This window comes from Paenibacillus rhizosphaerae (assembly GCF_014192015.1).
In the GTDB taxonomy this organism is placed as follows: Bacteria; Bacillota; Bacilli; order Paenibacillales; family Paenibacillaceae; genus Paenibacillus_AQ; species Paenibacillus_AQ rhizosphaerae.
Window position 1 is genome coordinate 748665 of record NZ_JACHXJ010000001.1, and the last position, 57201, is coordinate 805865.

Below are 57201 nucleotides of genomic sequence, written 5' to 3' on the forward strand. Positions count from 1 at the left end.
TCCGGTAGTAGTAGGGCTTCATACCAAGAGCAGATTGCTGACTGCCAAGTGTCGTACTAATGAACGGATCAAATGTAGGCTCGGCTTTGATAACTTCTTTCGCCGTTCCATCCTTGACCACAAGGATGACGGAACGCAATTCCGATTTCGGGTTGCGAAAGATCATGTCGAGATACTTATCCAGCCCCACTTCGGCCATATGATGACCGATCAGGATCGTTTGACGATGAGCATAAAACAAGGAACGCGACAGCTCAGCCTGCAGACGCTGCCCGGCATCCATAAAATCTTTTCCTTTCGCACTCACGACCGTATATGTGTTTTTCTTGCCCGCACCCGTAACCTGGCTGCTGCCCAAACCTGCGGGTACGGCGACTTCCGAACTAATCTCCAGCTCTTTGTCCTCGGTCATGTCCATTCCGACGCCGATAATAAAAGCACGCTGGTTGGGCTCTTTCAGGTTCCAGCAGCCGGTGGACGAAGCTGACAGAAACAATAAGCAGAAAATAAGCAGAATTTTTTTCATTGTACCTTCCACCTTATCCATTCAAAGTTCAAGATTTACTCGCCCGCTTTCTTGGCAAACGCAAAAATACATTTTTTGCCCGGTTTTTCTTGGTTGGAGCAACGGGCTGAAGATACGGCGATCCAAACGGAGTGAGATGGATCAGATGGGACAAGATGGCGATCATGCCGATCGCTGTGCCAAAAAGTCCGAAAATTCCGGATAATACGAGCAGCGGGAAGCGCAGCATCCGCATCGGGTAGCCGAACCGGTAACGTGGGATCACAAACGACGATATGCCGGCAGCCGATACGACGATGACGATCGGCGCCGAGATGATCCCGGCCTGTACCGCAGCCTGCCCAATGACCAACGCCCCCACGATGCTGACGAGCGGACCGATTTGCTGGGGTAACCGTATTCCGGCTTCCCGCAGTCCCTCAAACATAAATTCCATAATAAATACTTCGATGACGGTTGGAAATGGAGCCTGTTCCCTTAGTCCCGTAATGCTTAGCATCAGCTTGGGGGGGACCATTTCCGGATGATAGGTGGTCAGCGCGATGTAAACCGACGGAAACAGGATGGCAAACAGGGCAAACAAATAACGGATCCACCGATTCATGGTGATATACATAAACCGTTCGTAATAATCGTCGGGAGCTTGCAGGCCGTCCCAGAACGTCATCGGTACGACCAGGGTGATCGGCGACCCGTTAACCAATACAGCCACCCGTCCTTCCATCAGTCCTGCGGATACGACATCCGGCCGCTCGCTGCTCAGCATTTGCGGAAAAGGGGAGTAGTGGGTGTCCTCAATGGATTCCTCGATATAGCCTGATTCCAGCACGCCTTGAAGATCGATCCGCTCGACCCTTGAGCGAATCTCGTCCAGCATGGAAGTGGAAACTAATCCATCAATATAGGCAAGAACGACCTCGGTTTGGGTCAGCTTGCCGATATTATAGGATTCCATCTTCAGGTTCGGCGTGACGATGATTCTGCGCAGCATCGTCGTATTCGTACGCAGCGATTCGGTGAAGCTCTCCCGGGTTCCGCGCAGGGCCGATTCCGTCGAAGGCTCTTCAATCGATCTTGTTTCATAATCGGAGACATCCGTAAGAAGGACCGTGGGCTCCCCATCCGCCAGAATGGCCAAATGACCCTTTAAAATATCATCTGCCGCATCGCGGAACGTGTTGACCTTCTTCGTTTGCAGTACCGCGAACAGCTGTTGATCACACATTTGCGCAATGCTGTCAATAGGGCCGACCCCCTGGGGGATTCCTTCGTATATTAACGGCTTCAGGATGACCGACTGGATGATATCCTTGTCAATCATACCGTCTACGTAAATAAACAGCAGTTTGGTGTCTCCTTGCAGGGTAACGTCCCGGAATATGACGTCCGAGCAGCGTTCGAACATTGTTTTTAGCATGTGCTCATTGTCTACCAGATGACGGCTTAGCGGCAGATTCGGATCGATGTTTGTCGGTTTCTGGTTAGCTGAATTCATGTTAGGTTCTTCTCCGTTGGAATCATCATTATATTTTAGTTACTATACCCATACGCTGGATAAGCATACTTTGCCGGTATAAATCCTCTTTGATGCGGAAAAATTAAGCTGGTATCTTACATTCAACCGTATTAGGGAGGCAGCACTCGTCATATGAAAAAAATCGTTATGATCGCCGTTCTGGTATTGATTACAGGCTGCGCGGATCACGGCGCTTCAACGGCGCGCCAGCAGGTGAACACCAAGCAGACAAACCGTGCAAGCCATATCCATCAAGCGGCTCCGACCCGAATCGTCACGTCAGCCTCATCGACGTCCACGGACAGAGGCGGCAAGTCTCATTTGACCGTCAAGCAAGTCAATCAAAACGATCTGACCTCGGATTTGCTTAATCTGATTCAGCAGCCAGGAGCGGCACCCGGGACTTCGCCGCAGCAGCCTGCGGGAACGCCATCCGGTACGCGGACCGGAGCGCCGACCACCCCAGCGGGAACACCAGCCGGTACGCCAACCGGAAACCCAACGGGAACACCAGCCGGTACGCCAACCGGAACGCCAGCGGGAACGCCAGCCAATCAGGTTCCTGCGGGAACCCCGAAAAATCAGGCTCCTTCGGGTACAAACAACCAACAGACCCCTGCGAGCGGCGATGCTTCGGCATACGCTCAACAAGTGCTCGATCTGGTGAATCAGGAACGCTCCAAGGCTGGCCTGGATGCGCTCAGCATGGATTCCAAACTGTCCAACATGGCAATGGCCAAGGCCAAAGACATGTATGACAACAAGTATTTTGACCATAACTCCCCGACCCACGGATCTCCCTTCGACATGATGAAGGAATTCGGGATTACGTACAACTCGGCCGGAGAAAATATCGCCAACGGGCAGACCTCCCCTCAGCAGGTGATGCAGGACTGGATGAACAGCCCGGGACACAAAGCCAACATCCTGAACAAAAGCTACACCCATATCGGGATCGCCTTTTACAATAACGAGTGGGTGCAGGAATTTACGGGATGATTTGCGGAAGTGCAGCATAGGTACATCATCAGCCTCCTCGGGGTAATCCGGGAGGCTGCTGCACATGGAGTGGGAAAAGCCGGCGGGACGCTCCGCCGGTTTTTTTGGTGTATAATGGGAAGGATCTGAGGAACAGATCTCCAAAATATCGTCAAAGTTGAGGGATGATCGATGATCCTATGGATAAACGGCGCGTTTGGCGCTGGAAAAACGCAGACCGCCTTCGAGCTTCACCGCCGAATACCGAATTCTTTCGTGTACGATCCTGAGAATGCAGGCTATTTTATCCGCAAAAATATTCCGCCCAGCATCAAGAAGCCCGATTTTCAGGAATATCCGTTATGGCGGGAATTCAACTATGCCATGCTGAAGCACATCGCTGGCGAATATGAAGGGGTCATCATCGCTCCAATGACCGTGGTTGATCCGGTTTATTTTGAAGAAATCGTCGGCCGACTGCGTACGGACGGCATGACCGTGAAGCATTTTGCGTTATGCGCTCCTCGCGAAGTCATCCTGCAGCGCTTAAAAAGCCGGGGGGAACGATCAAACTCATGGGGCGCTCAGCAGGCCGAACGATGTATTGAAGGTCTATCCCAAGACATATTCCGGGAGCATATCGATACCGTTGATCTATCGGTAAGCCAAGTAGCGGAGCGGATTGCGGGCATGGCCCATATTCCCCTGCTGCCCGATCACAGGGGTGCGGTGCGGAAGAAATTCGACCAAATCAAAACCCAGTTGAATCATTTCCGATTTTTTAACTAGGGGGAGTAGAGGTTATGGAAGCCGTTCTATTTGATTTGGATAATACGCTGGTGAACCGTAAACTGGCGTTTGAGCAGTTTTCGCGAAGGTTTATCGACAGGTTTGCTGCCGCGCAAAATCCCGAGGATCGCCGGAAGCTGGTGGGACAGCTGCGTGTCGCAGACCGGAATGGCTATCGGGAAAAAAGGGAGCTGTATGAGGAAATGAGGCGGACGCTGCCAATGAGGGAGGAGGCGACGACCGCAGAAGATCTGCTCGCTTATTGGTTCGCCGAGTTTCCCTCCTGCACCGTTGCGATGGACGGAGCGGAACGGGTGCTTCAGGAGCTGAAAAGCAGGGGGATCAGGATCGGGTTGGTCACCAACGGCTCGGCGAGAACCCAGTATGCCAAGCTGGACCAAGTGCAGTTCAGAGACTATTTTGATGCGGTAATCGTTTCTGAAGAAGCAGGGGTCAAAAAGCCGGACCGGCGAATTTACGCTATGGCGCTGAGCAGGCTGCAGGCCCGTCCGGAGAACTGCTGGTTTGTCGGTGACCATCCTGAAAAGGATGCGCAGGGCGCCGCCGCGGCGGGTCTGCGTCCCGTACTGCTGCTCACTACGCCTACCGACGCAGATCCCCTGCTGCCGGAGGGAACGCTGACAATAAACAAACTGCAGGAGCTCCTTCCGCTATGCACAGGCCCATTTTGCGGTCTTGAGGGACGGTGATGGCAGCTGGAAAGTTTCAGCAGGAAGCGATGCACTGCATTCAGGCTGGTGCGTTCTGGTTAGCCGCCTGCGGGGCGGCGGACTTTTGCTTGCGCTCGTTGAACATAAAGTAATAGATGGCCGATGCGCTGATGTATAATATTCCGGTCATGCTGAAAGTCAGTGCGTAGCCCCAGTACATCCCGTATGCGGTAAGCAAATGGGACTGGACAGGCCCCATCGTAGCCCACCCGAGCATGAACGCGGTTTGCGTCATCGAGTTGGCGATCCCTCTGCGGGCATCGGATACCCGGTCAACCGTGATCGAAGACTGGATAGGATTGGCCGCATTCATCAGTGCCTGCCTGAAGAGGAAGCTGAAGCAAGCGACCGCGAACAGGTTGGTGAAACCGGTCAGCAGCAAAAAGGGCAGGGACATCATCTGAAAAAGCACCACGGCCTTCACCGGTCCGACGCGGCTTGCCAGCGACGGGCCGATCAGCATCGACACGATAGTCATGACCTGGCCGAGTGAAATCAGGATGCCGACGGCCGTAAGAGATACGGCAAAGCGGTTCGTAAAGTACAGATTGAGATAAGGCACCACCAGCCCCGAGCCAAGCCCAACAATCAGCTGGGCCAGCGTAAATTTGGCGATGGCGCTCCAGTCCTCCCGCGCTGAAGATTGGAGCGGATGGGACAGGGCAGGTTCGGGCAGAGCGGCCGAAGCGTCTTCTTGGACAGCCGGATTTTTCCGGACCAGCATCAGGGGAACAAAGGCAAGCACGCTGGCCGCTCCCCCGGTGAACAGTACAGCCTGCAGGCTCTGAATTTTGCTCCAGCCGGCGGACTGGAGCACATCGGCCAGGTAACCGCCGCCGCTGCTTCCGATGACCTGCGCAGCCAGCACGAGGGAGAAGTGGTAGCTGAACAGCTTCAGCCGCTGCTTCTTGTCCGAATTCCCGGCCAGAAACGGGACGGCGATCACCTGGAAGAAGGCGGCAAACAGGCCGGCGGCAGCGGACAGGACGATCAGGGCGGATTCACCGCTGGCTAGCGACCTGCCCATGAAACTCAGACCGGTAAACAAAGCGCCCGTCATTAACAGCAGTTTATGGCTGGTACGGTCCCCCAGCAGACCGACCGGTATGAATATAAGCGCCGTCGCAAACGACTGGACGCTCACCAAGGTGCCGTTCATCGTATCGGGGTAACCCAGCGTTTGCACATAAAGATTGTAAAGCACCGAGAACATGCCTGTCCCGATCTGATACAGCAAATTGGCAAGAAAAAAAAGCCGGATATTCCGGTTGAGGCGATTCCATTCTGACGAGACCTGATGCAGTAACCGCATGATTTGATTAATCCTCCGTCCTGATACATTAGCTTCTCTATTGTAGCAAGCGGCTCCCAGGGTGCAAAGGAAAACTTTACATATGGCAATGTCTAATCAGAAGCTTGGCTCATGAGACGAAAAAGAGGTGATTGGCGAGATGAAAATAACTATCCAACCGTGGGGAATCGGTGAGGCTATTCCCTATGACCTGCTGCTGCTTGCCGATCCATCCAAAGAGATGGTTGATGATTACGTCGCCAGGGGCAGGGGCTATGGAGCTTATATGAACGGCGAATTGGCGGGAGAGTATGTACTGATCGACACGCATCCGAGAACGGTCGAAATCGTGAATATTGCGGTACGGGAAGATTTGCAGGGTAAAGGGATCGGCAAAATGCTGGTCGAAAGCGCGATCGAAGAAGCCAGGAGGCAGGGAGCGCACGCGGTGGAAATCGGCACGGCCAACTCTAGCTTTCTTCAATTGAAACTCTATCAACGCTGCGGTTTCCGGATCGTGGGCGTGGACATGGGCTTTTTTATCCGACATTATGAAGAAGCAATCTATGAAGACGGAATCCAGGTGCAGGATATGGTCCGTCTCCGTCTGAATTTGAAATAGAGATTAGATCTGCAGGAAACGGCCAGGATCGTTCAAGAGGCGCTTGGGCTGTCTATTAAATTGTGTTTCAATCTAGCGGCAAGTATCGTTGCATTGATAGATTTCAAGCATAGGATAATCTATCAAATGGTAAAGGAGGTCATGTCACATGGCTATTTTGTTACCAGAGCAGTTCTACTCGCTAGCCGCTGGTGTCGGTAAATCGTTCTACGAGAACCTTGCCGGCGGAATCAATGCTGCGGTCACGGTGAACAACACGTCAGCTTTTCCGGTTGACCTTGTCATCACCCGCGTCAACGCCCCTGTCGTTACGTATACGATCCCGGCGGCAAACAGCTTGACGCTGTCGGTGGAACGTCTGCTTGTCGCCGCTCTGCTGGCTTCAGCTGCCGGTCCGGTGTTCGGTACGATTCAAATCGCTACCTCTGATTTTTAATCCGCAACGCCACTTCTACACCAGCTCTTCCCCTTCCCCATGTGATATTGAGCCTCCAACCGGAATGTTTCGGTTGGAGGTTTTTTTCTGCTGGAAGGAAGAGGCTGTGGATGGTTGTCGACCCTTAAAATAAATTTTTGCTGGGAAAATGGGTTAGGAAAAGATAATATTAGGTAAAACACCAACCGATGGAGGGTGAATGTGATGATTCTCCGAGAACGACAAGATAGCTTCGTCCTGATTCGCCAGCATGATCATGCCAAGTTATCGGGACAGATAGCAGAGCATTTATTGCCGAATTGGATGCCGACAGGATCGGACCGTGAAGCTGCGGTGCTGGCCATTACACAGCACGATCGCGGCTGGATATATTTGGACCAGAATCCGCTATGGGATTCAGAAAGCAGCAGCCCGTTTTCCTTTATCAACTATCCGCTTGAGCCCAAGCTGTCTTCGTACCGGGCCGGCCTGGATGAGGCGGAAGCGATGAATCCGTATGCAGGTCTGCTCTGCAGCATGCATTATGCGTCGTTCCACCAGATCCGTTATGCGGAAGAACCGAAAGCCGCCCGGTTTTACAAGGAGGAGCTCCTTCGGCAGGAACGGATTCAAAGTCAGCTCATCGGATTGGACGATAGCCGCGTCGAGCGCCATTTTAACCTGCTGAAGCTGTGCGACAGCCTGTCGCTGTACGTATGTCTCAATGAGGCGGGTGCGTCCAAAGAAGAGGAGCATCCATGGTACCGTGAAGGGATCGAGACGGAGATCGCCGGGCTCAAGCCTTTACAGGCCCGATGGGTGGACGAAGGCGTCGTAGCGGTCAGCCCGCCTTTGTTTCGATCAGAGTTTACTGGGTCGATTACGCTAAAGCAGGTATCCAGACAAGCTATCGCGGAAAAGGGATTGGGTGCTGCGTACGACATGGCCCCGGAAATCACGCAGGATGTTATATTCCGGAATAAATGAGGAAGAGAACATAGAAAATAGGGAGTGCAAGGAATGGAGACTACCAAAACCGCAGCCGTGGAGATCGCGCTGTATACGATGTGTCTGGTGCGGGACGGCGACCGTGTTCTGCTGCTGAATCGTCCTGATGACCGCGGTTTTCCGGGATATATCGGCCCCGGCGGCAAGGTGGAGTTCCCCGAGAGCCTTTCGGACGGAGCGATCCGCGAGGTATGGGAGGAGACCGGACTTCGGGTAAAGGATCTGGAGTTTAAAGGAATTGACGAATTTGCCGATCCGGCCCAAAATTACCGCTACATGGTGTTCAATTACGTCGCCAACGACTACGAGGGAGAACTCCTCACCGATCCGCCGGAAGGCGAGCTCCGCTGGGTGACGATTGAAGATGCACTGGAGCTGCCAATGCAGCCTTGGTTCCGCAAAAGATTTCCGCTCTTCTTCGAGGAGGGAACCTTTGAGATTCATGATGTGTGGGATCAGGAAAATCAGATCACGATCGCGGAATCCGTCAAAAAGCTGTAGGCTGCAAACCGACTGTACATCTCTCATTCATACGATATGACCAGTTAGGAGGAAACGATATGATTTTGGAAGCCGCGATGCTGCAGGTGAAGCCGGGGCAGGGTGAAGCATTTGAGCAAGCCTTCCGGGAGGCTTCGGGCATAATATCTTCCATGCAAGGGTACATCGGACACGAGCTTCAGCGCTGTATGGAGGTTCCCAATAAATACCTTCTCCTCGTAAAGTGGGAAACCATTGAGGACCATACGGAGGGATTCAGGCAGTCCGATTCTTATGCTCGGTGGAAAGGGCTGCTGCACCACTACTACGACCCTTTCCCGGTCGTCGAACATTTTGAGCAAGTCAACCTTGCCTATGCGGCAGTTGAATGAAAAGTTATGTATTACTCAAATAAAGGAACGCGCGGGTCATGTCCCAAATCGTGAACGAGCATGGAATGAAGCTGACCCCGGTGATGGTATACATGCGCCAAAATTTCCAGCAGCCAGCCGAACCGGCTGTACGATGCGCCCCAGTATGAGGATATCTCTTCCTGAAGCTGGGCTTCTGTCAGCTGGACGTATTTATGGGCGAGGGATTCATAGTTATCTATTAAGGCTTGGCGGATGCGCGCGCTCGTGGAATACGATGTTCTGCTGTAAAATGCAGCCATCTCTTCCTGGGTGGCACCGTCCGAAATGATCGAATCCGCGAGCGGCAGCATGGCGATATGCTCCAGCAGCTCGCCTACGGAAAATTTGCCTGGGGTCGGCCGCTTCGGCAAATCGCATTCATCCAGACCATCCATGATCTTGAGAATGGAACGGATTGCCACGTCTATATGATGCAGCGCGCTTTGGCAGCAGGGATTCATGGTTTCATCTCCTCCATATTTACAGGTCTTTTATGTACATATTGAAGATAGTAGATCTCCGGACAAGAACATGCGTTCTTGTTTATTTATTATAATGGCATGTCAGACGGCGATCAAGTATTATACGCAACCTATCATCACTTGTAAGAATGGATGCACTGGAAGGCATTTTATGCGAAGGCACTGTCCATGGAAAGAAGGAGGCAGAAGTTTGGGAACCATAATCGATTACTATAATCAGTTTGACGAATGGGGGAGGCTGGATCGGGAGCCGGTCGAATTTATGGTCAACCTGCATTTCATCAAACAGCATTTGAAGCCGGGCTCGCATGTCCTTGACAACGGAGCGGGACCGGGCAAATATGCGGTTGCGCTGGCGCAGGAAGGGTATGACGTGACTTTGACCGATTTGTCTCCACGTCTCGTTGGCCTCGCTGCCGGCAAGGTGGAGGAATGCAAGCTGGAGGATCGGTTCCGAGGGATACACGTGGCCGATGCAAGAGATCTTGGAAGATTTGAAGACGGGCGGTTTGACGCCGTTTTGATGCTTGGGCCGCTGTACCATCTTCAGCAGGAGGAAGACCGGATTCAGGCAGCCCGGGAACTGTTCCGGGTGGTCAAACCCGGCGGCACTATTTTTGTCGCCTTCATGACCCGGACGAGGCATTTGATGAACTCGCTGCTGCATCCGGAGCTGTGGAAGCCGAACGATACGATGGATGGCATTGATGAATTTATGAGAACGGGTGTATTCAACCACAGTGACAATGGCCGGTTTACGGGAGCGTATTATTTTCCAATTGATGAGATCCGTCCCTTCATGGAGCGGCACGGCTTCGACAGCGTGAAGTTGATCGCATCCGGCAGCGTGGTGCAGTCCATGAACGAGGAGCAGTGGGCATACTGGCGGGGCCGCGGTCCGGAACAATTTCAGCGGTTCCTGAACCGTGTCATGGAGGCTGCAGAAGATCCATATATCCTAGGTGTTTCCTCTCATCTGCTGTATATCGGATTCAAGCCAGAATAACCGAAGGGTGCTTCGATTCCGGAGGATTCAGCTCTATTAGGAGGAAGTGGCGCTTGTCCGTGTTTTTGTCCGGCAAACCGTTTATACTGTAACTAAAATAGGGTTTTGCGCATACGGGAGGAAAAGCTTTGGAAGACTTGGTCCAGAGGGAGCACGAAATCATGAAAGTATGCCTGCTGGCCGGGCAGATCATGCTGCAGAGCGGAGCGGAGACGTACCGGGTGGAGGATACCATGGTCCGGATTGCCGCTTCTTTTGGCGTGGATAAAACGCATAGTTACATGACCCCTACGGGACTCATTTTTTCAATGGAGGATCCGCAGCCGATCACGAGGCTGAACCGGATTTCGGACCGGACGACGAATTTGCATAAAATCGATCGCGTGAACAGCGTATCCCGCCGCATCAGCAAAGGGGAGCTGACGATCGCTGAAGCGCGCCGGGAGCTGGAACACATCCAGCGGACAGGTGATATTTACCCGCTGTGGCTGCGGTTGCTGATGGCGGCACTGGCCAGCGGCTGTTTCCTGATCATGTTCCATGGTATTTGGCCCGATTTTCTGGCCGCGGCTGTGGCCGGAGGTCTCGGATTTTACTGCATGCTGATGCTGCAGCGGATGATTCCGGTCAAGTTCTTCGCCGAGTTTTCGGGCGCGCTGGCTATCGGCCTTTGCGCAGTTCTGTTCGTCAAATTCGGCTTTGGGCGGGACCTGGACATTATCGTCATCAGCTCGGTCATGCCGCTCGTACCGGGGCTGCTGATTACCAACGCGATCCGCGATTTGATGGCAGGCCACCTGGTTTCCGGCTTGTCGAAGGGGGCCGAGGCGTTCATCACTTCTTTTGCGATCGGGGCGGGCATCGCGTTTATGCTGTCATTTCAATAAAGGAGGGTGCCGCATGTACTTTGAACAGCTCGTTACGAGTTTTATCGCATCCGCTGCGTTCGGCATGCTCTTCAATACGCCGAAAAAGGCGCTGCTGCAGTGCGGATTTGCCGGAATGGTCGGCTGGCTGCTGTATATCTGGCTTCAGGATATGCACGTGCTGCGGATTACGGCCACCGTGGTCGCCAGTTACTGGGTCACGATGATCAGCCATTTGTTCGCCAAAAGGTACCGCACGCCGATCATCGTGTTCAGCGTTTCGGGCATCATTCCGCTGGTCCCCGGGGGAACGGCCTATGACGCGATGCGCAACGCTGTCGAGAACCAATATGACCAGGCTGTTCAGCTGGGAGCCGAGGCTTTTATGATATCAGGCGCGATCGCCCTTGGTCTGCTATTGTCGGAAGTGACCAATCAGCTCATCCGGAAATGGAAGCCTAGAGTAGTGTAAACTAGGAATGTCACAGGTCTAATTTCGAGGTACTCGGGGGGATCTACTTGCCAAAGCGTATTCTGCTTGTTGAAGACGACAGGGAAATCAGCCAGCTGATAGAAAGTCATTTGAAACAGGAAAACTATGAAGTATTTATCGCGCTGGATGGAGAGGAAGCGGAATCATTTATTGATAAAGAGGTGTTTGATCTGGTCTTGCTGGATTTAATGCTCCCTAAAATAAATGGTATGGATGTTCTGAAGCGGATCAGGGAAAAAAGCGTCGTTCCCGTCATGATTATTTCCGCAAGAGGCAGCGACCTCGACAAGGCTCTCGGACTTGGCTTTGGCGCAGATGATTATCTAAGCAAGCCGTTCTCCATGATTGAGCTAACTGCCAGAGTGCAGGCCGCCATACGCAGAGCAACGCAATACGTCCGGACGGATCATCAGCCGACGGAGGATCGGATTCATTATAAGGACCTCACTCTTGATATAAATGCGTTTTCTGTGCTGGTCCGAGGTCAGAGCGTTCCGCTCACCTCCAAGGAGTTTCATATTTTGAAATTATTCTTAACTTATCAGAGCAGGGTGTTCACCAAAGAGCAAATCTATCAATCCGTCTGGCAAGAAGATTATTACGGGAATGAAAATGTGATTAACGTTCATATCCGCAGACTTCGTGAAAAAATCGAAGAAGATCCGTCAAATCCCCAGTTTATTTGCACCATTTGGGGCATCGGATATAAATTGGGGGGCTAGCCGATGGTTTTTTTCTTAAGCGCGGCGAGTGCTGTTTTGCTTCTGATGAATATCTGGCAGTATGTCTCCCGAAGAACATGGAATCAGAATGTACAGGAAATATCCAATAAAATTACAGACATCATCGAACACCAAACCGGCGAGAAGGTGCTTATCCAAACCGACCAGCAAGCCGTGCAGCATTTGCTCATCCAAATCAACCGTCTGCTGGATTATAACCAAAGAGTGATTGCAGATTATGCCAGAACCAAGGATAGTCTGAAGAAAATGATATCGAACATGTCCCACGATTTGAAAACGCCTCTGACGGTCATTCTGGGATATGCCGAAAAGCTAAACCAGGAAGAATCGATCACCGAAGAAGAGAGGAAGCAGGTGATCCTGCGGTTAAACGATAAAGTAAACAAACTGGTCGGATTGCTTAACCAGTTTTTTGATCTGGTAAAAATCGAGTCGGAAGACTACGAAATCCCGCTCAGCAAAATTTCCCTCAATGAGATTTGCCGCCAAAGCGTGCTCGAATTTTATGAGCTTCTGTCATCCCGGGGTCTTCGGGTGGAGCTTGACATTCCGGAGCGTCCCCTTTACATACTTGGCAATGAGCATGCTTTGCATCGAATTTTGAGCAATTTAATATCAAATTCAATCCGATATGGAAGCGACGGAGGCGTGTTTGGTTTAACGCTTCGGGAAGAAGGCGAATCGGTTGCTGTCGACGTGTGGGATCGCGGAAAAGGGATTACGGAAGTCCATCAGGACCGCGTGTTTGAAAGACTCTACACATTGGATGACGCCCGAAATCCGCAATTTCAGGGAAGCGGGCTAGGCCTTAGCATTTCGAAACGTTTAACGGAAGCCATGAAAGGATCGATCCGGCTAACGAGCACACCGTTTGAGAAAACGACGTTTACGTGCATTTTTAAACAGGTGTCATATTAGATCTTCCCGAGAGGTGTTCTGTCTGAACGCCTCTTTTTTACGAACTTAAGAAACATGTAAGGATTGAGTAAGAAAAATCAACCATTCTATGCTCTAGGATAGAAGTAATTCAAAGAACGAATTTAGACGGGAGGATCAAGCTCAGATGAAAGACGTTATTCGAACCCATGAGCTCACCAAAACGGTAAGAGGCAAAACGATTACCTCGAATGTGAATCTCACGGTAAAAAAAGGAGAAACCTACGGTTTGCTTGGACCGAATGGTGCCGGTAAAACGACGATCATGAAAATGCTTACGGGACTCATCATCCCCACATCCGGAGAAATCATGTTATTTGGCAAGAAGCTTACGGAATCTGCAAAGGACGGACTAAAGCGAGTCGGGAGCATCATTGAATATCCAGTATTTTTCGAGCATTTAACAGCCATGGAGAACCTGCGGATTCACTGTGAATATCTGGGGTTTTATGATGGAAAGGCAATCACCCAAGCGCTGGATATGGTCAATTTGCAAGGGATTGATGACAAGAAAGTGAAGGACTTCTCACTGGGCATGAAGCAGCGTCTGGGAATCGTCCGGGCCATGATTACGAAGCCTGAGCTGATTGTTCTGGATGAACCCACCAATGGGCTGGATCCCATCGGGATTAAAGACATGCGGGAATTAATCCGGATGTTGAACAAGGAATATGGCATCACCTTTCTCCTGTCCAGTCACATCCTGGGTGAAATCGAGCAGATGGCTGACCGAATCGGGATGATTCAGCACGGGAAACTGGTGAATGAAGTCGCACTGGCCGACATTCAGAAGTTGCGGACCGATTATATTGAACTGGTGACCTCGAATGTACAGAAAACGGTCTATTTGCTTGAACATAAGCTCCAAATTTCCAACATCAAAATTGTAAAGGATACAAGGATTCGTATATACGACACGGCCCGATCCACAAGTGATATTTCGAAAACATTGATCTCGGACGATATTGAAATCGAGGAAATTCAGAAGCACACGAGTACGTTGGAGGACTATTTTTATCACCAAATCCAGGGGGGCGATAAGATTGACTAAGCTGATTGAGCTCGAGTGGAGAAAATTAGAGCAGAAAAAGGTTATCGGTGAAGTGATTATCTATTGGGTGATCCTTATGTTTCTTCCGGTATTCTTTTTAAGAGTGGTCATGGCTGATTTAGCGTTCACGGATTTTGCGGAGAGTTATTCAAGCGCGATGGAGCTGATGATAGCGATCCAAATGGGGTTTGTTCTGTTCGGCGCCTCCATGATTAATCACGTATTTATCGAGGAGTATAAGAATAAAACGATGTCACTTTCATTCGGATATCCCATTAGCCGCAAGAAACTGGTTATGGCAAAAGTTTGGTTTATCTTCCTGGCGATTTTCTTGTCTACGCTCGTATCTTTTATTTTATCCGGCATTACGACCTATGTGTTCGATCAGTTCATCGACGTCATTCACGGACAGCCCACGCTTGCAGACATCATCGCGTTTACGGCCAGGTCGATCGTTCATTCCGCGGTTGTTGCCGTGATCAGCTTCGTTCCGCTGTTTTTGTTCGGGATCTGGAAGAGGGCTGTCATTCCGACCGTGATTTGCTCCGTTTTTCTCATGCAGTTCCCAAATTTCGCCGGAATGCTTCATATTACGTTGAGTGTGGATCTGTTATACGGTGTGCTCGGCCTGATTGGCTTGGTCAGTGTTTACTTGTCGGTTGCCAAGGTGAATCAAGTGGGGGATATTTAGCTGATGAAGATTTACTGCATGTTTGGATTCTCCGGATTAAAGAATGTGAACCTTAGTTAGCATCACAGCGATGAATGAAGAAGAAGCAGGCAAAAAAATCAGGCGTCAGCGGTTCGATTTCTTTCCCCGTAACAGTGGAGGAACGTCGAACCGGCTGCTTGGCCTGATTTTTTTGTCATCTTCACGATTTATCTTACGCCGAGTCTCATCCGGTAGCTGAACAAAACCTGCAGCATCCTTCCCTGGAAGAAATCATCGACGATCCGTTTATACCGCTGAATGTCTTCATCCAGCTCCTTCGGGTTTAGCCGGAGAACCGTTTGAACTCCGCCCTGGCTCATTGCGATGCCGAAATATCTGTCTGCATCGCAATCCTCAGCATGATGGAACACGATTTCCTTGGCGAACCGGAAATGTCCGCTGTCCTGAATGCTCGCGAGATGCTGTTCCTTATCCCTTTTGACAGCCTGCTTCTCTTGGCTGTGCTGCTCGCGGATGATGCCGTCGGCCCGGTTGATCACTTCTTCGTAGGCTTGCTCCACCTGCCAGTGCAGCGTCGGCGGCCAGTCGCAGTCGTAGACGGCGAAGATGCCGCCGGGCTTCAGCACCCGGGCAGCCTCAAGCAGCGTGCTCGCCGGCTCCATCCAGTGAAAGGACTGCGAGCACGTGATGATATCGGCGGTTTCGCTGCCGATGGCAAGCTGGTTGGAGTAGCCCGCCATAAAGCGGATGTGTGCGGCGTCCGTCATCTGTTCCAGCTTGGACTCGGCGACGCCGCGCATGTCGTCATTCGGCTCGATGCCGATGACCTGGTCCGCATGCTCTTTCCAGACCAGCGTGGACAGTCCGGTGCCGCAGCCCAGATCGAGCACCAGCTCCGGCTTGCGCTGAAGGTACCCTGTCAGCAGGGACGCCACAAGAGGAGGCGCTGCGGGCCGGTAGCGGTCGTAGGTATCCCCGTATCCGGAGAAACGTTCGATATTGCGCTGGTTGTTTCCCTCCGGAACGATGCTCATACGCCTTTTGCCTCAAAGCGCTTCAAGATTTCGATGATGACCTGTACCGACTTCAGCATATTGTCGACGGAAATGTATTCAAACTTGCCGTGGAAGTTTTCACCGCCCGTAAAAATATTCGGTGTCGGCAGCCCCATATAAGAGAGCTGGGAACCGTCCGTTCCGCCGCGGATCGGCTTGACGATCGGCGTGATGCCCAGGCTTTCCATCGCTTCGTAGGCCACGTCGACGATCTCTTTCACCGGCTCGATTTTTTCCCTCATGTTGTAGTACTGATCGCGCATGTCAAGAGAGACACGCTCCTCGCCGTATTTTGCTTGAAGCTGCTTCACGACCTGGGTCAGATGCTCCTTCTTGGCGGCAAATTCCGTCCGGTCAAAATCACGGATGATGTATTCCATCTTTGTGCGTTCGGTATCTCCGTTCTGCGAGAGCAGATGATAGAACCCTTCGTAGCCTTCCGTGTGCTCCGGCGCCTGCTCCGGGGGAAGCATGGAATTCAGCTCCATAGCGATTTTGATCGAGTTTACCATCTTGTTCTTCGCCGTCCCCGGATGAACGTTCGTGCCTTGGATCGTGATGCTGGCCTTGGCTGCGTTAAAGCTCTCGTATTCCAGCTCGCCGAGAGGACCGCCGTCCACGGTGTAGGCAAAATCGGCGTTGAACGCCGCAACATCGAATTTCTCGGGGCCGCGGCCGATTTCCTCGTCGGGGGTAAACGCGACTCTGACCGTCCCGTGCTTGATTTCCGGATGGCCGATCAGATAAGCCATCGCCGACATGATTTCGGCAATGCCGGCTTTGTTATCCGCGCCAAGCAGGGTCGTTCCGTCCGTCGTGATCAGCGTATGCCCTTTGTACTGAGGCAGCTCAGGAAACAGCTTTGGGGAAAGGACGACGCCTAGTCCTGCATTCAGAACGATTTCGCCTCCGTCATAGCTGTCGACGATTTGCGGATTGACGCCTTTGCCGGTAAAATCCGTGGCGGTATCCACATGGGCGAGGAAGCCGATCGTCGGCACGCCATCCTTGTCCGTATTGGAAGGAAGCGTGGCCATGACGTAGCCGTTTTCATCCATCGTGACGTCCTTCATGCCGATGGCATTCAGCTCTTCCACCAGCATGCGCGCGAGGGTAAGCTGCCCTGGGGTCGAAGGCGTGGTGCTGCTTTCTTCATTCGATTGGGTCTCCACCCTGGCGTAAGAGATTAACCGGTCCATGAGTTCCTGTTTCAACATCCTTCATCTCCCTTTATGTAAATGGTGTACTACTTGTTATGATATCATGGGCAAGGGGCAAAATCACAAGCTTGATCCGAAAAGCCGAAGTGTATTAGCGCCCGTACCGGCTGTCTTCCCCGTCCAAAACGATTATAATAGGTACATGGAGGTGCGTTGGAAGTGTCGGTTAACGTGTTCAGCCTTGTATTTTCGCTTGTCGTGATCGGCTTGATCCTTTTGTTCTTCTTCAGCTTGTTCAAATACGTATCCAACGGCAGCAGGCATGTCAGAAATTCCGATGCCGCCTTGAGGAGAGTTGAGGAGAAGCTGGATTACATTATATACAAAATGAATGAGAAACAGGGGGATGAGCGATGACTGCAAGCCCTTTTAAGGCAATCATTCAATCGGAGGAGGAGCTTCGATCACTGAGCAGTCCTCCCAGCGAACTGGTCAGGAACAAGGTTATCATGCGTTTGGATTCCCACTGCCGCGAGTTTATTTCCAAGTCTCCGCTGCTGTTCCTGTCGACGAGTAATGCGGCCGGCAGCTGCGACGTATCCCCCCGCGGCGATGCACCGGGCTTTGTATACATATTGGATGATAAGCGGCTGGTCATTCCGGAGAGACCCGGTAACCGGAGGTATGACTCGCTTCTAAATATTTTGCAGAACCCGAGTGCCGGGCTGATCTTTATCATTCCAGGGCTGGAGGAGACGCTTCGGATTAACGGGAAGGCCTGCATTACTGCGGAGCCTGAGCTGATGGAGAAACTGTCCGCACAGGGGAAGATTCCGCAAATAGGCATCGGTGTAGAGGTCGAGGAGTGCTATATTCATTGTGCCAAAGCCTTCAAGCGCTCCAAGCTGTGGGATCCGGAACTTTGGCCGAAGCGGGAGAACCTGCCGAATCCTGCGGCCATCATCGCGGATCATGTGCGCGGAATAAAGGTTACGGAGGAGCAGGTCGCACGGTCGCTGGCGGAAAGCTACGAAAAGCGATTATATTAATAGAACGGATAGGATCTTTTTTAGGGGGGGACAGGCATTGAGTATCATTCCGATGTTGGCCGTTCATAATGCCGCTGCCGCAATTTCTTTTTACCGATCGGTGTTCGGCGCGACGGAAGCGAACCGGATGGTTACGGAAGACGGGAAAACTTCGCATGCCGAAATGCGGGTCGGAGACGCGATGTTCATGGTCGCGGACGAATTCCCGGAGCATAATACCGCAGCGGAAACGCTCGGTGGAACGCCGGTGATTTTGTATATCACCGTTGAGGATGCATTGGAAACAATGAACAAAGCCACTGCGGCGGGAGCGGCCACGCTTAGGGAGGTTGCCGCACAGCCTCACGGGGACTTGGTTGGCAAGATCAAGGATCCGTTCGGACATGTCTGGATGATTGCCGAGCAATTGAAGAACGTGCCGCAGGAAAAATAAATCAAGGAAATTGAAGCTGCCGAACGATTTCCCGGGGGCCCGCCCGGTCGGGGCAAGCGTCGGGTTCATAACATGAAGAATGAGCGCAGGAACACTGCGCCGGGAGGAAAAGATGAAATCCCTTTTTCTATATAATTGGCAGGTACGCGATGAATGGTTTGATGTCTGCGCACAGTTAAGCCACGAAGAACTGGTGCAGGAGCGAACGGGCGGAGTTGGCTCCATCCTGAAAACCTTTTTTCACATCGCTGACGTCGAGTACAGTTGGATGCTGGCTGCCGAAGGCAGGGAGACTGCAGAACCAAAATTCGCGGATTTCGCGACCCTGAGTGAAGTAAGGGCCTTGTCCGACAGCTACGTGAGTGAGCTTCGTCCGCTGATTCTGAGCCGAAGTCCTGAGCGGGACAGGGAAATCGTCAAGGCGGCCTGGCACGCCGAGCCCTTGCGTTACGGGGAGGTCGCGAAGCACGTTATCGCCCATGAAATTCATCATATGGGCCAGCTGTCCGTTTGGGCCAAGGAGCTTCATGTGCCAAGGGTTTCGGCCAATTTTATCGGCCGCGGACTTGGTGAGCAGTAAAACTTGAAGGAAGGTAATCATGAAGCATGGAAATGCGGATTCAACCGATGACCCGGGAAGTTGCCGCCCGGATATCCACGTGGCGCTATCCGGCGCCGTACGACTTCTATAGTATGGCAGCAGATGAAGAAGATATATTGGAGCTGATGAACGGGGATTATGCAGCAGCGTCGGACTCCGCTGGAAACCTGGTCGGTTTTTACTGCACGGGCAATTCGGCCCGTGTTGCCGGAGGTTATGGGGCCGGTTTGTACGAAGATGATACCTGCGTAGACTACGGATTGGGCATGAATCCCGAGCTGACGGGCCATGGTGCCGGCCTGGATTTTGTAAAAGCAGGCATGGCTTATGTTTCCGACAAGTTTCCCGGGAAGGGAATCCGCCTAGCGGTAGCCAAATTCAATCAGCGTGCCGCAAAGGTATACATCCGGGCAGGATTCAAGGAGACCTGCGAGTTCAACTCGTTGGTAGGGGGGCGCAACGTGCTCTTTATCGGCATGGTTTACAGATTTCCAGAAGACGCCCGGACAACATGATATAATAACTCCGGGGCTGACGGCCCCGGATGGAACGTCGCCGGGCAGCCATTTATACGCGCCCGGAGCAATTATTAAGAAAAATCAGGTGAACAACATGCGAATTGCGCTTTTTGATTCAGGCCTCGGCGGACTGACCGTGCTGTCTGAAGCCGTAAAGCAGCTGCCCAACGAAGACTTTTTATTTTTTGCAGACACGCTTCACGTTCCTTACGGAACCAAGACAAAGGATCAGGTTCTGGATTATGTCCGTCAGTCCGTGGACATGATTCTGCAGGACGAGATCAAGGCGCTAGTCATAGCCTGCAATACGGCGACGAGTGCCGCGGCGGAGGAACTGAGAAGGGAATACGCCATTCCGATCATCGGAATGGAGCCTGCGGTTAAGCCCGCGGTGGAAATGAACCGGCTAACCGGGAAAAGGGTGCTGGTGGCGGCGACTCCGCTGACCCTGCACCAGTCTAAATACACCCAGCTCGTTTCCAGGGTGGATGACCACAGCATCGTAGACTCCCTGCCGCTCCCCGAGCTGGTCGGATACTGCGAATCGCTGGAGTTCGACCCGGACAGGATGACACGGTATTTTCTGGATAAATTTGCGAATTACCGGCTGGAGGAATACGGAACCCTGGTGCTCGGATGTACGCATTATCCCTTCTACACCCGGATTCTGAGGCAGATTCTGCCGCCGCATATTGAAATCATTGACGGGAGCGCCGGGACGGTACGGAGGCTGGACTATATTCTTAAGAAAACGGGAACGTCCGGAACGCAGCGCGGAGGAGATATCCGTTTTGCCTGTTCCAGCAGGGATCCGGAATATATAGCGAAAATGCATACAGCTTACGACTATTACAGCACTCAAGTTGCAGGCTGCGAACGGGCCGTTGATCCTTCTTTCTAAAAAGAACGCTGCGATCGGCTTAGTTCCATTAGCCGCTGCACAACGGGTCCATCATAGCTCCCGCCGTGGTAGCAGATGACGGACGCGATGTCGTAGGCAGCCAATTGGGCGATGGACCGCATCGCAAGCGGTATATCGACGGTCGCGTCGGGATCCGGCCCAAGAAGCTCGCCGCCAACGACCCGAAGGGCGTCGGCCGCGACCAGCGTCCGGGTCGGCCGATGGTACAAACTGATATGCCCGGGAGTATGCCCCGGTGTGCCAATCACGGCGATACCGCCACAGATGGGGAGCTCCTCGTCTTCATGGATGATCGTATCGACAGGCGACCGGGGTGGATTCTCCAGCGTAGAAATAAAGGCTTTGCGCCATTCAGCAGGTACTTCCGGAGGCAGAGCCGCTTTGGCCCGTTCGATCGCCTCCGGGGTTACCTTGATCAGACGCTTTTCACCCTGAATATAGGGTTTTTCTTTTTGGCTGGACATGACTTCGACCGGACGAGGGGCGTGCTGGCGTATGGCCGGCAGGCTGCCGATATGATCCAAATCCTGATGCGTGATGATGACATGGGTAAGCGAATCGATCGAAAGGCCATGCGACTTCATCGCTTCCCGCAAGAGGGAATATTGGCCGGGGTAGCCGGTGTCAATCAGGAGCGTATGGTTTCCGTCCGTAATGACTGCAGGGTGAACGGTGTTGACGCTGCCCATCATGACGGCGGATACGTCCAGCATATACACGCTTGCGGCGGTTTGGTTCGTACTCATCCTTCGATTCCCCCCTAATTCCAACTCATGGATTTCAAGACAGAGTCTATATTACGGATAGGAATCACAGTTGTCAAAATAAATATTATAATATAACACAAAAATAAGATTTTTGTCAATATATATTTTTAGTGCTGTTTAGCAATATGGCAATCCTGTGTTTTTGTAAAAATGTTTTTGTAAGAAATTCAAACATGAAGGGAGCCCATCGATGCGCGATGTTCAGTACCCTGTCCTGCATACGGAAAGGCTGAAATTGAGGCCGCTTGAGCCGGAGGATCGGGAAGACGTCTTTCGGCTGTTCTCCAACCCGGAAGTCACCCGGTTCATGGATATCGAGCCTTTGGTGAGCATGGAGGAAGCGGACGAAATTATTGCGCTCACCCGCAGCTCCGGCTGCAGGTATGCCATATTCGACCGTAACAACGAAGCGTTTATGGGCACTTGCGGATTCCACTGCTGGGTCAAGGACGGCGAAAGGGAAAGGGCGGAAATGGGCTATGATCTGTCTCCGGAGTATTGGGGCAGCGGCTATATGCCTGAGGCGCTCGAAGAATTGATGAAGGTCGGCTTTGAGGTGATGAAGCTGGATGAAATCGAAGCCCATGTGGAGAGGGATCATCCTCGTTCGCAAAAGGTGCTGACGAGGCTCGGTTTTCGGGAGGATCACCTGCGCGACGGCCATTTGATCGTTTACAGGGCCGGGAGAGAGGTTTTTTCCGGGCGCCGCACCTTCAGGAACGCCGTATCGCTCCGGCAGTCGGGGAATGCCGAGAAGTCCAGGGAAATTTGGCTTTCCCTGCTGGCGGATCAGCCTGATCATCCGTTGATCTTGTACCAGACGGCATGGACCCATGATGTACTTGGCTTGGAGAAGGACGCCGTGCCCTATTATGAAAAGGCGATTTTGCTCGGGCTGCAGGACGAAGAGCTGGCGGGGGCGATGCTTGGCCTGGGCAGTACATACCGTACGCTGGGACGATATGAGGACGCGAAGGCGCTGTTGAAGCAGGCGATGGTGAAGTTTCCCGAACGCAGGGAATTTTCTGTTTTCTACGCCATGGCTTTGTACAATCTGGGCGAGCACACCGCTGCGATGGAGACGCTCCTTGGACAGCTGGCGGAAACCAGCGCGGACAGCGGCATCCAGGCGTACCGGAAGGCGATTGCCTTTTATGCCGATAAGCTGGATCAAGTGTAGGATTAGCCTTGCCTGCGCCTACCTGCGTGGGTACAAAAAAGTAGAATGAAGGAGGTACCATGGATATACAGGGTGTGAATCATTTCTGCTTTTCCGTTTCGGATCTGGATCGGTCCATCGCGTTTTACAGGGACGTGCTGGGCGCGCAGCTGCTTGTGCAGGGCCGGAAGCTGGCTTACTTTGACCTTGCCGGACTCTGGATTGCACTGAATCAGGAAGATACGGAGCGGGAGGATATACCATCGACGTATACTCATATCGCCTTTACCGTGAAAGATCAGGATTTCGAAGCCTGGCTGACCCGCCTGCAGACTTACGGAGTTCATGTGCTTGAGGGAAGGAGGCGGGATGAGCGGGACAAGCTCTCGGTATATTTCCTGGACCCGGACGGGCACCGGTTTGAGCTTCATACCGGCACGCTTGCGGCTCGGCTCGCCTATTATCGGGAGACGAAGGGCCATATGAAGTTTTACGACAAGGAGGATGTTGGCAAATGACGACGATCGGATTTGTAAGACACGGCATCACGGATTGGAACATTGAGCGCAGGGCTCAAGGCCAGACGGATATCCCTTTGAACGAAACCGGGCGGGCTCAGGCGAGAGCTTTGGCTGCGCGGCTGAAGAATGAGCGGTGGGACGCCGTCTATGCCAGCGATTTGTCGCGGGCTCGGGAAACCGCCGAGACGATTGCGGCCGCGCTGGGGCTCGGCGTCCGGGTCGATCCGCGGCTGCGGGAAATCCACTGCGGTCTGATCGAAGGAACGGTCGAGGAAGACCGGGTGCTCCGCTGGGGTTATGATTGGGCGGCGCTGGATCTCGGGATCGAGACCGACGACTCGATGATTGCCAGAGGAATGGAGGCGGTCATGGACATTTGCGCCAGCCATCCTGAAGACCGCGTTCTCGTGGTGAGCCATGGCGCGCTGATCGGCACGCTGCTGCCCGTTTTGATTCCGCACACGGATACGTCCGAGCATCTGCACAACACATCCATTACTATCATCCGAAAGATCGAGGAAAGCTGGGAATGCGGGCTTTTCAACTGCGTCAAGCATTTGGAGCAGCTGACGATCTGAACGAGCCTGCCTGTTAAGGATCGTATTTTAAGGCTGTGTGTCTCTGAACTTAATGGATATCAGTCGTTCAGTCACGGTGTTAAACCGGACGGTAGCCAGCACGGCTGCTGGCATGCCCTGCCGGCTCAACAGCAGCTTGAACGTTTCCTCCGCTTCCGTCGGCGACAGGTTGATGCGGCCGACATGCAGGTAATCCGTAATTTCCGAATTGTATTTTTTCTGCGCTTCCTTCACGGCGATCAGGCCCCACTTGGCGTAGGGGGGATCAACTGAAGGGTCCGGCTCGGCAATGATCAGCGAGAGAGACAGCACGAGGGACATGGCGATGGATTTGACGAATACGGCGGACATCCACTTCATAGCTCTATAGCCTCCTGAGTATAAATCTGACCGTTCACGTGCAGCGATGAGTGGCCGGTATACATAGAATTCCCATGTTTTGCAGGTCTATGAGGATTGCAGCCATGGTTTATCCGCGATTAAATCGGCAAGGTCGTGCTGCACAGAAATCGTGCTCTTGGTTTCGGGCTCGTCCGGAAGCCGGCATTCGTCAACCACAAGCTGGAACAAAGCTTTTCCGAAACATTGCGACAATAAGGCAGATGGCTCCAAACGGCGGAGCTACAGGCATCGGAGCTGCCTTGCGAAATCAAGCCATAGATGGGATGGGATCTTATGATAACGACCGTAACCATGAACGCAGCCATTGACAAAACATACTACTTGCCGGCATTTCCTCACGGGAAGGTATCCCGGATCAGGCAATATTTGGCAGCCCCCGGGGGGAAAGGAATCAATGTGGCCAAGGTCGCCGCGCAGCTCGGGGCGATGGTGACCGCTTCGGGCATCGTCGGCGGCATGAACGGGGAAATCATCAAAAAGCAGCTGGATGAAATGAGCATTGCGCATCAATTTGTCGCCGTGGAGGGGGAGTCGAGGCTTTGCCTCAACATCATTGATGAAGAGACCGGATCGTCGACGGAGCTTCTGGAGCCCGGTCCGGTGGTAGATAACCGGGCGCTGGACGAGATGGAGCAGACGATGGCCGCCCTGGCACGCACATCGAAAGTCGTCTGTATCAGCGGCAGCCTGCCTGCCGGGGCACCGGCGGATTATTACATACGTCTTGTCAGCGCGGCCAAGAAGGAGGGGGCGTACGTGATTCTCGACGCCAGCGGTGACGCGCTCCGCTGCGGACTGCAGGCGAATCCGGACATGATCAAGCCCAACGAAGAAGAGGTTGCTGCTCTGCTTGGTACAGGCATTCGGGATGAACAGGAGCTGCTCCGGGCGATGGAAGACTTGCTCCGCGAATACCGGATGGAGCGTGTCTGCGTGTCGCTCGGGGGTGCCGGATCGCTGACCGTCACATCGCAGGGACGTTATCGTGCCGTAACCCCTCCGATTCAGGTGGTCAACACAGTGGGCTGCGGCGATTCCTTTGTGGCGGGCATGGCCGTGTCGCTGCTGAAGCAGCTCCCCGCCGAGGAGGGCATCGCTATGGCTGCTGCCGCGGGGACGGCGAACGCCTTGTCGGCCATGGCCGGAAGTGTCGATCCGGACAGCTTCCGCCGGCTGCTTGGCCAAGTGGAGATCAGCAGAATTTAAGATCCGGATGACAGCAATTATATTTTGCCCAGGCTGCGGTTCATAAATCGCGGCCTGTTTGATGATGTGGTGATATCAGGGAGGATTAGCCCTGCCGCAAGGCGAATTTATTAATGCGGCTTTACAGCCCATCGACAAGATAAAGAAGGGGTGAACGGCTTGATTCAAGCATTGATTTTTGATTTTGACGGTCTCATTGTCGATACCGAAACACCGGCCTATCACGCTTTCTGCGAGATTTACCGGGAGCATGGCACGGAGCTCCCGCTGGAGACGTACGCGAAGTGCGTCGGGACCAATTTCGACGTATTTAATCCGTATACGTATTTATCCGAATGCCTGGGCAGGGTAGTGGATCCGGCCCTTGTCAAGGAACAGGTCAATGTCATCTACCGGGAGCTGCTCAAGGATGTTGAAGTCAGACCGGGGGTTGAGGATTATTTGGCGGAGGCCAAGCGGCTCGGGCTGAAGATCGCGCTGGCATCGAGCTCTTACTACAACTGGATTGAGCCCTATTTCAACAAATTCAAGCTGGAGTCTTACTTCGACGTCATTTGTACTGCGGACCTGGTGTCCAAGGTCAAACCGGATCCCGAACTGTATTTGCTGGCACTGCAGAAGCTGGAGGTAGCCCCGGATCAGGCGGTATCCTTCGAAGATTCCCTTAACGGCTTTATCGCAGCCAAGGGAGCAGGTGTACATACGGTGATCGTGCCTAACTCGATGACCCAAACCTTCCCTTTTGAAGGCTATGATATGATGATATCCAGCATGTCGGAGATGAAGCTGCAGGATCTTGTCCGGGAGCTGGAAGCGTAAGGCCGCAAAAGCCCGGAAAAACCTGTACTTTTTTGCAACATATTGATTGACGTATATTGGCAGTGCCCTTTATGATAATGAATAATCCAGTGGTTATTTAATTCTATGAAAAATATTCGGGCAGGCAGTTCATGCACCCGTGTGCTCCGCCTGCTACGGTATTTTTCGCACTTATTTACTTTAATGCTTTCGTATATGACAGCGTTAAAGAAGAGAATCGGAAGGGGTTATGAACATGAAAAAGAGAAATTTGCTATTATCCGTCGTGATGTCCGCACTCCTCGTAACCACGGCGGCCGGCTGCGGCAGCTCGGGCAGCAAGTCCAGTGAAGCCGGGTCCGGTGGAGGGACCGATGCGGGAAGCACAGACAAAAAAAACTACACCGTGGCCATTTCGCAAATCGTCGAGCATCCTTCCCTGGACGCCACGCGCGAGGGCTTCATCGCCGCTCTGAAGGACGCGGGGATTACGGAAGGGGATAACCTGAAGCTCGATTATAACAATGCGCAGGGTGACCAGGCGAATAACCTCTCGATCGCCCAGAAGATCGCTTCCGGTAAAAACGACCTTGTACTCGGCATTTCTACCGGCTCGGCTCAGGCGCTCGTGCAGCAGGTGAAAGATACGCCGGTGCTGTTCGCGGCCGTTACCGATCCGCTGGATGCGAAGATCGTCTCGAACCTGGAACAACCAGGGGGCAACGTAACCGGGGGCTCGGACACGAATCCGGAAGCGGTTCAACGGCTGATGGACTTCATCGCCGAGAGCTTCCCGAACGTGAAGAACGTCGGCATCGTCATTAACGAAGGCGAGCCTAACGCGATCGTTATGGCCAAGAATGCCGAGGAAACGCTGAAAAAGCATAACATCAAGCTGGTGCGCGCAGCGGTAACGAACACATCGGAAGTGAAGCAGGCCGCCGAGTCCTTGGTGGGACGGGTGGATGCGCTGTTCATTACGCTGGACAACACTGTCGTTGATGGCGTCGACTCCATTATCCAGCTGGCGAACGAGAAGCATATCCCATTCTTCTCCAGCGACCGGGATACGGTCGAGAAGGGTGCCTTCGCTACGGTCGGATTTAAATACTACGACCACGGCTACCAGGTGGGCCAAATGGCGGTCGATATTTTGAAGAACGGCAAGAAGCCGGGCGATATGAAGGTGACGATGCAGGAGAAGCTGGACCTGATTCTGAACCTGAAGGCGGCTGAAGCGCAAGGAATCACAGTAACCGACGCTATGAAAGACAAAGTAACGGACAAAGAAAACGATATTATTCAGTAATCGATCGATGGGGAGTGGCCGGAATCTTCGTCCACTCCCTTCGTCATAAGGGAGGCTGACACCATGCTGGATTCACTACTGGGAGCACTTGAGCTCGGGCTGCTGTACTCGCTGATGGCGCTCGGCGTATATATCACTTATCGTATTCTTGATTTTCCGGATCTGACGGTGGACGGTAGCTTCACCACCGGCGGCGGAATTGCCGCCGTGATGATTACCCACGGCTACAATCCGTGGGTGGCAAGCCTGGCGGCGTTCGGCGGCGGGCTTCTCGCCGGAATTTGTACCGGGCTTCTCCATACGAAGGGAAAAATCAATGCACTGTTATCCGGTATTATCATGATGATTGCGCTGTATTCGATCAACATGCGGATTATGGGCAAACCCAACACGTCGCTGCTTGGGGAAAGCACCGTCTTTTCATCAGTGAACGCTTTCATCACGATGCCGATTGCGGTGATCCTGATTTTACTCCTGCTGAATCTGTTCCTGCGGACCGATTTGGGGCTTGCCCTGCGGGCCACAGGAGATAATGCCCGGATGATCCGCAGTTTCGGCGCCAATACGGACACGACGACGGTTCTCGGCGTCAGCTTGGCCAACGGTTTGGTCGCCCTCTCCGGCGCACTGGTAGCCCAGCAGTCGGGCTTCGCGGATATATCCATGGGGATCGGCATGATCGTCATCGGGCTGGCTTCCGTCATTATCGGTGAGGCGATATTCGGTGCGACGAATGTGATCCATACGACCATTTCCGTCGTTCTCGGGGCGATCGTGTACCGGATCGTCGTGGCCCTCGCGCTCCGGGTGGAATGGCTCGATACGTCCGACCTGAAGCTCATCACGGCCATCATCGTGATTATCGCTCTGGTGCTTCCAACCGCAAGGCGCGCCCTTCGGCAGAAGCAGCTGGCCAAGCGCCGAACCGAAGAGCTGTCCAGCCAGCTGGGTAGCAGAACAAGCCGGACGGTCGGAGGTGATTTCTGATGCTGGAGCTGAGCAGAGTATCGAAGCTGTTTAATCCGGGGACGCCGGATGAAAAAATTGCGCTGCATGACATTTCGCTGAAGCTGAATCCCGGCGACTTCGTCACGGTAATCGGAAGTAACGGAGCGGGCAAGTCCACGCTGATGAACATCATTTCCGGCGTCATGAAGCCCGACGCAGGGGATGTGCGGATCGAGGGAGCGGTGATCAGCCCGCTGCCGGAATTCCGCCGGAGCCGCTGGATCGGCCGTGTTTTTCAGGATCCGATGGCGGGGACCGCTCCCCACATGACGATCGAGGAAAATCTGGCGATGGCTTATACGAGAGGCAAGCGGCGGGGACTGGGGCTGAGCATCAAATCCGGCCGGCGGGCGATGTTCAAGGAGGAGCTGTCCAAGCTCGGCATCGGCCTGGAAGGGCGTCTGCGGGCGAAGGTCGGTTTGCTGTCCGGAGGAGAGCGGCAGGCACTCAGCTTGTTGATGGCCACATTCACCAAGCCGCAAATTTTGCTGCTGGATGAGCATACCGCCGCCCTGGATCCTGCAAGGGCGGAACTGATCACTCGGCTCACCGAGCGGATTGTCCGGGAGCTGAACCTGACGACGCTGATGGTCACGCACAATATGGAGCAGGCGATCCGGCTTGGCAACCGTTTGATCATGATGGACAAAGGCAGAATCATTCTGGACATCAACGAACAGCGCAAAAAAACGCTGACCGTCGAAGAACTGCTGGCTGAATTCGAACAAATCAGCGGTCATAAGCTGTCCGACGACAGGGTCGTTTTGGGATAACGATCGGAAGAAATATAGGAAAGAGAGCCTTCGCGTTTAAAACCGCGGAGGCTCATTTTATCTGCAGCCTCCCGGGAAATCTATGAAAGCGCAGCAAGGCAACGGTCGATAGACTAAAATGGACACCATTGTATTCGGGACAAAGATACGAAGAGCCGCTTCGGCGGATCCACCGGGTAACCACGAGCAGCGGGCTTCGGTGATGGCGGCCTGTCACTGGTTCATCCGGCCTCGAAGCAATTCTAGTTATTGAAATTCGTTCCAACAAGTTCTAAAATACTTAATTGAATGAACTGCTCACTCTATAGTAATTAGAAGAAAGAGAACGCCCGTTGGATGGAGGTTTCAATTTTGTTAGGGAAAATGAGGCTCAGCATTCGGTCCAAGATTATTCTTGGATATATTTTTGTCCTCGTGTGCGTCGTGGTGTTCCTGGGAGTGATTTCGGGCCGGGTTGCTTCGCTGCAGCGGGAAACCGATTTTATCAGCCGGCATGACATTGAGGTCCATGACTTGGCCCACAGCATTGAAAAGTCCTTGCTGGACATGGAGACAGGCCAGCGCGGATATATGATCACGGGAGACGCTAGCTATCTGGAGCCGTACACGGCGGCCAGCTCGAAATGGGAGAGCGATTACAACCAGCTGTATCGTTTGCTGGCGGACAACCCCCAGCAGCAGAAAAATCTGGAGGACATCAAGGCCAATATCGACCGTTGGATTGAGATCGCAGGCAAGCCGTCCATTGAGATGAAGCGCAGCGGTCAGGAAGCGGAAGTGCAGACATTTTTCCTAAGTGACCCGGGCAAGCCGGAAATGGACGCCATGCGGGAAAAATTAACGGCGTTTTTGGATACGGAGAAAGGGCTGACGAGCGAGCGGGTGCAGACGCTTGAGGACAATAACCGCAGACTGATCACGATCATCTATCTTCTTTGGATTGCGCTCGCAGCCGTATCCATCTCAGCAGCCGTTCTGATCTCCAAAAATATCGTGACGACGATCAAGGAAGTTACGGGCACGATCCGGGACATCGCATCAGGCGGCAATTTGAACAAGCGCATCCATACCCGCACCCGGGATGAAATCGCAGAACTCGGCAGCGCAACGAACGACCTGCTCCAGGAAGTGCAGCAGCAGAATGAAATGAAGGAACAGGTTGCCGCCACCGCGACACTGCTGCAGAACGAAGCCAACATGGCCAGTCTAAGCCGCGTGTTTGTCAATCGGCTCGCTTCCATTTTTCAGGCACCATACATCGTATTGTACGAAGCCAAGGAGGAGGAACTGGTGCGGCTCGCTTCCTATGCAGGGGAACACGAAGATGAGGCAGGCAAATCGGTGATTGCCTGGGGTCAGGGACTTGTCGGTCAGTGCGCCGCCGATCAGAGCATGATCGCGTTGGACCGGTTACCGAACAACTACATACACATTTCCTCGGGATTAGGGAGCGCCTTTCCGACCTATATCGTTATCGCGCCGGTCGTATTCGAGGGCAGGACGCTGGCCGTGATCGAAATTGCCGCGCTGGTGACGTTCAGCAAGCACCAATTGGACATGCTGCGGCAGCTCTTGGATACGGTTGGCGTCACGATGCACAGCGTGATCAACCGTGCGCAAATCCAGCGCTTGTACATGGAAGCCCAGACGATGAATGAAGAGCTCCAGGCCCAGTCTGAGGAGCTGCAGGTGCAGACGGAAGAATTGCAGGTTCAGTCCGAGGAGCTGCAGATGCAAACCGATGAGCTCCAAAGCTTGAACGATAAACTGGAATATCAGAAGGCTCAGGCAGAGGAAGCCGCGGCCGAGATGGAAAAATACGCGGAACAGGCGAAGCTCAGTTCCAATTATAAATCCGAGTTTTTGGCCAACATGTCGCACGAGTTACGCACTCCGCTGAACAGCATGCTCATTCTGTCCCAGATGTTATCGGAGAACAAGAACGGGACGCTGCAGGAGGAAGAGGTCAAGTACGCTTCTGTCATCCATTCCTCCGGATCGGATCTTTTACGGCTGATCAACGATATTTTGGATTTATCCAAGGTGGAATCGGGACAGATTCAGCTGGACATCAGCTCGATCCATGCGAGTGAGCTGCCGGAGATGATGTACCGTTATTTTGCCAAAACGGCCGAGGCGAAATCGCTGGATTTCAAAGTGGAAATCGCGCCTAATGTAGGCGACGTCTTTTTCAGCGACGAGTTAAGACTCCATCAAATATTGCGTAACTTGTTGTCCAATGCGTTCAAGTTTACCGAACGCGGGGAAGTGTGTTTAAGCATATACAAGCTCGACTCGGTTTCGACCCCGTCGTTTTCCATGCCTTATGAGACATTAGCCTTCGCGGTTCGCGATACCGGAATCGGTATTACCGAGGAGCAGCAGCAGGTGATCTTCGACGCCTTTAAACAGGCGGATGGAGCAACGGCGAGGAAATATGGCGGCACAGGGCTCGGACTGTCCATCTCGCTTCAATTCGCCAAACTGCTGGGAGGCGAGCTGGCGGTGGAGAGCGAACCCGGAAAAGGAAGCACGTTTACGCTTTACCTCCCGTACCAGACCGAGTATGTCGATGAGTCGCCGATGCTTGTGATGCAAGCCGAGGCAGCCGCGGCCATTTCCGGCCCGTTGAGCACGGCTTCGACGCAGGCTGCGCACCCGGTGGGGAGTCGGCTTCATGGGGAGGAGCTCGCTGCCGCTCTGCCGGCCGCAGAGGATATGTTCCTGGAAGATTCGGCTTTGTTCGATGGGAAGAAAATCCTCGTAGTGGATGACGACATTCGAAACGTGTACGCGCTGGCTAATGCCCTGGAGAGATATAATATGCAGGTGCTCACTGCACAAAACGGATACGAGTGCCTGGATTTGCTCCAGGCCGAACCGGATATCGATTTGATTCTGATGGACATCATGATGCCGGAAATGGACGGTTACCAGACGATGCGGAATATCCGGCAGACGCTGGAGCTGAACGAGCTGCCGATGATTGCGTTGACCGCCAAGGCGATGAAAGAGGACCGGGATAAGTGCCTGGCGGCCGGAGCGTCCGACTATTTGAGCAAACCGCTGAACATTAATGAAGTGATTGCCAGAATTAAAGTTTGGCTGACAAGGCCGGAAATATGATATAGAATCGATCAAATAGAAAGCGACCCATCGGGATGCACCCGGTTCGGTCGCTTTTTTTATTGAAAAACCGTCGAAATCGGAGCGTTTTTTAAAAAACCTGCCTTGACAATAGGATGGTTAGGTGAGAAAATGTACGCGCGTACATAAATCGGAAAAGGGGGAGTTGCCATCGCATCCCGCAAAGAGGTGGCCGAACTAGCCGGGGTATCGGAAGCGACGGTGTCGCGGGTGTTAAACGGAGTCGGCCCCATGAAAGAAGAAACGAGACAACGCGTCATGGAAGCTGCCAAGAAGCTGAATTACGTTCCCAGTGCGCTGGCCCGTAATTTTGCAACCAGCCGCAGCGGCAACATAGGTGTCGTTCTTCCATATGTGCCGAAGGTGCATATGTTTTCGAGCTTTTTTTTCTCGGAAATTTTAAGCGGAATCGGCAACAAAGCGCGAGAGCTAGGTTATGACATCCTGCTGCTGTTTCAGACGCCCGACGAGTCCATGGATTATGTCCGCTGGTTTCATGCGCATAAAATCGATACATGCATTATCCTGGGGGCGAAGGATGATCCGGAAGAACTGCTGGCCCTTCGCCGTCTCGCAGAGGAAGGACTGCCTTTCTGCCTGATCAATCAGCACTTTGAAGGTGAGCCCTTCAGCGAGGTCGATGCAGACCATGTACAGGGCAGCTACATGGCGGTCCGCCATCTGATCGAACGGGGATATCGCCGAATCGCGTTTATGAACGGGCCGCTGACCTACTCCAACAGCCGGGATCGTCTTCAAGGCTGCGAGAAAGCGCTCGCCGAAGCGGGTCTGGTGCTGAAGGAGGAACTGATCTTCCGCGGAAACTTCAGCCGCAGCAGCGGCATCACCGCTGCTTCCGAATTGATGAAAGTCATCGATCAGGTGGATGCCGTCTTTGCCGCAAACGACCGAATGGCCATCGGTTTGATGCAGGGACTCCGGGATCTTGGACTGCCTGAAGAGCGCTTTCCGGCTATGTTCGGTTACGATAATTCGGATGCTTCACAGGTAACGACGCCTGAGCTGAGCAGTGTAAAGGTTCCTTTTTACGAAATGGGGGAAATTGCGGCCGCCGAAGTGCTGAAGCGGCTGGAGCAGGGAGCAGGGGCTCCAGATCAACCTTTTCGGATCATGCTTCCGACGGAGCTGGTCATCCGGGCATCGTCCCAGAATCTACGGTTCTGATGAGCCGGAACGTCCAATATACCAAAGAGATGGAGGAATTCGGATGGAAATGAAAGCGCTGCGAATTGGCATGGTAGGTTATAAATTTATGGGGAAGGCTCACAGCAATGCGTACCGGGCGCTGCCTATGTTTTTCCCGGAGGCGCCGATTCAGCCGCAGATGGCGGCGATTTGCGGTCGTGATGCCGATGCGGTTCAGCAGGCGGCAAGGCAGTACGGCTGGGCCGAAACGGAGACGGATTGGCGGAACCTGGTGGCGCGGGATGACATCGACCTGATCGACATCAACGCGCCGAGCGATGCGCATAAGGACATCGCGCTGGCTGCGGCCAAGGCAGGGAAGCATATTTTCTGCGAGAAGCCGCTGGCCTTGACGCTTGCTGACTCGCGTGAAATGCTGAAGGCTGCGGAGGAAGCGGGAGTGAAGCACATGGTCGGCTTTAACTACCGGTTCTCGCCTGCGGTCCAGCTGGCGAAAAATCTGATCGAAAGCGGCCGGCTGGGGCAGATCTATCATTTCCGCGCCTGGTTTCTGCAGGACTGGATTCTGGATCCTGCCTTCCCGTTAGTATGGCGTCTGCAGAAAGATATCGCGGGTTCGGGCTCTCACGGCGATCTTGGGGCCCATTTGATCGATTTGGCCCATTACCTCGTCGGGGATATCCAGGAAGTCATCGGCATGAGCGAAACGTTTATCAAGGAGAGACCGCTCGCGGAAAATATGACCGGACTCAGCGCCAAAGGCAGCCTGGGCGGACCGATGGGCAAAGTGACCGTCGATGATGCGACTCTGTTTATGGCCCGGTTTACTGGAGGCGCGCTCGGAAGCTTTGAGGCGACCCGGTTTGCGGCGGGACACCGCAGCACGAATTCATTCGAGATCAACGGCAGCAAAGGCAGCGTCAAGTTTGATTTTGAGCGGATGAACGAGCTGGAAGTATACTTTACCGACGACCAGGAAGATGTGCAGGGCTTCCGCCGGGTGCTTGCGACCGACGCCGCTCATGCGTATTCGCAGGCTTGGTGGCCGGCCGGACACACTATCGGCTTCGAGCACACGTTTACGCATGAGATGCTGGAGCTGATGGAAGCGGTTCACGAGGACAGACAGCCTTCCCCGAACTTCCATGATGGTGTGAAATGCCAGGCTGTGCTTGAAGCGGTGGAGCGTTCCGTTGAAGAGCGGCGCTGGGTGGAAATTTCGGAAATGTAGGTCAATCAGGCGAAGGTATTAAATCACGAATAGCGAGCAAATCAAGCGTAGACAAGGAGCGTGCCGCATGAAAAAAGCACTGATCGTATGGGGCGGATGGGATGGCCATGAGCCCGAGCAGGTGGCTGAGATTTTCAAAAACGTGCTGGAAGCCGAGCAGTTTGAAGTAGAAGTATCGGATACGCTGGAAGCGTTTGCCGACAAGGAGAAGCTCCTCGGGCTTGACCTGATCGTCCCTTGCTGGACGATGGGAGAAATCCGGAATGAGCTGGTGAGCAATGTGTCGGAGGCCGTACAGAGCGGCGTGGGCCTTGCCGGATGCCACGGCGGCATGTGCGATTCCTTCCGGACGCAGGTCGACTGGCAGTTCATGACCGGCGGACAGTGGGTCGCCCACCCCGGGAATGACGGGGTTCGGTACATGGTTAATGTGACGGACGAAGAGGAAGGCTCCCTGTTGCAGGGAATCGCGGACTTCGAAGTCGCGAGCGAGCAGTATTACCTGCATGTGGATCCGGCAGTGGAAGTTCATGCCACGACCCGCTTCCCGGTCGTTCATGGCCCGCATTCGGCCAACAAACCGGTCGACATGCCGGTTGTTTGGACGAAGTACTGGGGCGGTGGACGCGTCTTCTACAATTCGCTCGGGCACCATGCGGACATCGTCGACATGCCACAGGTGAAGGAAATGATGAGACGCGGCTTCGTATGGGCCGCCGAAGGCAAAGAAGCCGGCTCCGACTGGAAGCCGGAGGCCGCATATAATGGCATGGCAGACAGCCAATATTAAGGGGAGGGTTACACTTGGAGCAGATCAAAGTAGGCATTATCGGCTGCGGGAAAATCAGCAGCATTTATATGGAAAACTGCAAAAAATTCGATGTGCTGGACTTGGTAGCTTGCGCAGACATCGATAAGGAGCGTGCCGCAGAAAAAGCAGCGGAATTCGGCATACCCAAAGTGTATTCCCCTGAGGAGCTGCTCGCGGATCCTGAAATTCAAATCGTGATCAACCTGACGATCCCGGCTGCGCACGCGTCGGTCTGCCTGCAGGCTCTGGAAGCCGGCAAGCATGTATACGTTGAAAAACCGTTGGCCGTTACGCGCGAAGAAGGACAAAAGGTGCTTCAGCTCGCCAAGGAAAAAGGCCTGCGTGTGGGCTGCGCGCCTGAAACGTTCTACGGCGCCGGAATTCAGACCTGCCTCAAAGTGATCCAGGACGGGCTGATCGGCCGTCCGGTCGCCGCAACGGCATTTATGCTCGGCGGCGGTCACGAAACCTGGCATCCCGATCCTGAATTTTATTATCAGGCAGGCGGAGGACCGATGTTCGACATGGGGCCGTACTACCTGACCGCACTTGTGCAGCTGCTCGGTCCGATCAAGACGATCACGGGCATGACCGGCAAGGCGCTGGAGGAAAGAACGATCACCAGCTCCAAAAAATACGGTCAAAAAATTCCGGTGGAAATCCCCACCCACGTCGCCGGGCTGCTCCAGTTCGCCGAAGGTGCGATTGGAACGATCATCACCAGCTTTGACGTATTCGGCGGCAGCAATCTGCCGAACATCGAAGTTTACGGCACAAAAGGCACACTGCGCGTACCTGATCCGAACAACTTCGGCGGCAAGGTGCAGTACCGGCTTGCCGGCGAATCCGAGTGGAAGGAACAGCCGCTGCTGTTCGGCTACGCGGAGAATACCCGCGGCATTGCCGCAGCTGACATGGCGTACGCGCTGCAAAGCGGGCGGCCTCACCGGGCTTCCGGTGAACTGGCCTACCATGTACTGGAAGCGATGTGGGCGTTCCATGATGCCTCGGATGAGAAAAAGCATTACGAGATGCAAAGCACCTGCACCCCTCCTGCGCCGATGCCTACCGGCCTTGCACCTTATACATTGGATCAATAATGAAATACGCATGAAACATAAAGCCTCCCGTCAGCAGCCTGAACTGCTGGCGGGAGGCTTTTGTGTCTGTTTCTATGATCAATGGATCAGCTTGCTTTCCTTTGCCTTCTTGACGAGGCCCGCGGCAAGCTGGTTGATGACCCCTTTCAGCGCAAGACCGATCGCGAGCGTGATCACGACAAACACGCACATAATGAGCAAATCACCGCGGACGACACTCCAGATCATGCCTCCCACCGCCTCGCGCATCATGCTGATGCCATAGGTGAACGGAAGGAACGGATGGATCGCCCGGAAGAAAGGCGGCGTCGTCTGGATCGGAAAGGTTCCACCCGAACCGGCCAGCTGCAGCACCAGCAGAACGATGGCAAGCGCCTTGCCGACATTGCCGAACACGGAAACGAGCGTGTAGACGATCAGCATAAAGACGGCGCTGTTGACCAATCCGAATAAAATGAACCAGCCTTTGTCCACCACGTAGGTTCCCAAGAGGAAGATATCGCCTGCCGTGACGAGGAACGATTGCAGCAGCGCCAGCGTGAGGAAGGTCAGGAACCGGCCGAAATAAATCTGGACGCTGTTATAATCCGACCCTGCTGCGGGCGAATGTACTTCCGTCGTCACCAGAGATACGAGCAGCGTCGCTCCGACCCAGAGCGCGAGCGTTGAGAAGAAGGGGGACATGGCGGATCCGTAATTCGGAATCGGAAACAGCTGATTCTCCTTCAGCACGACAGGCTCGGCGAAAAACTGTCCTTCCTGCTGGAAGTTGTTTTTCAGCAGGTCGATGACTTCCTGCAGGTTGCCCTCCGATTCGAATTTGCGCATCCGATCCGCCAGTTCCTTGACTTTGGCTTCCACGCCTGGGAGCTCCTTCTGGATGACGGAAATGCCTTGGGTGCCTATAGCCAGTCCCTTGGAAGCGTCAGACAGCACCTTTTTGACGTCCGGCAGGCTCTGAACTGCAGAATCCAAGACCTTCTTCGCTTCAGCGGCAGACTTGGCCGCCTTCTGCAGCCCGCTTGCGATCGCCGGCTGAATTTCGCTGTCGTACCGACCAAGGATGTCTCCTAATAGACCGGATACGTCCCCGGAAAGTGTATTCAGCTTATTCACTAAATCCGTTGCCGGCTTCTCGCCTTTCTTCACCCCGCTGCGGATCTGATTGACCAGGGTCAGCTGCGACTGCATTTTATCCTGGACCTGCTTCAGCTTGGAGCTGACGAAATCCAGGCGGCCGCCTGCAGTCTGGTTCAGCCGGTCGAACCAGTCGATCAGCGCTTGTTGAACTTTCAGGCCGGTGGTTAACCGGGAGGATATCCGGTCCAGCGCATCGAGCGCGGTCTGCGGGTCGACGTCCGGATCTTTCAGCAGCGCGGTCAACTCCTCTGTAGCCATGGAAGTCTGCTGCAAAAGCAGCAGATCCTGCTTTACGTTCGGCGCGATATCCTTGGCGGCCGTGGATGCCTTGCCCATAAAATCGTCCAGCCCCGCCGCCAATTGCTGGCCGTTCTTGGCGAGATCGGTCACCAGGGGCAGCGCCCCTTGAGCTTTGGATACCAGCTCGTTGGTCGTATGGATGTCCTGTGCCGCCGTGTTTACGGCTTGATTGATTTCCGGGAAATTTTTCTCCAGCTCGAACACCAGTGAGCGGACCTTCTCAATGGTCGGCAGCTGATTTTGCAGCTCGATGCCGAGCTCGTTGAAAATTTTGAAAATCGTGCCGTTTGCGGTTTTGACGAAATTTTTGCTGACTTCCTGAATGATACCGCTGGCTCCGGAAGAAGTAATCTTCGGTGACACCGCGTTGATCTTTTCGTTCACATAATACAAAATTTCGGCGTGGGTCGGGGTGTCCGACAATACCGTGGCGATTGAAGCCGAAAAATTGTCCGGGATGATGATGCTGGCATAGTAATCCCCGTGCCGAACGCCTCGCATGGCGTCCGCCTCGGAGACGAACCTCCAGCCCAGCTTATGATTGTCCTTCAGCGAGGCGACGACCTCCTTGCCGAGATTCATCGACTGTCCCTTTATCGTCGTCCCTTTGTCGTTGTTCGCGACGGCAATCGCAATATCGCCGGTATTGCCGTAGGGATCCCAGGATGCCTTGATGTTGAACCAGGCGTACAGGGAAGGAAGCACAACAAGGCCGGCGATAATGACGAGCGCGGCCCAGTTCGTGACTATGTTTTTCACATCTCTGCCGTAGATGGACCAGATCTTGCTCATGTGAACACCTGCCTCAATCATACCGTTTTGGCTAGTATTTCATTTGAGGAGGGGCGTCATACCGGAGAATCTGAATCCCGCCTTACCAGCCCATTCGTTCTTTGAGGGACGTGATATGCGCAAGGTGGTGGTTGCCATGCCAAGCATAAGTGCATAGATGCTCGTTCAAATTGGTTTCTCCGCTCGCGGGATGGATGTAAGTTCTGAGCCATTGGTCACCGCTCAAGCTTTCCAGAACAAGTACAAAACGGACGTGCAGCGCCTCCAGCAGATTCAGGGAAGTCTCCGGATCAAGCAGCACAGAATCCGCAAGTTCAGCCCATAGTTGCTCCTCATATGGTTTTATCACCGGATTCTCTTCGGTTAAAGCAAGTTTGAGCCGAATCAGGCTGTTCATGTGGCTGTCCCCGACATGGTGTACGACTTGACGTACAGTCCAGCCGCCCGGTCGATAAGGCGTATCCAGCTGTTCCTTGGTCCATCCGCTGACGGCTTGACGGAGCTTGGAAGGCAGGCTGCGGATTTCGCCGATCAACGCTGTCCGCTCATCTCCGTTCAGTTCTGTCTTCGTTTTGCAAAGTCCGATAGGGTATTTCATAGGATCGGTCATAGCTAATTCCTCCCGTTGGCTCAGTCATATGTATGCGGGGAACCGTTCCATTCCAATAAGATAATAGACGGAAGCCGGTTTCCCTTTTAACATTTTCGATAAGGGTTCCTAATGTTCCTTTAGTCGGCTTTATGTATGTGCAGAAGCGATCTCGCTGAATTTGATCCACATCCATTCATCCTCAGCTCTAAACTTGATCTCTTCCAGATAGGTATTGATTACGGTGACGAAGCCCCGGATTTCTTGTTCGGGTCCGGCACCGGCAAGGCACAGAGTCACTTTCAAATGCCGGCGGAGGGATTCCTCCAGCAAGCGGCTGGTCTGTGTCCAAGCGGCGTCATTCATGGTAGAATGGAAACTCGCCGACGGTTCGCAGGTTCGGTTGATCATCATTTCACCTCATTTATTAAAAGAGCTATGCATTGTATTATAGGCGAATATATGTTCGGATTCAACCGCGATTCGTATAAAAAATAAAGCTGTGGAGGAAAGCATATGGAGAAAGGCCGAATGATAAAGGAAGCAAGGGAATACGTGAAGGATCGTTTAAAGTCGGAGCCGTCCGGCCACGACTGGTGGCATATTTACCGGGTGGCGGAGTGGGCGAAGCGGCTGGCGGAGCAGGAAGGGGCCGACCCGGCCGTCTGCGAGCTGGCGGCCCTCTTTCATGATTTGGCCGACGAGAAAATCGTATCTTCGAAAGAGGAGGGCATGGCGGCCATTTCCGCCTGGCTCGCGGACCACGGAGCGGATGCCGCGATCGTGGATCATGTGCTGGAGATCATCGGGACGATGTCTTATGGCGGCGGAGGCGGCAAGCCCATGTCTACTTTGGAGGGGCGGGTCGTACAGGACGCGGACCGTCTGGACGCCATCGGAGCGATCGGTATTGCCCGCACGTTTGCTTTTGGCGGTTCGCGAGGAAGACTCATGTATGACCCTGCCGAGCCGCCCCGGACCAGCATGACCCAGGAGGAGTACCGCAGCCGGCAGGGGACGACGGTGAACCATTTTTACGAGAAACTGCTGAAGCTGAAAGATTTGATGAATACGCCGGCGGCCCAGCGCGAAGCTGCGTCCCGCCATTTATTTATGGAGCAGTTTCTTGCTCAGTTCAAACGCGAGTGGCCAGGGGAGTAACCGGCAAAAAAGGGGTGCGTGTAAACGCCCCCTCAAGGAATATTGTACTCTACCAGTTCCGATACGGTAACGAAACGATATCCGCGCTTCTGCAGCTCGGGCAGGATTTGTTTTAACGCGTCGACCGTTTGGGACTTGCCCTCCACGTGGTCATGCATCAGCACGATATCGCCGTTGTGGGCATTGTTCAGCACCTTGTTCACGATCTTGGAGACGCCAGGCCGGTTCCAGTCCCAGGTGTCCTGATGCCAGGACCACATGACGACGAGGTAGCCTTCCTTTTTGCAAATTTGAACCATACGGTCGTTATAATATCCTCCGGGAGGGCGGAACAGGTAAGTTTTTTTACCGGTAACCTGGTATATGGCTTCCTGAGTTTCCTGCAGCTCCCGCACGATGACCTCCGGTGAGCTCCGGCGGTTAAAATACATATGGTCAAAGGTGTGATTGGCCAGCTCATGGCCTTCAGCCACCTGCCGCTTGGCCAGTTCCGGATGCTCCTGAACCTGTTTGCCGACGACAAAAAACGTTGCTTTAGCATGATACTGCTTCAGCAGGTCGAGAATCTGCGGCGTATCCTCAGGGTCCGGCCCGTCATCGAAGGTCAGGGCTATAATTTTTTCCCGGTTCGGAATCTCCCAGATGACGTCTCCCCGCTGTTCATAGTACTCTCTTCCTTGATTTACGGGGGAAGCCCCCGCCGCCGGAGCAGCCGTGACCGAAATCATTAATAGCAGCATGGATAGCGATGCATAAAGCCTTGTGCGCATAAGGTCCTCCCGGTTCTTCGTTGTCGATGCTTCCATCCAAACGTCCAAACAAAGACAAGTTCGCTTCGTAGTATGTGACACGAACCGTTCTAACATACGCAGCGCGGGCCGTGATACAATAGAGACAAGTCTGAATATGCCGGGAATGCCCGGGGAAGGTGCGGATCAAGGCATGTCCTATAAACAAATCAAATGGATGATATTGATTATTCCTACATTGGCCGTAGGGATTTGGGAATATGCGAGGCATGCGTTTCTGATGCCATATATATCGATGAAGGTCGGCAATTTTCTTACACCGGTGTTTCTGTTCTTCATCAGCATGACCCTCCTCAGCATGCTGTTCCGGAGGCTGGAACAGGTGCAGGAGGAGCTGAACCGGGAGCGGGCGGAAAAAGCAGCCCTGGAAGAACGGGATCTGCTTGCCAGGGAACTTCATGACGGCATTGCGCAGTCTCTGTTTCTGCTGTCGGTCAAGATGGACCGGGCGGAGTCACGCAGCCGGGGGGCCCGGGAATCGGCGGACTTTCAGGAGCTGCGGAAATCGGTTCATGAGGTAAACCGGTACGTGCGGCAGGCGATCGCCAATCTTCGTTATCCGGAATCCCCGGAGGAGCGGGAATACCAGGCTTCGATGCGTTCAAGGATCGAGCATACGGCCAAGGAAACGTTCATCCAGCCGTGGATCGAATGGTCCATTCCGGATGCGGCCTTGAGCGCCAAGGAAAAGGTGGAGCTTCTGGCCTGTATCCGGGAAGCGCTGCTGAACATTCACAAGCATGCCCATGCCACCAAGGTATCGATCAAAGGCACGCTGGACGGCCGGGGGTGGACGGTGTTCGTCGAAGACAACGGGCGGGGGATTCACACGGATCCTTTTCATTTGAAGGACCGGTACGGCCTTCGGATCATGAAGGAGCGCGCCGAAGAAATCGGCTGGAAAATGCTGATTCTGCCGATGCAGCGGGGCAGCCGGGTGGAGATCAGAAAGGAGGCCCATAACCATTGAATACGTTCAGAGTGCTGGTGGCCGACGATTCCGGTCATGCGCGCGAAGCGGTGACTGAAATCCTGTCGGCTGACCCGGCGTTTGAGGTGGTCGGCATGGCCCACAGCGGTGAGGAAGCCATAAGCATGACCGAGTTATTGATGCCCGACCTGATCCTGATGGACATCCAAATGCAGGGCATTGGCGGGTTGGAGGCGACGAGGCAGATCAAGCTGCAGTATCCTTACGTCAAAATCGTCATGATCACGGTGTCGGATGATGTGACGCATTTGTTTGAGGCGCTAAAGCAGGGAGCACAGGGCTATTTGCTCAAAAATTTGTCCCCGTCGACATGGCTTGAGTATTTACGGGGGATCATGAGCGATGAAGCGCCGCTCAGCCGGGAACTCGCCACGCAAATTTTAAGGGAATTTCCGCTCGCCCCCAAGAGTCCGGAACATCATGAGACGCTTACCGCGCGGGAGCGCGAAATTTTGAATTGGGTGGCTTCGGGGCTTACCAACAAGGAAATCGCCGCCGAGTTGAACATCTCCGACCAGACGGTCAAAAATCATCTGAAAAACATATTGCAGAAGCTTCATTTGGAGAACCGGGTTCAACTGACGCGTTATGCCTTGGAGAAAGGCCTGGTGAGCCGCAGGCAGGGATTGTTCCAAAAATTGAAAAAAGAGTAGTTGCCGTTTTTAAGCAGCGCAGGGTGAAAACTCTGCGTTTTTTTGTGTTTGCATGGGAACCGACTTGGATGAAATTACCCTGACTTGGAAAGTATAAGCATCATTAATGGACAAGGTGGAGACCCGGATGGTTGGCAAAAAGAAATCCCGTAATGCTTCGTCGAGACAGCAGCCTTCAAACCGGGCCGAAAAAAACGGCTCGCAGTATCAGGAATCCGTGGGGACGGATGCGGCGGAGATGCATTCGGACAGACTGTCCACGGATTTAAAAAGCAATCTGGACCGTTTGAAAAAGGACATGGGAGGAAGCGGAGATCTGGTCATCCGTGAAATCCTTGCCCGGAACTTCGGCAGGAAAGTCGCTTTTGTATATGTTGACGGGCTGGTTGACACGACATCGGTTTCGGAGTTTGCGATCGAAACCGTCTTGAATGAAATCAAGCAGTTCTCGTCTGAGGAGCAGCTGGCAGAAGCATGGGAATTGGAGCAGGATGCGGAGGAAGGACGAAAAAAAGGCGGGGCCCGATACGGGACCGAGGACGAGCTCAAAGAAAATTCCCATGGAGGGTATAGAGACATACCGTCAGAAGAAGACAGGAAATTTTTGCAGCAGTTCAAGGAAAAGGCGCTGGCCGCCGGCGAGATTGACCAGATCTCCGATTGGAGCAAGCTGTACCTGCATCTGCTGTCCGGCGATACGCTGCTTTTTATCGATCGGATTGGCAGTGCGGTTATCGCCAGCACCAAAGGCGGGGAACGGCGGAGCGTCACCGAGCCGGAGTCGCAGACGGTCATTCGCGGACCGCGGGAAGGCTTTACGGAATCGCTTCGCACGAACACGGCGCTGCTCAGAAGGAAAATTAAGAGTCCCCATCTGTGGCTGGAAGAAATGCAGCTGGGAAGAGTCACGCAGACCGATGTAGGCATTATGTATATTCACGGTATCGTGGACGAAAAAAATGTGGATGAGGTCCGGAAGCGTCTCTCGGTCATTGATATCGACGGTATCCTGGAGTCGGGATATATTGAGGAGCTTCTCGAAAATACGAACAAGACGATTTTTCCGACCATCTATCACAGCGAACGTCCTGACGTAATCGCCGCCAGCCTGCTGGAGGGGCGGATAGCGATCCTGGTGGACGGTACCCCGTTTGTGCTGCTGCTTCCTTCCACCTTCAATATGTTCTTCCAGGCGGCGGAAGACTATTATAACCGGTTTGATGTGGGGAGTTTAATCAGGATTCTGCGATACTTCTCGTTCCTTATCGGCTTACTTCTTCCTTCTTTTTATGTGGCGATCATCGGATTTCATCAGGAGATGATCCCGACTTCCTGGCTGCTGAAGCTGGCAGTGCAGCGGGAGGGGGTTCCTTTTCCCGCCTTTGTCGAGGCCTTTATCATGGAAACGGTGTTTGAAATTTTGCGGGAAGCCGGCGTGCGGATGCCCCGGTCCGTCGGGAACACCATTTCGATCGTGGGAGGCCTGGTTCTGGGGCAGGCTGCGGTCCAAGCCGGGATCGTCTCCCCGGTCGTCGTCATCGTCGTATCGCTGACGGCCATAGCCAGTTTCGTGTCCCCGGCCTATAACATTGGAATTGCCGCACGGATGCTCCGTTTTGTCATGCTGATCGTGGCATCGATGTTCGGCATCTACGGGATTGCCTGTATGCTGCTGATCCTTGTTCTGCATCTGTGCAGCCTTAAGTCTCTGAATGTTCCTTATATGGCTCCGTATTCGCCGATAATCTATTCGGATCTGAAAGATTCAATGCTGCGCATGCCTCAGGATGATATGAAGAAGAGACCTAAGCTGATCAGCAGAAATAACCCGGTCCGGTTCCGGGAAGGTGCGATGGGCAATCAGCAAGCGGACCGGGATGAGAATGAACCGCATCAAACACAGGATCCGAGCAAAGTGTAACCGGATTTGATGTGAAGCGCCAAAAACGGTATTCGAGATTTGGCCATGAAGGGAGAGAGCGCTGATATGTTTCAAAGGATCTGTCATATCATGGTATGTCTGCTGCTCTTGCTGCCCCTATCAGGCTGCTGGGATATCAAGTTTCTGGACCAGCTCTCCATCGTTTTGGGCATTGGACTGGACGAAGATCCCGACAATCCGGATAACATTCTCGTGACTCTGCAGGTGGTGGTACCCAGTCAGGCTTCGGAGAGCAGTCCGGGAGGAGGCGGTGGAACCAGCGGCATCCCGGTGACGAAATATATCGGAAGGGGAAAAACTATGCTTGACGCATTGCAGAATATGGACAACGTCGCGCCGCGCCGCTATTATTTCGCCCACAACCAAATGATGATTATCGGTGAAGGTTTGGCGAAGAAAGGGATTGCGGATTTATTTGATTTGATTGACCGGGACCCGGAAATCCGGATCGATTTTTCTATGCTTGTCGCCAAACACGGGACAGCGGCCCAAGTATTGGAAACCCTGACCAACATGGAGAAATTACCAGTCAAGCAGATGTACAAAACGTTAGAAAGCTACAATAAGCGGGCCAGTGCTGCTTATCCCGTAAGCATGAGAGAATTTATCCTTAAATTGGGAAATCCCAAGGAAATGGCCGTGACCGGGAGTGTTGAGTTCATCGGCGATCCTGAAAAGGCGGGAACTAAGGAAAATGTAGAGAAGATTTCGCCTGACGGCTATTTACGAATCGGAAACATGGCCGTGTTCAAAAATGGAAAGCTGGCGGGTTATTTGAACCAAAGCGATTCCAAGGGGCTTGCCATGATCAAAAATAAAGTGCAGCGGCTTGTCGTACCGATTCCCGTTGAGGACGGCAAAGTGCATGTTGCGGTCCTTCACAGTAAGGCCTCGGTGAAAGCCCGATTCAGCCGTGGAAAGCCGGAAATTGTCATTCGGATCAAGCAGAAGGCGAACGTGTTTGACGTTGACAGCCGCAAAATCAGGGTAGACAAAAAGGAAACGATCAGCTGGCTGGAAAAGGAAGCTGAGCAGCAGGTCATCAAGATGGTGAACGGCACCGTTTCGACCCTACAGCATGAGCTGAACAGCGATGCGCTGGGATATGGGAATCTGGTATATAAGGCCAGCCCATCCTATTGGAAGGCTCATAAGGAAGAATGGGACTCGCTATTCCCTGAAATCCGGACGGTCGTAAGTAGCGATGTGGAGATCTATTCGACGGGAATTCGAGATCAGTCTTATTTGCAAAATATGAAATGAGGTGTTTATCATGGGTCCCGATTATATTATTACTGCAGTAACCTTTATGGCTGTGATCCTGAATTTTATTGCACTCCGCCGGAAGGCGTCCAAAAAGGATCTATGGAGTTCGACGACAATCTTGCTGTTCGGAGGGTTTCTGTATATGATGCTGATTATGGACATCCCCTTGCCGTCTTTCGTGAGCGTGATGGGCCATATTTTCGGCCCTCTCGCCAAGCCAGTCATGAATTGGGTCACGGAGGGAAAGGTGGTCCATGGATAAGGGTAAAATTTCGGCTCAGCAGTTTGCATTGATGATGTATTTGTTTATTATCGGCACGGCGGCGCTTGTTCAGCCACATACGCTTGTGTCCATTGCTGGGCAAGACGCCTGGTTCAGCGTCATCATCGTCGGAATCATTCAGCTTGGTCTCATCACGCTCTATATGAAACTCGGCTTTCGGTATCCGCAGCAGACGATTATTCAGTACGGCCGCTTACTGACGGGAAAATGGTTCGGTTCAGCCATAGCCGTTGTATACATGTTATACTTTTTGATCTTGACCGCCTTTGTGACACGGAACATCGGCAATTTTATCGGCTCGGTCGTACTTCCTCAAACTCCGCTGGTTGTTAATATGGTGGTCATCTTGATCCCAGTTGTTTACGGCTGCTATCTGGGGATTGAAGTTATCGGAAGAACAGGGGAAATTTTGTTTCCGTGGGCGATGGTCGTTTTTGTGATTACAGCGCTGCTCTTGATCCCTAAAATGCATCCGGGCGAGCTGTTTCCGATGTTTCCCGAGGGGGTGATGCCAGCGGTTAAGGCGAGTTATCCATTGCTTGGATTCCCTTCGCTGGAAATATCCATCTGTCTCCTGTTGATCCCGTTTGTCCAAAATCAACAAAAAATAAAAAAATATTTTTATATCACCAGCGTGGCTACTTTGATTTCCGGCACACTGCTCAGCGTCATCACGATCATGGTGCTTGGCGTAGACATGACGGCCCGATCCCCTTATGCCGTCTATGACGTGGCACGCGAGATCCGGGTTGAGAGGGTGCTAGAACGTGCAGAGGTCATTGTGGGCATTATTTGGCTGATTACATCGTTCATGAAACTCCTGATTTGCTTCTATGGTACCGTGATTGCAACCGTACAGTGCTTTGACGTGATTAATTACAAGAACTTAGTGATTCCCTTTTCCTTTTTGCTGCTGCCGTTGTCCCTTTGGGTTCTTCGCAACACGGCGGAGCTGGAATGGTCCGGAATCGTATACCCGATGATGGCGTTGTTCCCGGGATTCGTTATACCGGCGGTGCTGCTGATCGTTGGAAACTTTCGAGGACGCGGCAGCGGGCAAAAGCAAGGTTCGGTGGCGCAGTCACAACCGCATTCACAGTCACAGTCACAGCCGCAGCCGCATTTACAACCACAACCACAGCCTGAGTAACACCAGGGTCAAAGCTTACCGACCGGGATTCAAATTGAATAGATTGGCTATTGACGTATCGCCGCAACTTGTTTTAATATAGGCACATAAGCGAATATTTGAAATTGGCGTGTTACCTTAACATTGGGCATGAGCCAAGAATCGATTCCTGCGTGGAGTCTATTCTTGGCTTTTTTTGTTGGTCTTTTGGGAGAGGAGTGTGGCATAGGAGGGAGCTTCCGACGTTTTGAAATCGCTTCCGTTTCAAAGGTTGCGTTCACAGGCAGCTTCCAAGCGCAAGCATATAACAGGTTCCCACATAGTTCATCCGTTCCTGGACATAATGGAAAAGATCCTTTTTTCATAGTCCGGATGATGACTACCCGATCGGAGATTCACGCAGATTTCGTTCAAGGAGGAAAATTCATGTTTTCAAAATGGAAATCCAAAAAACAGCAAACGTTAGACATTACTTCCCCGCTTACAGGTACGGCCGTACCGCTTGATCAAGTGCCGGATGAAGCCTTTGCGGGCGGACATATGGGCAAAGGTCTGGCCATTGAGCCTGCGGACGGCAAGCTGATCGCTCCGTTTGACGGTGTCGTGGCTCACGTGATCAAGTCCAAGCATGCGGTCATTGTGGAGCATGAGAACGGCCTGCAGTTTCTGTTTCATATCGGCATCAACACGGTAGGACTCAAAGGCAGCGGATTTACAAGCCATGTCAACTCGGGAGACAAGGTGAAGGCAGGGCAAACGCTGATCGAATTCGACATGGAGGCAATTCGCGCGGCAGGTCTGCCTACCGTAACGCCGGTCATTATTACAAACAGCGAAGACAACGTGGAGCAGATGGACACGAAGCTGGGGGCCGTAACTGCCGGACAGACCGAAATCCTGAGCGTTACGCTTAAATCCTAAAGCTACTTTCGACGAGAAAGGGATGACAGAACATGCTAGCATTTCTGCAAAAAATCGGGAAGTCGCTGATGCTTCCGGTGGCGACGCTGCCGGCGGCCGCGATTCTGATGCGTTTTGGCAACATCGACTATATTAAGGACTTCCACCTGGGCAACCAGGTGGGATGGTTCCTGAACCACTACGTAGCACCGTTTCTGGATGCCGGCGGGTCGACGATCTTCGATAACCTGCCGCTCATCTTCGCCGTCGGGGTGGCCATCGGTCTGACGGGTGACGCCGTCGCTGCGCTCTCTGCCGTCATCGGCCACATTATTCTCTTAAAGGTGCTGGTTAAAGTACCGCTGGCGTTTACGACCGTTATGGACAAGAGCGCAGAGCTTAACACGGGTGTTCTCGGAGGCATTATCGTCGGTCTGATTTCCGCCTTTTTATATAACCGTTTTCATAAAATCAAGCTGCCGGACTGGCTCGGATTTTTCGGCGGCAAACGTTTTGTTCCGATTATTACCTCTGTCACGATGGTATTCGTTGGCATTATTCTCGGTCTGATCTGGGGACCGATCCAGGACGTACTGGATACGTTCGGCCGCTGGATCGTCAGCCTTGGAGGGATCGGCAGTGCGGTATACTTGATCGCAAACCGCCTGCTCGTTCCGTTCGGCCTGCACCATATTATCAACTCGATCGTCTGGTTCCAGATCGGGGATTATACCGACGCGGCGGGTAAGGTCGTTCACGGCGACCTGTACCGGTTCTTTGCGGGAGATAAATCCGCGGGTATGTTCATGACCGGCTTCTTCCCGATTATGATGTTCGGCCTGCCGGCAGCGGCACTCGCCATTATTCATACCGCGAAGAAGGAGAAGCGCAAGGCGGTGGCCTCCATCTTTATCGGTGCCGCAGTCGCTTCATTCCTGACCGGGATCACGGAACCGCTTGAATTTGCATTCATGTTCGTCGCTCCTGTACTATATGGGATACATGCAGTGCTGGCAGGGGTGGCAGGTTATGTCATGTATGCGCTGGGCGTAAAGCTAGGCTTTGGATTCTCGGCCGGTTTTATCGACTATGCCCTGAACTATCCGCTGTCCACCAAGCCGCTGCTGCTCATTCCGGTAGGTCTGGTCTTTGCGGTTGTGTACTATGTGCTGTTCCGGGTGCTGATCGTGAAGCTCAACCTGAAAACGCCGGGTCGGGAGGATGATGTGCAGGTGGCGGACGAAGCTGTAGAAGGCGGCACAGCAGATGCGGGCGTTGCGGCATCGGACAGCAAGGCAGCCAGAGTGCTCGCGAATATCGGGGGCACGGACAACATCGAAAGTATCGATGCGTGCATTACCCGTCTGCGACTTGTCGTCAAAGACGAGTCGGTCGTCAACGATCAAGGACTGAAGCAGCTCGGCGCTTCCGGCGTCATGCGGCTTGGCAAGGGCGCCGTCCAGGTGGTGTTCGGACCGCAGTCCGAGGTGCTGAAGGATGAAATCCAGAAGCTGATGTAAACACATCGGCGGCATGACAAAGAGGCTTCCCAGGAAGGGGAGCCTCTTTGTCATGGTGCAGTATCAGGACGACGTCCATTTTTCCTTCAGATCGTCATAAGCGGCGCTCCAGTGATACGGCTGCAATTCCGCCAACGTTTTGAAGACGAGCTCGTTACCGGGGAAGGTGATGGCACATTTTACGCCAGGCCCCCAATAAAACAAACGTTCCTGGCAGATTCCGCAAGGGGATAGCACTTGGTATGGCGACATCTCGTCATCCCTTGCCACGCAAATCGAATGCGTTACTTTCTTGTTCAGCTTGTGAGCTTCCAATATAGCCCCCGTCTCCATACAGAGATGAGTGGAGTCGTTGATGACATTCGGTGCGACAGTAACTTCATCATACATTTGTTGCTCAATACTCATTTCGACTGCCTCATTTCAAAAAAAATCGCGTATCTCAATAAAGGTGAGACCCATAATGGGCTGTTTAACCGATAATGATCTTCCCTTCCGGGTAGTTGAACGGGTCCTTCTTGTTGTCCCGGGTCAGCGCGTACGCGAGGGTCAGCGGACCCATGCGGCCCAGGAACATCAGGCAGATCACCCATACCTTGCCGAAGGGGCTGAGTTCGGTGGTCAGTCCCATGGAGATGCCCGTCGTGCCGAAGGCCGATGCCGATTCAAACAGGATCGACATAAAATCATGGTCTTCCGTGACCGACAGCAGCATGGCAAACAGGATGATCAGCAGAATCGACAAGAGGGTCAGCGTGATGGCTTTGTACACGACGTCCTTGGCGATCCGTTTGCGGAACAGGACGACATCTTCCCGGCCGCGGATCATCGCATGCACGGCACCGAGGAGCAGCACGAATGTCGTAATCTTGATCCCGCCGCCGGTTGAACCGGGGGCCGCACCGATGAACATCAGCAGGATCATGAAGAACTGGGTCGACTGGCGAAGGCCGCCGATATCGACCGTATTGACCCCGCCGGAGCGGGTCGTCACCGATTGGAACAGCGAGGCCCAAATCTTGCCGCCAGTACTAAGAGGACCCAAAGTATGCGGATTGGTAACCTCCATCAGGAAAATGACGAGCCCTCCGAGGAAGACCAGCACTGCAGTTGCGCTGAGCACGACCTTGCTGTGCAGTGAGATTTTGCGGACCTTCGGGTATTCCAGCAGGTCTGACAGCACGATAAAGCCGATCCCGCCCAGAAAAATGAGCGCCATCAGGACGATATTCATATACGGATCGCTCACGAAGGAGGCCATACCGCTGAACGGACCCTGCACGCTTCCCATCAAATCGAATCCGGCGTTGTTAAACAGCGAGATGCTGTGATAGATACCGAAATAGACGGCCCTGCCCGGCGGCAGAGAAAGCGAGAACACGTAATGGACCGCAAGCAGCAGGGCTCCCGCCACTTCGATCAGCAGGGAATACAGGATAACCTTCTTGACCAGCCGGACTACGCCGTCGATGGTGCCGTGGTTCAGCGCTTCCTGCAAAACCAGCCGCTCTCTCAGTGAAATCCGTTTGTTCAGCACAAGCGCGATTAGCGTCGCCATCGTCATGAAGCCGATGCCGCCGACTTGGACCAGCAGCAGAATGACGGTTTGTCCAAACACGGAAAAAGCCGTTCCCGTGTCAACGACCGTGAGGCCGGTCACGCAGGCGGCCGAAGTTGCCGTGAACAGCGCGTTCAGGGGCCCGATCGAGATGCCGGTAGCCGACGCTGCCGGCAGCGACAGAAGCAGGGTCCCGGCCGCGATCATAATCAGAAACCCGAACACCAGAATTTTAGGGGGCGTGAGCAGACGTTTGGACCAATGCCCCCGGGTCATGCTTTTTTGTAAAATGAAACTCACCTCTTGCTGTGACTTAAATAGGTTTGGCAGACGAGCGGATCACCAGCTCCGACGGCAGGATCACCTTGCGGGAGTCCGGGACCGAGCTGCCCCGGATCCGTTCCACCAGCAGCTGGATGCCCATAGCGCCAAACTGGTAGGCCGGTTGTGCCGCCACCGTCAGAAACGGGTCCAGCGCCGACGAGAGATCGAGGTCATCGAAGCAAACGACGGAGATGTCCTCCGGCACCCGGATGCCGCGATCGCGCAGATCCCGGATGACACCGACCGCCAGTACGTTGTTGGCCGCGAAAATGGCGGTCGGAGGGGAGGGCTGCTCAAGCAGCTGCTCCAAATGATCATCCGCATGGTAATCGCGGTAGTTCTGGTGGATGATGAGCGTCTCATCCAGCGGGATGCCCTGAAGGGCCAACGCCTCGGCGTATCCCTCATAACGGAGCCGGGCTGTGGAGACGTCCAGGGAGCCGTTGACGAGCGCGATGCGGCGGTGGCCCAGCCCGATCAGGTAGTCGACAAGCTTCCGGGCACCTTCCTTGCTGTCCCCGCAGATCATATCCGATTCGATGCCGGGCACGGCCCGGTCCATAATGACGAACGGGATGTTGTGAGCCCGCAGCTTCTCGAGATTTTTCAGCGACAGATCCCCGGCCGGAGCGAACAGCACGCCGTCGACCCGCGTGGACAGGATCATGTCGACATAATCTTTTTCCTTCGCGTAATCCTCGTCGCTGTTGCCGAACAGAAGGCGGTAGCCGTACTGTTTGGCTCCGTCTTCCGCACCGCGGGCCAGACTCGTATAGAACGGATTGGTGATGTCCGTGATGAGCAGGGACAGAATTTGCGTCTGCTGCAGGACGAGGCTCCGGGCATTGGAATTCGGTATGTAATTTAGCTCTTCCATCACTTTTTTGACTTTGCGGCGCGTCTCCTCGCTGATCCGTCCGGTATTGTTGATGACCTTGGAGACCGTCATGGCCGAGACGTTGGCCTTTTGCGCTATATCGTAAATCGTTACCAATGTAAACCCCTCTTTGCTGTATATTCTATCAGAACCGCCCGGATAAAAGAAAATACGGATTGACAGTAATCGCTTTCATTGTTATTTTAAAGTTACCGATAACTCATTATACATTTTTTTGAGCATTTGACCCAGCAGCAATGCAGCAAATCCGATTCAAGCAATCATGCAAGGCGTTTTCTACCTGGAGCTAAGGACGATCTAAAGAGCGGACGAGGCAGGGGACCGGCGTGATCTATAGAGCAGTGACGTTGAATTCAGGAAAGCACAATCATTTTTTTGAAGGGATCGGACGTATGATTCGGTATAGTGACGACGCTCCCGATCGATCCCAATCGCTTTCCTTCAAGCTTGTTCTGTATTCCAAGGATGCATGCCGATAGACGTTTTTCATAGGAATGATGAATGGGAAGGCTGTATATTTTTTTATTATAGGGTTACCGGTAACCCCAATCGTAAGCCATGAAAAATCATAAGAAAAGCTGAGGAGGAAACAAACGATGGCCAACCAGAACGAAAGATGGAAGCACGGGTTCCCCAAGATCGGCATCCGGCCGACGATCGACGGCAGACGGAAGGGGGTTCGCGAGTCCCTGGAGGATATGACGATGAATCTGGCGAAGTCGGTCGCTGCTTTTCTGGGCGAACAGCTTCGCTACCCTGACGGTTCCCCGGTGGAATGCGTCATTGCGGACACCTGCATCGGAGGCGTGGCGGAAGCGGCGGCTTGCGCTGACAAATTTGCCAAAGCCGGCGTAGGCGTATCCATCACCGTGACGCCGTGCTGGTGCTACGGAACGGAAACGATGGACATGGATCCTTCCATTCCGAAGGCGGTATGGGGATTCAACGGCACGGAAAGACCAGGCGCGGTCTATTTGGCTGCCGTATTGTCGGCCCATGCGCAGAAGGGACTTCCGGCATTCGGCATCTATGGCCGGGACGTGCAGGATCTGAACGACCCTTCGATTCCTGCCGACGTTCAGGAGAAGCTGCTGCGTTTTGCCAGAGCCGGTCTGGCCGCAGCAACGATGAAGGGCAAATCTTATCTGGCCATCGGCTCGGTATCGATGGGCATCGCCGGCTCGATGATCGACCCGGACTTCTTCCAGGAATATTTGGGCATGCGCAACGAGTATGTGGACATGTCTGAAATTACGCGGCGGATCGAAGAAGAGATTTATGATCCGGAAGAGTTCAAGCTGGCCATGGCCTGGGTGAAGGAGAACTGCAATGAAGGGCCGGACAACAATCCTGAAGCGATCCGGACTTCGCGCGAGAAGAAGGATAAGGACTGGGAGACGGTTGTCAAAATGACGCAGATCGTACGCGACCTGATGGTGGGCAATCCGCGGCTGGCGGAGCTCGGCTTTGAAGAAGAGGCCATGGGCCATCACGCGATCGTGTCCGGATTCCAGGGACAGCGGCAGTGGACGGACCATTTCCCGAACGGGGACTTCCATGAAGCGATTCTGAACTCTTCGTTCGACTGGAACGGCATCCGGGCGCCTTATTTGGTAGCCACCGAAAATGACAGCCTGAACGGCGTATCGATGCTGTTTGGCTACCTGCTGACCAATACCGCCCAAATCTTTGCCGACGTTCGTACATACTGGAGCCCGGACGCGGTAAAACGGGTTACCGGTCATGAGCTCGGCGGAGCCGCGGCAAACGGTCTGCTGCACTTGATAAACTCGGGACCGGCGGCGCTGGATGGAACCGGGGAGCAGCTGAGGGACGGGAAGCCGGTCATGAAGCCGTTCTGGGAAATCACGCAGGAGGACGCGGACAACTGCCTCAAAGCGACGTCCTGGCGCCCGGCGGCGGTGGAATATTTCCGCGGCGGCGGTTTCTCGTCCGACTTCCTGACGCGCGGCGGGATGCCGGTGACGATGTCCAGGCTGAACCTGGTCAAAGGGCTTGGTCCTGTCCTGCAAATTGCCGAAGGATATACGGTCGATCTCCCTGAGGAAGTGCATGACAAGCTGGATCAGCGGACCGACCCGACGTGGCCAACCACCTGGTTTGCTCCGAACCTGACGGGCGAGGGAGCGTTCAAAGACGTATATTCCGTGATGGATCACTGGGGAGCCAACCACGGTGCGATCAGCTACGGCCATATCGGCGCGGACCTGATCACACTAGCTTCGATCCTGCGTATTCCGGTGAGCATGCACAACGTTGCAGAGGAGCAGGTTTTCCGTCCGAGAGCCTGGGGGCTGTTCGGTACAAGCGATCCGGAGGGAGGGGACTTCCGGGCCTGCCAAAACTTCGGACCGCTGTACAAGTAAGCATTTTCTACGGGTGAGGTGAGGCTAATGGGTTCGAAATCCTTACACATGCTGGCGGTGGACTTCGGGGCAAGCAGCGGACGCGCCGTGACGGGAGCGTTCAATGGCCGAACGCTGTCCGTAAGCGAGGTGCACCGCTTCAATAACGAACCGGTTCGTCTCGGCAACAGCCTTCACTGGGATTTTCTGCGGCTGTTCCATGAGCTGAAGCTGGGCATTCATGCTTCCCGGCGGATGGCGGGCGGTGCCCCGGTATCGGTGGCGGTGGACACTTGGGGCGTCGACTACGGTTTGGTGGATGCCAAGGGCAGACTGGCCGGCAACCCTTACCACTATCGGGACCTGCGGACAGAGCAGGTTATGCCCGAAGTGTTCTCCGCTGTGCCGGAAAAGGAACTGTTTCGGCTGACCGGCATCCGCTCCTCCTCGATCAACACGATTTATCAGCTGTATGCCGAGGAGAACATCCGCTCCGGCTATGGGGCGGGCGGGCTAAAAATGCTGATGATGCCGGATCTGTTCCATTACTATTTGTCTGGCGTCATGGCCAATGAATATACGATTGCCAGCACGAGCGGATTGCTCGATCCGCGCAGCCGTACATGGCATAGCGGCATGCTGAACACGCTGTCCATTCCGGAATCGCTGTTCTCGGAGATTGTGATGCCGGGAACGATTCTGGGGCAGCTGCGGCAGGACATCCGCGAGGAGCTGCAAGTGCCGGATATGGCGGTGATCGCCGCGGCGGGCCACGATACGGCCGCCGCGGTGGCGTCTATTCCGGCGGGTGATGCCCCGTATGCCTTCATCAGCTCCGGAACCTGGTCGCTGATGGGCATCGAGCTCGATCAGCCGGCGCTGAGCGATGACAGCCGGGACAACCTCTTCAGCAACGAAGGGGGAGCGGGCGGTAAAATCCGGCTGCTCAAGAACATCATGGGGCTGTGGCTGCTGCAGGAATGCCGGCGCACATGGGCGCTGGAAGGCACGGCGCTCACGTACGACGAGCTGACCGAGCTGGCGCTGTCGGCGCCGGAGAACGGCAGCTATATCGACGCGGCAGATAGCGTCTTCCTGCCGCCGGGCGGCATGCCGCAGCGAATCCGCGAATACTGCCGGGACAGCGGCCAGAAGGTGCCGGAATCCCGCGCGGCCATCGTTCGCTGTATTGTCGAAAGCCTGGCGCTTCAATACCGCCAGACGCTGGATGAAATCGAGAAGCTCGCCGGAGAGCGGATGGAGCATATCCATATCGTCGGGGGCGGCATCCAGAACCGGCTGTTGTGCCAGCTGACGGCCAACGTCACCGGCCGTCCCGTGATTGCTGGACCGGTGGAAGCCACGGCCATCGGCAATCTGATGATGCAGGCGCTGGCGCATGGCGAGGTGAAGAACCTTGCCGAGATCCGGCAGGTCGTTCTTGAATCCTTCCCGCCGGAAACCTACCTGCCGGAGGACGCGGCAATGTGGGAGGAACGCTATCAGCAGTACGTGAAGCTTTTTAAACGTCAAGAGACGGTATAAGCATGTGTTCTATAAAGGAGAGTGGAGAGAAATGACTGTGCAGCTTGAACAGCAAGTCAGGGAAGAGTTGACCAAGTATGCCCGGAAAACCGTAGCCAAAGGACTGGTAGTGGGACCGGGCGGGAACATCAGCGCGAAAGCGGGTAACATCATGCTGCTGTCTCCGAGCGGGTTTGCACTGGAAGACATTGAGCCGGAGCAATGGATCCGGGTGGAGATCGACTCCGGCAAAGTGCTGGATCAAGAGGTGCGGCCGTCTTCAGAGGTACTGATGCATCTGTTTGCCTACCGGGTTAATCCG

General features: G+C 53.8%; 61 protein-coding genes (2 of these 61 running past the window's edge). 46 read left to right on the plus strand and 15 right to left on the minus strand.

Annotation, left to right across the window (positions count from 1 at the left end; translation table 11 throughout):
* Together FHS19_RS03295 and FHS19_RS03300 are read right to left on the minus strand one after the other, a co-directional pair.
* Positions 1 to 526, minus strand: partial view of a Ger(x)C family spore germination protein gene (locus FHS19_RS03295; RefSeq protein ID WP_183578525.1) — the start only. Its footprint begins 611 nt before the window's first position; only the first 526 of its 1137 coding nucleotides appear in the window; it begins with the start codon at positions 524 to 526; the stop codon falls past the left edge of the window.
* 28 nt (positions 527 to 554) lie between these two features.
* Positions 555 to 2021: a spore germination protein gene (locus FHS19_RS03300; protein WP_183578528.1), complete on the minus strand. Its 1467-nt coding sequence runs from the start codon at positions 2019 to 2021 to the stop codon at positions 555 to 557.
* Between the two features lie 153 nt (positions 2022 to 2174).
* Here FHS19_RS03300 and FHS19_RS03305 point away from each other — a divergent pair, with 153 nt between their 5' ends.
* From FHS19_RS03305 to FHS19_RS03315, 3 genes are all read left to right on the plus strand, one after another.
* Complete coding sequence (locus FHS19_RS03305; protein WP_183578531.1) at positions 2175 to 3041, plus strand: CAP domain-containing protein; 867 nt, start codon at positions 2175 to 2177, stop codon at positions 3039 to 3041.
* A gap of 171 nt (positions 3042 to 3212) precedes the next feature.
* Positions 3213 to 3809 carry an AAA family ATPase gene (locus FHS19_RS03310; RefSeq protein WP_183578534.1) on the plus strand — a complete coding sequence of 199 codons (597 nt, stop codon included), beginning with the start codon at positions 3213 to 3215 and terminating at the stop codon, positions 3807 to 3809.
* Between the two features lie 14 nt (positions 3810 to 3823).
* Positions 3824 to 4519, plus strand: a complete 696-nt coding sequence (locus FHS19_RS03315; protein WP_183578537.1) for an HAD family hydrolase — start codon at positions 3824 to 3826, stop codon at positions 4517 to 4519.
* A 40-nt stretch (positions 4520 to 4559) separates the two neighbouring features.
* Here the strand turns inward: FHS19_RS03315 and FHS19_RS03320 are convergent, their stop codons facing one another.
* Complete coding sequence (locus FHS19_RS03320; RefSeq protein WP_183578540.1) at positions 4560 to 5852, minus strand: MFS transporter; 1293 nt, start codon at positions 5850 to 5852, stop codon at positions 4560 to 4562.
* Positions 5853 to 5991: 139 nt separating this feature from the next.
* Between FHS19_RS03320 and FHS19_RS03325 the strand changes: the two genes are divergently transcribed.
* The 5 genes from FHS19_RS03325 to FHS19_RS03345 all read left to right on the plus strand — a co-directional run bounded on the left by FHS19_RS03325 (position 5992) and on the right by FHS19_RS03345 (position 8748).
* Complete coding sequence (locus tag FHS19_RS03325) at positions 5992 to 6453, plus strand: GNAT family N-acetyltransferase (protein WP_183578543.1); 462 nt, start codon at positions 5992 to 5994, stop codon at positions 6451 to 6453.
* 148 nt (positions 6454 to 6601) lie between these two features.
* Positions 6602 to 6889 (plus strand): hypothetical protein, encoded by a 288-nt coding sequence (locus tag FHS19_RS03330; RefSeq protein WP_076167812.1) that lies wholly within the window; start codon positions 6602 to 6604, stop codon positions 6887 to 6889.
* 204 nt (positions 6890 to 7093) lie between these two features.
* Positions 7094 to 7855, plus strand: a complete 762-nt coding sequence (locus FHS19_RS03335) for a DUF3891 family protein (RefSeq protein ID WP_183578546.1) — start codon at positions 7094 to 7096, stop codon at positions 7853 to 7855.
* A gap of 33 nt (positions 7856 to 7888) precedes the next feature.
* Positions 7889 to 8377, plus strand: a complete 489-nt coding sequence (locus FHS19_RS03340; protein WP_183578549.1) for an 8-oxo-dGTP diphosphatase — start codon at positions 7889 to 7891, stop codon at positions 8375 to 8377.
* Between the two features lie 59 nt (positions 8378 to 8436).
* On the plus strand, positions 8437 to 8748 hold the full coding sequence (locus FHS19_RS03345; protein WP_183578552.1) for an antibiotic biosynthesis monooxygenase family protein: 312 nt from the start codon (positions 8437 to 8439) through the stop codon (positions 8746 to 8748).
* A gap of 11 nt (positions 8749 to 8759) precedes the next feature.
* Here FHS19_RS03345 and FHS19_RS03350 read toward each other — a convergent pair whose 3' ends face one another.
* Entirely contained in the window at positions 8760 to 9230 is a 471-nt protein-coding gene (locus FHS19_RS03350) for a DinB family protein (RefSeq protein ID WP_183578555.1), read from the minus strand.
* Between the two features lie 211 nt (positions 9231 to 9441).
* On the opposite strand from FHS19_RS03350, the gene FHS19_RS03355 reads away from it, so the two are divergent.
* From FHS19_RS03355 to FHS19_RS03385, 7 genes are all read left to right on the plus strand, one after another.
* A complete protein-coding gene (locus FHS19_RS03355) occupies positions 9442 to 10257 on the plus strand; it encodes a class I SAM-dependent methyltransferase (protein ID WP_183578558.1) in 816 nt (271 codons plus the stop codon).
* Between the two features lie 128 nt (positions 10258 to 10385).
* On the plus strand, positions 10386 to 11144 hold the full coding sequence (locus FHS19_RS03360; RefSeq protein ID WP_183578561.1) for a threonine/serine exporter family protein: 759 nt from the start codon (positions 10386 to 10388) through the stop codon (positions 11142 to 11144).
* A 13-nt stretch (positions 11145 to 11157) separates the two neighbouring features.
* Positions 11158 to 11595, plus strand: coding sequence for a threonine/serine exporter family protein (locus tag FHS19_RS03365; protein ID WP_183578564.1), 438 nt, complete (start codon positions 11158 to 11160; stop codon positions 11593 to 11595).
* A 47-nt stretch (positions 11596 to 11642) separates the two neighbouring features.
* Entirely contained in the window at positions 11643 to 12338 is a 696-nt protein-coding gene (locus FHS19_RS03370; protein WP_281382316.1) for a response regulator transcription factor, read from the plus strand.
* A gap of 3 nt (positions 12339 to 12341) precedes the next feature.
* A complete protein-coding gene (locus tag FHS19_RS03375; protein ID WP_183578567.1) occupies positions 12342 to 13277 on the plus strand; it encodes a sensor histidine kinase in 936 nt (311 codons plus the stop codon).
* Between the two features lie 145 nt (positions 13278 to 13422).
* Positions 13423 to 14346: an ABC transporter ATP-binding protein gene (locus tag FHS19_RS03380; protein ID WP_183578570.1), complete on the plus strand. Its 924-nt coding sequence runs from the start codon at positions 13423 to 13425 to the stop codon at positions 14344 to 14346.
* Positions 14339 to 15037, plus strand: a complete 699-nt coding sequence (locus tag FHS19_RS03385) for an ABC transporter permease (RefSeq protein ID WP_183578573.1) — start codon at positions 14339 to 14341, stop codon at positions 15035 to 15037. Before FHS19_RS03380 ends, FHS19_RS03385 begins: the two co-directional genes overlap by 8 nt.
* Before the next feature lie 188 nt (positions 15038 to 15225).
* Here the strand turns inward: FHS19_RS03385 and FHS19_RS03390 are convergent, their stop codons facing one another.
* Positions 15226 to 16047 (minus strand): class I SAM-dependent methyltransferase, encoded by an 822-nt coding sequence (locus FHS19_RS03390; RefSeq protein WP_183581384.1) that lies wholly within the window; start codon positions 16045 to 16047, stop codon positions 15226 to 15228.
* Between the two features lie 2 nt (positions 16048 to 16049).
* Positions 16050 to 17273 (minus strand): peptidase T, encoded by a 1224-nt coding sequence (gene pepT, locus FHS19_RS03395; protein ID WP_376771833.1) that lies wholly within the window; start codon positions 17271 to 17273, stop codon positions 16050 to 16052.
* A gap of 180 nt (positions 17274 to 17453) precedes the next feature.
* Here pepT and FHS19_RS03400 point away from each other — a divergent pair, with 180 nt between their 5' ends.
* From FHS19_RS03400 to murI, 6 genes are all read left to right on the plus strand, one after another.
* The gene (locus FHS19_RS03400; protein WP_183578576.1) at positions 17454 to 17651 is read left to right on the plus strand and encodes a hypothetical protein; all 198 of its coding nucleotides are present in this window, start codon (positions 17454 to 17456) and stop codon (positions 17649 to 17651) included.
* Positions 17648 to 18283, plus strand: a complete 636-nt coding sequence (locus tag FHS19_RS03405; protein ID WP_183578579.1) for a pyridoxamine 5'-phosphate oxidase family protein — start codon at positions 17648 to 17650, stop codon at positions 18281 to 18283. Before FHS19_RS03400 ends, FHS19_RS03405 begins: the two co-directional genes overlap by 4 nt.
* 37 nt (positions 18284 to 18320) lie before the next feature.
* Positions 18321 to 18716, plus strand: a complete 396-nt coding sequence (locus FHS19_RS03410; protein WP_183578582.1) for a VOC family protein — start codon at positions 18321 to 18323, stop codon at positions 18714 to 18716.
* Between the two features lie 112 nt (positions 18717 to 18828).
* Positions 18829 to 19296: a DinB family protein gene (locus FHS19_RS03415; protein WP_183578585.1), complete on the plus strand. Its 468-nt coding sequence runs from the start codon at positions 18829 to 18831 to the stop codon at positions 19294 to 19296.
* Between the two features lie 26 nt (positions 19297 to 19322).
* Positions 19323 to 19832 (plus strand): GNAT family N-acetyltransferase, encoded by a 510-nt coding sequence (locus FHS19_RS03420; RefSeq protein ID WP_183578588.1) that lies wholly within the window; start codon positions 19323 to 19325, stop codon positions 19830 to 19832.
* A gap of 97 nt (positions 19833 to 19929) precedes the next feature.
* On the plus strand, positions 19930 to 20736 hold the full coding sequence (murI, locus tag FHS19_RS03425; protein WP_183578592.1) for a glutamate racemase: 807 nt from the start codon (positions 19930 to 19932) through the stop codon (positions 20734 to 20736).
* Here the strand turns inward: murI and FHS19_RS03430 are convergent.
* Entirely contained in the window at positions 20733 to 21503 is a 771-nt protein-coding gene (locus FHS19_RS03430; protein WP_246426406.1) for an MBL fold metallo-hydrolase, read from the minus strand. The two genes, murI and FHS19_RS03430, sit on opposite strands and share 4 nt — an antisense overlap.
* 211 nt (positions 21504 to 21714) lie before the next feature.
* Between FHS19_RS03430 and FHS19_RS35450 the strand changes: the two genes are divergently transcribed.
* The 3 genes from FHS19_RS35450 to FHS19_RS03445 are packed head-to-tail and all read left to right on the plus strand — an operon-like array spanning position 21715 to position 23782.
* Positions 21715 to 22704, plus strand: coding sequence for a tetratricopeptide repeat protein (locus tag FHS19_RS35450; protein ID WP_312887142.1), 990 nt, complete (start codon positions 21715 to 21717; stop codon positions 22702 to 22704).
* A gap of 59 nt (positions 22705 to 22763) precedes the next feature.
* Positions 22764 to 23201 (plus strand): metallothiol transferase FosB, encoded by a 438-nt coding sequence (fosB, locus tag FHS19_RS03440; RefSeq protein WP_183578595.1) that lies wholly within the window; start codon positions 22764 to 22766, stop codon positions 23199 to 23201.
* Complete coding sequence (locus FHS19_RS03445; RefSeq protein ID WP_183578598.1) at positions 23198 to 23782, plus strand: histidine phosphatase family protein; 585 nt, start codon at positions 23198 to 23200, stop codon at positions 23780 to 23782. Before fosB ends, FHS19_RS03445 begins: the two co-directional genes overlap by 4 nt.
* A 27-nt stretch (positions 23783 to 23809) precedes the next feature.
* Here the strand turns inward: FHS19_RS03445 and FHS19_RS03450 are convergent, their stop codons facing one another.
* Positions 23810 to 24142, minus strand: a complete 333-nt coding sequence (locus FHS19_RS03450) for a DUF3889 domain-containing protein (RefSeq protein WP_183578601.1) — start codon at positions 24140 to 24142, stop codon at positions 23810 to 23812.
* 315 nt (positions 24143 to 24457) lie between these two features.
* Here FHS19_RS03450 and pfkB point away from each other — a divergent pair, with 315 nt between their 5' ends.
* The 10 genes from pfkB to FHS19_RS03500 all read left to right on the plus strand — a co-directional run bounded on the left by pfkB (position 24458) and on the right by FHS19_RS03500 (position 36734).
* Positions 24458 to 25390 (plus strand): 1-phosphofructokinase, encoded by a 933-nt coding sequence (gene pfkB / locus FHS19_RS03455; RefSeq protein WP_183578604.1) that lies wholly within the window; start codon positions 24458 to 24460, stop codon positions 25388 to 25390.
* 159 nt (positions 25391 to 25549) lie between these two features.
* Entirely contained in the window at positions 25550 to 26209 is a 660-nt protein-coding gene (locus FHS19_RS03460) for an HAD family hydrolase (RefSeq protein ID WP_183578607.1), read from the plus strand.
* Between the two features lie 235 nt (positions 26210 to 26444).
* On the plus strand, positions 26445 to 27497 hold the full coding sequence (locus FHS19_RS03465; RefSeq protein ID WP_183578610.1) for an ABC transporter substrate-binding protein: 1053 nt from the start codon (positions 26445 to 26447) through the stop codon (positions 27495 to 27497).
* A gap of 63 nt (positions 27498 to 27560) precedes the next feature.
* Positions 27561 to 28484 carry an ABC transporter permease gene (locus FHS19_RS03470; RefSeq protein ID WP_183578613.1) on the plus strand — a complete coding sequence of 308 codons (924 nt, stop codon included), beginning with the start codon at positions 27561 to 27563 and terminating at the stop codon, positions 28482 to 28484.
* On the plus strand, positions 28484 to 29278 hold the full coding sequence (locus FHS19_RS03475) for an ABC transporter ATP-binding protein (RefSeq protein WP_183578616.1): 795 nt from the start codon (positions 28484 to 28486) through the stop codon (positions 29276 to 29278). Before FHS19_RS03470 ends, FHS19_RS03475 begins: the two co-directional genes overlap by 1 nt.
* Positions 29279 to 29629: 351 nt before the next feature.
* Complete coding sequence (locus FHS19_RS03480) at positions 29630 to 32404, plus strand: CHASE3 domain-containing protein (protein WP_183578619.1); 2775 nt, start codon at positions 29630 to 29632, stop codon at positions 32402 to 32404.
* A gap of 171 nt (positions 32405 to 32575) precedes the next feature.
* The gene (locus tag FHS19_RS03485) at positions 32576 to 33610 is read left to right on the plus strand and encodes a LacI family DNA-binding transcriptional regulator (protein ID WP_183581392.1); all 1035 of its coding nucleotides are present in this window, start codon (positions 32576 to 32578) and stop codon (positions 33608 to 33610) included.
* Between the two features lie 49 nt (positions 33611 to 33659).
* Entirely contained in the window at positions 33660 to 34823 is a 1164-nt protein-coding gene (locus FHS19_RS03490) for a Gfo/Idh/MocA family protein (protein WP_183581394.1), read from the plus strand.
* Positions 34824 to 34890: 67 nt separating this feature from the next.
* Positions 34891 to 35613, plus strand: coding sequence for a ThuA domain-containing protein (locus tag FHS19_RS03495; protein WP_183578622.1), 723 nt, complete (start codon positions 34891 to 34893; stop codon positions 35611 to 35613).
* A 14-nt stretch (positions 35614 to 35627) separates the two neighbouring features.
* Positions 35628 to 36734, plus strand: coding sequence for a Gfo/Idh/MocA family protein (locus FHS19_RS03500; protein ID WP_183578625.1), 1107 nt, complete (start codon positions 35628 to 35630; stop codon positions 36732 to 36734).
* Between the two features lie 78 nt (positions 36735 to 36812).
* Here the strand turns inward: FHS19_RS03500 and FHS19_RS03505 are convergent, their stop codons facing one another.
* The 3 genes from FHS19_RS03505 to FHS19_RS03515 form a co-directional block, all read right to left on the minus strand.
* Positions 36813 to 38966 (minus strand): YhgE/Pip domain-containing protein, encoded by a 2154-nt coding sequence (locus FHS19_RS03505; protein WP_183578628.1) that lies wholly within the window; start codon positions 38964 to 38966, stop codon positions 36813 to 36815.
* 82 nt (positions 38967 to 39048) lie between these two features.
* Positions 39049 to 39576 (minus strand): YfiT family bacillithiol transferase, encoded by a 528-nt coding sequence (locus tag FHS19_RS03510; protein WP_183578631.1) that lies wholly within the window; start codon positions 39574 to 39576, stop codon positions 39049 to 39051.
* Positions 39577 to 39705: 129 nt separating this feature from the next.
* Positions 39706 to 39969, minus strand: coding sequence for a YolD-like family protein (locus FHS19_RS03515; RefSeq protein WP_183578634.1), 264 nt, complete (start codon positions 39967 to 39969; stop codon positions 39706 to 39708).
* Positions 39970 to 40071: 102 nt separating this feature from the next.
* On the opposite strand from FHS19_RS03515, the gene FHS19_RS03520 reads away from it, so the two are divergent.
* Entirely contained in the window at positions 40072 to 40716 is a 645-nt protein-coding gene (locus FHS19_RS03520; protein ID WP_183578637.1) for an HD domain-containing protein, read from the plus strand.
* Positions 40717 to 40748: 32 nt separating this feature from the next.
* Here FHS19_RS03520 and FHS19_RS03525 read toward each other — a convergent pair whose 3' ends face one another.
* Positions 40749 to 41486 (minus strand): polysaccharide deacetylase family protein, encoded by a 738-nt coding sequence (locus FHS19_RS03525; protein ID WP_183578640.1) that lies wholly within the window; start codon positions 41484 to 41486, stop codon positions 40749 to 40751.
* 172 nt (positions 41487 to 41658) lie between these two features.
* Between FHS19_RS03525 and FHS19_RS03530 the strand changes: the two genes are divergently transcribed.
* The 8 genes from FHS19_RS03530 (at position 41659) to nagE (ending at position 50209) form a co-directional block, all read left to right on the plus strand.
* Positions 41659 to 42495 (plus strand): sensor histidine kinase, encoded by an 837-nt coding sequence (locus FHS19_RS03530; RefSeq protein WP_183578643.1) that lies wholly within the window; start codon positions 41659 to 41661, stop codon positions 42493 to 42495.
* Complete coding sequence (locus tag FHS19_RS03535) at positions 42492 to 43169, plus strand: response regulator (RefSeq protein WP_183578646.1); 678 nt, start codon at positions 42492 to 42494, stop codon at positions 43167 to 43169. The genes FHS19_RS03530 and FHS19_RS03535 overlap by 4 nt, the downstream gene beginning before the upstream one ends.
* Before the next feature lie 127 nt (positions 43170 to 43296).
* Positions 43297 to 45090 carry a spore germination protein gene (locus FHS19_RS03540; RefSeq protein WP_246426407.1) on the plus strand — a complete coding sequence of 598 codons (1794 nt, stop codon included), beginning with the start codon at positions 43297 to 43299 and terminating at the stop codon, positions 45088 to 45090.
* A 66-nt stretch (positions 45091 to 45156) separates the two neighbouring features.
* The gene (locus FHS19_RS03545; RefSeq protein ID WP_183578649.1) at positions 45157 to 46374 is read left to right on the plus strand and encodes a Ger(x)C family spore germination protein; all 1218 of its coding nucleotides are present in this window, start codon (positions 45157 to 45159) and stop codon (positions 46372 to 46374) included.
* 10 nt (positions 46375 to 46384) lie between these two features.
* Positions 46385 to 46639: a hypothetical protein gene (locus FHS19_RS03550; RefSeq protein WP_183578653.1), complete on the plus strand. Its 255-nt coding sequence runs from the start codon at positions 46385 to 46387 to the stop codon at positions 46637 to 46639.
* Entirely contained in the window at positions 46632 to 47810 is a 1179-nt protein-coding gene (locus tag FHS19_RS03555; RefSeq protein ID WP_183578656.1) for a GerAB/ArcD/ProY family transporter, read from the plus strand. Before FHS19_RS03550 ends, FHS19_RS03555 begins: the two co-directional genes overlap by 8 nt.
* A 405-nt stretch (positions 47811 to 48215) precedes the next feature.
* Positions 48216 to 48710, plus strand: coding sequence for a PTS sugar transporter subunit IIA (locus FHS19_RS03560; protein ID WP_183578659.1), 495 nt, complete (start codon positions 48216 to 48218; stop codon positions 48708 to 48710).
* A gap of 32 nt (positions 48711 to 48742) precedes the next feature.
* Complete coding sequence (gene nagE, locus FHS19_RS03565; protein ID WP_183578662.1) at positions 48743 to 50209, plus strand: N-acetylglucosamine-specific PTS transporter subunit IIBC; 1467 nt, start codon at positions 48743 to 48745, stop codon at positions 50207 to 50209.
* 63 nt (positions 50210 to 50272) lie between these two features.
* Here the strand turns inward: nagE and FHS19_RS03570 are convergent, their stop codons facing one another.
* The 3 genes from FHS19_RS03570 to FHS19_RS03580 all read right to left on the minus strand — a co-directional run bounded on the left by FHS19_RS03570 (position 50273) and on the right by FHS19_RS03580 (position 53085).
* Positions 50273 to 50617 (minus strand): cytidine deaminase, encoded by a 345-nt coding sequence (locus tag FHS19_RS03570; protein WP_183578665.1) that lies wholly within the window; start codon positions 50615 to 50617, stop codon positions 50273 to 50275.
* Between the two features lie 64 nt (positions 50618 to 50681).
* Complete coding sequence (locus FHS19_RS03575) at positions 50682 to 52043, minus strand: TrkH family potassium uptake protein (protein WP_183581398.1); 1362 nt, start codon at positions 52041 to 52043, stop codon at positions 50682 to 50684.
* Between the two features lie 37 nt (positions 52044 to 52080).
* The gene (locus FHS19_RS03580; RefSeq protein WP_183578668.1) at positions 52081 to 53085 is read right to left on the minus strand and encodes a LacI family DNA-binding transcriptional regulator; all 1005 of its coding nucleotides are present in this window, start codon (positions 53083 to 53085) and stop codon (positions 52081 to 52083) included.
* 500 nt (positions 53086 to 53585) lie between these two features.
* Between FHS19_RS03580 and FHS19_RS03585 the strand changes: the two genes are divergently transcribed.
* The 3 genes in view from FHS19_RS03585 to FHS19_RS03595 are tightly spaced (at most 31 nt apart) and all read left to right on the plus strand, a layout consistent with a single transcriptional unit that may run on beyond the window.
* Positions 53586 to 55376 carry an L-fucose isomerase gene (locus tag FHS19_RS03585; RefSeq protein WP_183578672.1) on the plus strand — a complete coding sequence of 597 codons (1791 nt, stop codon included), beginning with the start codon at positions 53586 to 53588 and terminating at the stop codon, positions 55374 to 55376.
* A gap of 27 nt (positions 55377 to 55403) precedes the next feature.
* On the plus strand, positions 55404 to 56900 hold the full coding sequence (locus FHS19_RS03590; protein ID WP_183578675.1) for a rhamnulokinase: 1497 nt from the start codon (positions 55404 to 55406) through the stop codon (positions 56898 to 56900).
* A gap of 31 nt (positions 56901 to 56931) precedes the next feature.
* On the plus strand, positions 56932 to 57201 hold the beginning of the coding sequence (locus tag FHS19_RS03595) for a class II aldolase/adducin family protein (protein ID WP_145134706.1). The gene runs 399 nt beyond the window's last position; 270 of the gene's 669 nt are visible here — the first part of the coding sequence; its start codon is at positions 56932 to 56934; its stop codon lies beyond the right edge, outside the window.

Coding starts and splice junctions, on each gene's coding strand:
- FHS19_RS03300 (WP_183578528.1), bottom strand. CDS start 2,021: ATGAATTCAGCTAACCAGAAACCGACAAACATCGATCCGAATCTGCCG.
- FHS19_RS03305 (WP_183578531.1), top strand. CDS start 2,175: ATGAAAAAAATCGTTATGATCGCCGTTCTGGTATTGATTACAGGCTGC.
- FHS19_RS03310 (WP_183578534.1), top strand. CDS start 3,213: ATGATCCTATGGATAAACGGCGCGTTTGGCGCTGGAAAAACGCAGACC.
- FHS19_RS03315 (WP_183578537.1), top strand. CDS start 3,824: ATGGAAGCCGTTCTATTTGATTTGGATAATACGCTGGTGAACCGTAAA.
- FHS19_RS03320 (WP_183578540.1), bottom strand. CDS start 5,852: ATGCGGTTACTGCATCAGGTCTCGTCAGAATGGAATCGCCTCAACCGG.
- FHS19_RS03325 (WP_183578543.1), top strand. CDS start 5,992: ATGAAAATAACTATCCAACCGTGGGGAATCGGTGAGGCTATTCCCTAT.
- FHS19_RS03330 (WP_076167812.1), top strand. CDS start 6,602: ATGGCTATTTTGTTACCAGAGCAGTTCTACTCGCTAGCCGCTGGTGTC.
- FHS19_RS03335 (WP_183578546.1), top strand. CDS start 7,094: ATGATTCTCCGAGAACGACAAGATAGCTTCGTCCTGATTCGCCAGCAT.
- FHS19_RS03340 (WP_183578549.1), top strand. CDS start 7,889: ATGGAGACTACCAAAACCGCAGCCGTGGAGATCGCGCTGTATACGATG.
- FHS19_RS03345 (WP_183578552.1), top strand. CDS start 8,437: ATGATTTTGGAAGCCGCGATGCTGCAGGTGAAGCCGGGGCAGGGTGAA.
- FHS19_RS03350 (WP_183578555.1), bottom strand. CDS start 9,230: ATGAATCCCTGCTGCCAAAGCGCGCTGCATCATATAGACGTGGCAATC.
- FHS19_RS03365 (WP_183578564.1), top strand. CDS start 11,158: ATGTACTTTGAACAGCTCGTTACGAGTTTTATCGCATCCGCTGCGTTC.
- FHS19_RS03375 (WP_183578567.1), top strand. CDS start 12,342: ATGGTTTTTTTCTTAAGCGCGGCGAGTGCTGTTTTGCTTCTGATGAAT.
- FHS19_RS03380 (WP_183578570.1), top strand. CDS start 13,423: ATGAAAGACGTTATTCGAACCCATGAGCTCACCAAAACGGTAAGAGGC.
- pepT (WP_376771833.1), bottom strand. CDS start 17,273: ATGGACCGGTTAATCTCTTACGCCAGGGTGGAGACCCAATCGAATGAA.
- FHS19_RS03405 (WP_183578579.1), top strand. CDS start 17,648: ATGACTGCAAGCCCTTTTAAGGCAATCATTCAATCGGAGGAGGAGCTT.
- FHS19_RS03415 (WP_183578585.1), top strand. CDS start 18,829: ATGAAATCCCTTTTTCTATATAATTGGCAGGTACGCGATGAATGGTTT.
- FHS19_RS03420 (WP_183578588.1), top strand. CDS start 19,323: ATGGAAATGCGGATTCAACCGATGACCCGGGAAGTTGCCGCCCGGATA.
- murI (WP_183578592.1), top strand. CDS start 19,930: ATGCGAATTGCGCTTTTTGATTCAGGCCTCGGCGGACTGACCGTGCTG.
- FHS19_RS03430 (WP_246426406.1), bottom strand. CDS start 21,503: ATGAGTACGAACCAAACCGCCGCAAGCGTGTATATGCTGGACGTATCC.
- FHS19_RS35450 (WP_312887142.1), top strand. CDS start 21,715: ATGCGCGATGTTCAGTACCCTGTCCTGCATACGGAAAGGCTGAAATTG.
- fosB (WP_183578595.1), top strand. CDS start 22,764: ATGGATATACAGGGTGTGAATCATTTCTGCTTTTCCGTTTCGGATCTG.
- FHS19_RS03445 (WP_183578598.1), top strand. CDS start 23,198: ATGACGACGATCGGATTTGTAAGACACGGCATCACGGATTGGAACATT.
- FHS19_RS03450 (WP_183578601.1), bottom strand. CDS start 24,142: ATGAAGTGGATGTCCGCCGTATTCGTCAAATCCATCGCCATGTCCCTC.
- pfkB (WP_183578604.1), top strand. CDS start 24,458: ATGATAACGACCGTAACCATGAACGCAGCCATTGACAAAACATACTAC.
- FHS19_RS03465 (WP_183578610.1), top strand. CDS start 26,445: ATGAAAAAGAGAAATTTGCTATTATCCGTCGTGATGTCCGCACTCCTC.
- FHS19_RS03470 (WP_183578613.1), top strand. CDS start 27,561: ATGCTGGATTCACTACTGGGAGCACTTGAGCTCGGGCTGCTGTACTCG.
- FHS19_RS03475 (WP_183578616.1), top strand. CDS start 28,484: ATGCTGGAGCTGAGCAGAGTATCGAAGCTGTTTAATCCGGGGACGCCG.
- FHS19_RS03490 (WP_183581394.1), top strand. CDS start 33,660: ATGAAAGCGCTGCGAATTGGCATGGTAGGTTATAAATTTATGGGGAAG.
- FHS19_RS03495 (WP_183578622.1), top strand. CDS start 34,891: ATGAAAAAAGCACTGATCGTATGGGGCGGATGGGATGGCCATGAGCCC.
- FHS19_RS03505 (WP_183578628.1), bottom strand. CDS start 38,966: ATGAGCAAGATCTGGTCCATCTACGGCAGAGATGTGAAAAACATAGTC.
- FHS19_RS03510 (WP_183578631.1), bottom strand. CDS start 39,576: ATGACCGATCCTATGAAATACCCTATCGGACTTTGCAAAACGAAGACA.
- FHS19_RS03515 (WP_183578634.1), bottom strand. CDS start 39,969: ATGATGATCAACCGAACCTGCGAACCGTCGGCGAGTTTCCATTCTACC.
- FHS19_RS03520 (WP_183578637.1), top strand. CDS start 40,072: ATGGAGAAAGGCCGAATGATAAAGGAAGCAAGGGAATACGTGAAGGAT.
- FHS19_RS03525 (WP_183578640.1), bottom strand. CDS start 41,486: ATGCGCACAAGGCTTTATGCATCGCTATCCATGCTGCTATTAATGATT.
- FHS19_RS03530 (WP_183578643.1), top strand. CDS start 41,659: ATGTCCTATAAACAAATCAAATGGATGATATTGATTATTCCTACATTG.
- FHS19_RS03540 (WP_246426407.1), top strand. CDS start 43,297: ATGGTTGGCAAAAAGAAATCCCGTAATGCTTCGTCGAGACAGCAGCCT.
- FHS19_RS03545 (WP_183578649.1), top strand. CDS start 45,157: ATGTTTCAAAGGATCTGTCATATCATGGTATGTCTGCTGCTCTTGCTG.
- FHS19_RS03550 (WP_183578653.1), top strand. CDS start 46,385: ATGGGTCCCGATTATATTATTACTGCAGTAACCTTTATGGCTGTGATC.
- FHS19_RS03555 (WP_183578656.1), top strand. CDS start 46,632: ATGGATAAGGGTAAAATTTCGGCTCAGCAGTTTGCATTGATGATGTAT.
- FHS19_RS03560 (WP_183578659.1), top strand. CDS start 48,216: ATGTTTTCAAAATGGAAATCCAAAAAACAGCAAACGTTAGACATTACT.
- nagE (WP_183578662.1), top strand. CDS start 48,743: ATGCTAGCATTTCTGCAAAAAATCGGGAAGTCGCTGATGCTTCCGGTG.
- FHS19_RS03570 (WP_183578665.1), bottom strand. CDS start 50,617: ATGAGTATTGAGCAACAAATGTATGATGAAGTTACTGTCGCACCGAAT.
- FHS19_RS03575 (WP_183581398.1), bottom strand. CDS start 52,043: ATGACCCGGGGGCATTGGTCCAAACGTCTGCTCACGCCCCCTAAAATT.
- FHS19_RS03585 (WP_183578672.1), top strand. CDS start 53,586: ATGGCCAACCAGAACGAAAGATGGAAGCACGGGTTCCCCAAGATCGGC.
- FHS19_RS03590 (WP_183578675.1), top strand. CDS start 55,404: ATGGGTTCGAAATCCTTACACATGCTGGCGGTGGACTTCGGGGCAAGC.